The organism is Colwellia psychrerythraea, from assembly GCF_000764225.1.
Taxonomy (GTDB): domain Bacteria; phylum Pseudomonadota; class Gammaproteobacteria; order Enterobacterales; family Alteromonadaceae; genus Colwellia; species Colwellia psychrerythraea_D.
Window position 1 is genome coordinate 1 of sequence record NZ_JQED01000040.1, and the last position, 57,671, is coordinate 57,671.

Annotated in this window: 50 protein-coding genes and 5 tRNA genes (1 of these 55 running past the window's edge); 23 read left to right on the forward strand and 32 right to left on the reverse strand. The window is 38.1% G+C overall.

Annotated elements, in window-relative coordinates:
• Nucleotides 1-502: 502 nt before the first annotated feature.
• The 3 genes from ND2E_RS07420 to ND2E_RS07410 all read right to left on the reverse strand — a co-directional run bounded on the left by ND2E_RS07420 (nt 503) and on the right by ND2E_RS07410 (nt 5,519).
• Nucleotides 503-3,715, reverse strand: a complete 3,213-nt coding sequence (locus ND2E_RS07420; RefSeq protein ID WP_033094577.1) for an efflux RND transporter permease subunit — start codon at nt 3,713-3,715, stop codon at nt 503-505.
• Nucleotides 3,716-3,727: 12 nt separating this feature from the next.
• Nucleotides 3,728-5,038, reverse strand: a complete 1,311-nt coding sequence (locus ND2E_RS07415) for an efflux RND transporter periplasmic adaptor subunit (RefSeq protein ID WP_052056694.1) — start codon at nt 5,036-5,038, stop codon at nt 3,728-3,730.
• A gap of 133 nt (nt 5,039-5,171) precedes the next feature.
• A complete protein-coding gene (locus ND2E_RS07410) occupies nt 5,172-5,519 on the reverse strand; it encodes a hypothetical protein (RefSeq protein ID WP_033094578.1) in 348 nt (115 codons plus the stop codon).
• Between the two features lie 423 nt (nt 5,520-5,942).
• Here ND2E_RS07410 and ND2E_RS07405 point away from each other — a divergent pair, with 423 nt between their 5' ends.
• A complete protein-coding gene (locus ND2E_RS07405; RefSeq protein ID WP_033094579.1) occupies nt 5,943-6,638 on the forward strand; it encodes a 2OG-Fe(II) oxygenase in 696 nt (231 codons plus the stop codon).
• A 62-nt stretch (nt 6,639-6,700) separates the two neighbouring features.
• Here ND2E_RS07405 and ND2E_RS07400 read toward each other — a convergent pair whose 3' ends face one another.
• The 6 genes from ND2E_RS07400 to ND2E_RS22965 form a co-directional block, all read right to left on the reverse strand.
• Complete coding sequence (locus tag ND2E_RS07400) at nt 6,701-7,630, reverse strand: dienelactone hydrolase family protein (RefSeq protein WP_033094580.1); 930 nt, start codon at nt 7,628-7,630, stop codon at nt 6,701-6,703.
• Complete coding sequence (locus ND2E_RS07395; RefSeq protein ID WP_033094581.1) at nt 7,618-9,267, reverse strand: urea transporter; 1,650 nt, start codon at nt 9,265-9,267, stop codon at nt 7,618-7,620. The genes ND2E_RS07400 and ND2E_RS07395 overlap by 13 nt, the downstream gene beginning before the upstream one ends.
• Complete coding sequence (locus tag ND2E_RS07390; RefSeq protein WP_052056696.1) at nt 9,248-10,633, reverse strand: alanine racemase; 1,386 nt, start codon at nt 10,631-10,633, stop codon at nt 9,248-9,250. Before ND2E_RS07390 ends, ND2E_RS07395 begins: the two co-directional genes overlap by 20 nt.
• A gap of 4 nt (nt 10,634-10,637) precedes the next feature.
• Nucleotides 10,638-12,842, reverse strand: coding sequence for an ATP-grasp domain-containing protein (locus tag ND2E_RS07385; protein WP_033094582.1), 2,205 nt, complete (start codon nt 12,840-12,842; stop codon nt 10,638-10,640).
• Nucleotides 12,829-13,137 (reverse strand): PqqD family protein, encoded by a 309-nt coding sequence (locus tag ND2E_RS07380; RefSeq protein WP_033094583.1) that lies wholly within the window; start codon nt 13,135-13,137, stop codon nt 12,829-12,831. Before ND2E_RS07380 ends, ND2E_RS07385 begins: the two co-directional genes overlap by 14 nt.
• 92 nt (nt 13,138-13,229) lie before the next feature.
• Nucleotides 13,230-13,508 carry a hypothetical protein gene (locus tag ND2E_RS22965; RefSeq protein ID WP_150113769.1) on the reverse strand — a complete coding sequence of 93 codons (279 nt, stop codon included), beginning with the start codon at nt 13,506-13,508 and terminating at the stop codon, nt 13,230-13,232.
• 670 nt (nt 13,509-14,178) lie between these two features.
• On the opposite strand from ND2E_RS22965, the gene ND2E_RS07375 reads away from it, so the two are divergent.
• Nucleotides 14,179-15,447: a GGDEF domain-containing protein gene (locus ND2E_RS07375; protein ID WP_033094584.1), complete on the forward strand. Its 1,269-nt coding sequence runs from the start codon at nt 14,179-14,181 to the stop codon at nt 15,445-15,447.
• 210 nt (nt 15,448-15,657) lie between these two features.
• Here ND2E_RS07375 and ND2E_RS07370 read toward each other — a convergent pair whose 3' ends face one another.
• Nucleotides 15,658-16,833 (reverse strand): exo-beta-N-acetylmuramidase NamZ family protein, encoded by a 1,176-nt coding sequence (locus tag ND2E_RS07370; protein WP_052056729.1) that lies wholly within the window; start codon nt 16,831-16,833, stop codon nt 15,658-15,660.
• Nucleotides 16,834-16,840: 7 nt separating this feature from the next.
• Entirely contained in the window at nt 16,841-17,770 is a 930-nt protein-coding gene (gene murQ / locus ND2E_RS07365) for an N-acetylmuramic acid 6-phosphate etherase (protein ID WP_033094585.1), read from the reverse strand.
• A 197-nt stretch (nt 17,771-17,967) separates the two neighbouring features.
• Here murQ and alr point away from each other — a divergent pair, with 197 nt between their 5' ends.
• The gene (gene alr / locus ND2E_RS07360; protein WP_033094586.1) at nt 17,968-19,050 is read left to right on the forward strand and encodes an alanine racemase; all 1,083 of its coding nucleotides are present in this window, start codon (nt 17,968-17,970) and stop codon (nt 19,048-19,050) included.
• A gap of 18 nt (nt 19,051-19,068) precedes the next feature.
• On the opposite strand, the gene queE is transcribed toward alr, so the two are convergent.
• On the reverse strand, nt 19,069-19,737 hold the full coding sequence (gene queE, locus ND2E_RS07355; RefSeq protein WP_033094587.1) for a 7-carboxy-7-deazaguanine synthase QueE: 669 nt from the start codon (nt 19,735-19,737) through the stop codon (nt 19,069-19,071).
• A gap of 138 nt (nt 19,738-19,875) precedes the next feature.
• Between queE and queC the strand changes: the two genes are divergently transcribed.
• Nucleotides 19,876-20,532, forward strand: a complete 657-nt coding sequence (gene queC, locus ND2E_RS07350; protein WP_033094588.1) for a 7-cyano-7-deazaguanine synthase QueC — start codon at nt 19,876-19,878, stop codon at nt 20,530-20,532.
• A gap of 586 nt (nt 20,533-21,118) precedes the next feature.
• Complete coding sequence (locus ND2E_RS07345; protein ID WP_033094589.1) at nt 21,119-21,331, forward strand: hypothetical protein; 213 nt, start codon at nt 21,119-21,121, stop codon at nt 21,329-21,331.
• Nucleotides 21,332-21,626: 295 nt separating this feature from the next.
• Here the strand turns inward: ND2E_RS07345 and uvrB are convergent, their stop codons facing one another.
• Both uvrB and ND2E_RS07335 read right to left on the reverse strand, forming a co-directional pair.
• Entirely contained in the window at nt 21,627-23,648 is a 2,022-nt protein-coding gene (gene uvrB, locus ND2E_RS07340) for an excinuclease ABC subunit UvrB (RefSeq protein WP_033094590.1), read from the reverse strand.
• Nucleotides 23,645-25,033 (reverse strand): MATE family efflux transporter, encoded by a 1,389-nt coding sequence (locus ND2E_RS07335; protein ID WP_033094591.1) that lies wholly within the window; start codon nt 25,031-25,033, stop codon nt 23,645-23,647. The genes uvrB and ND2E_RS07335 overlap by 4 nt, the downstream gene beginning before the upstream one ends.
• Nucleotides 25,034-25,673: 640 nt before the next feature.
• Between ND2E_RS07335 and ND2E_RS07330 the strand changes: the two genes are divergently transcribed.
• The 4 genes from ND2E_RS07330 to ND2E_RS07315 all read left to right on the forward strand — a co-directional run bounded on the left by ND2E_RS07330 (nt 25,674) and on the right by ND2E_RS07315 (nt 26,196).
• Nucleotides 25,674-25,749 (forward strand) — tRNA-Asn (locus ND2E_RS07330).
• Nucleotides 25,750-25,788: 39 nt separating this feature from the next.
• Nucleotides 25,789-25,864: transfer RNA gene (locus ND2E_RS07325), tRNA-Asn, on the forward strand.
• Nucleotides 25,865-26,006: 142 nt separating this feature from the next.
• Nucleotides 26,007-26,082 (forward strand) — tRNA-Asn (locus ND2E_RS07320).
• 38 nt (nt 26,083-26,120) lie between these two features.
• A tRNA-Asn gene (locus tag ND2E_RS07315) sits at nt 26,121-26,196 on the forward strand.
• Between the two features lie 422 nt (nt 26,197-26,618).
• Here the strand turns inward: ND2E_RS07315 and clpA are convergent.
• Complete coding sequence (clpA, locus tag ND2E_RS07310; protein WP_033094592.1) at nt 26,619-28,877, reverse strand: ATP-dependent Clp protease ATP-binding subunit ClpA; 2,259 nt, start codon at nt 28,875-28,877, stop codon at nt 26,619-26,621.
• Between the two features lie 20 nt (nt 28,878-28,897).
• Entirely contained in the window at nt 28,898-29,218 is a 321-nt protein-coding gene (clpS, locus tag ND2E_RS07305; RefSeq protein ID WP_033094593.1) for an ATP-dependent Clp protease adapter ClpS, read from the reverse strand.
• 264 nt (nt 29,219-29,482) lie between these two features.
• On the opposite strand from clpS, the gene cspD reads away from it, so the two are divergent.
• A complete protein-coding gene (gene cspD, locus ND2E_RS07300; protein ID WP_033094594.1) occupies nt 29,483-29,701 on the forward strand; it encodes a cold shock domain-containing protein CspD in 219 nt (72 codons plus the stop codon).
• A gap of 91 nt (nt 29,702-29,792) precedes the next feature.
• Here cspD and icd read toward each other — a convergent pair whose 3' ends face one another.
• Together icd and ND2E_RS07290 are read right to left on the reverse strand one after the other, a co-directional pair.
• A complete protein-coding gene (gene icd, locus ND2E_RS07295) occupies nt 29,793-31,043 on the reverse strand; it encodes an NADP-dependent isocitrate dehydrogenase (RefSeq protein ID WP_033094595.1) in 1,251 nt (416 codons plus the stop codon).
• A 225-nt stretch (nt 31,044-31,268) separates the two neighbouring features.
• Complete coding sequence (locus ND2E_RS07290) at nt 31,269-33,500, reverse strand: NADP-dependent isocitrate dehydrogenase (protein WP_033094596.1); 2,232 nt, start codon at nt 33,498-33,500, stop codon at nt 31,269-31,271.
• Nucleotides 33,501-33,681: 181 nt separating this feature from the next.
• Between ND2E_RS07290 and ND2E_RS07285 the strand changes: the two genes are divergently transcribed.
• The 5 genes from ND2E_RS07285 to purB all read left to right on the forward strand — a co-directional run bounded on the left by ND2E_RS07285 (nt 33,682) and on the right by purB (nt 38,157).
• Nucleotides 33,682-34,284: a pseudouridine synthase gene (locus tag ND2E_RS07285; RefSeq protein WP_033094597.1), complete on the forward strand. Its 603-nt coding sequence runs from the start codon at nt 33,682-33,684 to the stop codon at nt 34,282-34,284.
• On the forward strand, nt 34,277-34,780 hold the full coding sequence (locus ND2E_RS0121650) for an NUDIX hydrolase (RefSeq protein ID WP_081962064.1): 504 nt from the start codon (nt 34,277-34,279) through the stop codon (nt 34,778-34,780). Before ND2E_RS07285 ends, ND2E_RS0121650 begins: the two co-directional genes overlap by 8 nt.
• 108 nt (nt 34,781-34,888) lie before the next feature.
• Entirely contained in the window at nt 34,889-36,016 is a 1,128-nt protein-coding gene (gene mnmA / locus ND2E_RS07280) for a tRNA 2-thiouridine(34) synthase MnmA (RefSeq protein WP_052056698.1), read from the forward strand.
• Nucleotides 36,017-36,078: 62 nt separating this feature from the next.
• Nucleotides 36,079-36,714, forward strand: coding sequence for a high frequency lysogenization protein HflD (gene hflD, locus ND2E_RS07275; RefSeq protein WP_033094598.1), 636 nt, complete (start codon nt 36,079-36,081; stop codon nt 36,712-36,714).
• A 72-nt stretch (nt 36,715-36,786) separates the two neighbouring features.
• Nucleotides 36,787-38,157: an adenylosuccinate lyase gene (gene purB / locus ND2E_RS07270; protein WP_033094599.1), complete on the forward strand. Its 1,371-nt coding sequence runs from the start codon at nt 36,787-36,789 to the stop codon at nt 38,155-38,157.
• Nucleotides 38,158-38,305: 148 nt separating this feature from the next.
• Here purB and ND2E_RS07265 read toward each other — a convergent pair whose 3' ends face one another.
• Nucleotides 38,306-38,713 carry a DUF4826 family protein gene (locus ND2E_RS07265; RefSeq protein ID WP_033094600.1) on the reverse strand — a complete coding sequence of 136 codons (408 nt, stop codon included), beginning with the start codon at nt 38,711-38,713 and terminating at the stop codon, nt 38,306-38,308.
• A 229-nt stretch (nt 38,714-38,942) separates the two neighbouring features.
• Between ND2E_RS07265 and ND2E_RS07260 the strand changes: the two genes are divergently transcribed.
• Nucleotides 38,943-39,980, forward strand: a complete 1,038-nt coding sequence (locus ND2E_RS07260) for a Leu/Phe/Val dehydrogenase (RefSeq protein WP_033094601.1) — start codon at nt 38,943-38,945, stop codon at nt 39,978-39,980.
• An 80-nt stretch (nt 39,981-40,060) separates the two neighbouring features.
• On the opposite strand, the gene ND2E_RS07255 is transcribed toward ND2E_RS07260, so the two are convergent.
• The 5 genes from ND2E_RS07255 to thrS all read right to left on the reverse strand — a co-directional run bounded on the left by ND2E_RS07255 (nt 40,061) and on the right by thrS (nt 44,720).
• Nucleotides 40,061-41,164 carry a phosphoribosylaminoimidazolesuccinocarboxamide synthase gene (locus tag ND2E_RS07255; RefSeq protein WP_033094602.1) on the reverse strand — a complete coding sequence of 368 codons (1,104 nt, stop codon included), beginning with the start codon at nt 41,162-41,164 and terminating at the stop codon, nt 40,061-40,063.
• A gap of 195 nt (nt 41,165-41,359) precedes the next feature.
• Entirely contained in the window at nt 41,360-41,719 is a 360-nt protein-coding gene (gene rplT / locus ND2E_RS07250) for a 50S ribosomal protein L20 (RefSeq protein ID WP_019029134.1), read from the reverse strand.
• 16 nt (nt 41,720-41,735) lie between these two features.
• Nucleotides 41,736-41,930 (reverse strand): 50S ribosomal protein L35, encoded by a 195-nt coding sequence (gene rpmI / locus ND2E_RS07245; protein WP_033094689.1) that lies wholly within the window; start codon nt 41,928-41,930, stop codon nt 41,736-41,738.
• 199 nt (nt 41,931-42,129) lie between these two features.
• Complete coding sequence (infC, locus tag ND2E_RS07240) at nt 42,130-42,687, reverse strand: translation initiation factor IF-3 (protein WP_033094603.1); 558 nt, start codon at nt 42,685-42,687, stop codon at nt 42,130-42,132.
• Nucleotides 42,688-42,809: 122 nt separating this feature from the next.
• Complete coding sequence (gene thrS, locus ND2E_RS07235) at nt 42,810-44,720, reverse strand: threonine--tRNA ligase (RefSeq protein ID WP_033094604.1); 1,911 nt, start codon at nt 44,718-44,720, stop codon at nt 42,810-42,812.
• A 384-nt stretch (nt 44,721-45,104) separates the two neighbouring features.
• Between thrS and ND2E_RS07230 the strand changes: the two genes are divergently transcribed.
• A complete protein-coding gene (locus ND2E_RS07230; RefSeq protein WP_150113770.1) occupies nt 45,105-45,836 on the forward strand; it encodes an SRPBCC family protein in 732 nt (243 codons plus the stop codon).
• Between the two features lie 35 nt (nt 45,837-45,871).
• Here ND2E_RS07230 and ND2E_RS07225 read toward each other — a convergent pair whose 3' ends face one another.
• Complete coding sequence (locus tag ND2E_RS07225) at nt 45,872-47,551, reverse strand: NAD(P)/FAD-dependent oxidoreductase (protein ID WP_033094606.1); 1,680 nt, start codon at nt 47,549-47,551, stop codon at nt 45,872-45,874.
• Nucleotides 47,552-47,699: 148 nt separating this feature from the next.
• On the opposite strand from ND2E_RS07225, the gene fdxA reads away from it, so the two are divergent.
• From fdxA to ND2E_RS07200, 5 genes are all read left to right on the forward strand, one after another.
• Nucleotides 47,700-48,035 (forward strand): ferredoxin FdxA, encoded by a 336-nt coding sequence (fdxA, locus tag ND2E_RS07220; protein ID WP_033094607.1) that lies wholly within the window; start codon nt 47,700-47,702, stop codon nt 48,033-48,035.
• Nucleotides 48,036-48,124: 89 nt separating this feature from the next.
• Entirely contained in the window at nt 48,125-49,045 is a 921-nt protein-coding gene (locus ND2E_RS07215) for a fructosamine kinase family protein (protein ID WP_033094608.1), read from the forward strand.
• Between the two features lie 125 nt (nt 49,046-49,170).
• The gene (locus tag ND2E_RS07210) at nt 49,171-49,377 is read left to right on the forward strand and encodes a CPXCG motif-containing cysteine-rich protein (RefSeq protein WP_033094609.1); all 207 of its coding nucleotides are present in this window, start codon (nt 49,171-49,173) and stop codon (nt 49,375-49,377) included.
• Nucleotides 49,378-49,554: 177 nt separating this feature from the next.
• Entirely contained in the window at nt 49,555-50,940 is a 1,386-nt protein-coding gene (locus ND2E_RS07205; protein WP_033094610.1) for an MATE family efflux transporter, read from the forward strand.
• 157 nt (nt 50,941-51,097) lie between these two features.
• Nucleotides 51,098-51,172: transfer RNA gene (locus ND2E_RS07200), tRNA-Val, on the forward strand.
• Nucleotides 51,173-51,348: 176 nt separating this feature from the next.
• Here ND2E_RS07200 and ND2E_RS07195 read toward each other — a convergent pair.
• From ND2E_RS07195 to ND2E_RS07185, 3 genes are read right to left on the reverse strand one after another with little or no spacing between them, the layout of a single operon-like run.
• Nucleotides 51,349-51,714 carry an SgcJ/EcaC family oxidoreductase gene (locus tag ND2E_RS07195; protein ID WP_033094611.1) on the reverse strand — a complete coding sequence of 122 codons (366 nt, stop codon included), beginning with the start codon at nt 51,712-51,714 and terminating at the stop codon, nt 51,349-51,351.
• Between the two features lie 23 nt (nt 51,715-51,737).
• The gene (locus tag ND2E_RS07190) at nt 51,738-52,976 is read right to left on the reverse strand and encodes an ABC transporter permease (protein ID WP_033094612.1); all 1,239 of its coding nucleotides are present in this window, start codon (nt 52,974-52,976) and stop codon (nt 51,738-51,740) included.
• Entirely contained in the window at nt 52,976-53,659 is a 684-nt protein-coding gene (locus ND2E_RS07185) for an ABC transporter ATP-binding protein (protein ID WP_033094613.1), read from the reverse strand. Before ND2E_RS07185 ends, ND2E_RS07190 begins: the two co-directional genes overlap by 1 nt.
• 154 nt (nt 53,660-53,813) lie before the next feature.
• Here ND2E_RS07185 and ND2E_RS07180 point away from each other — a divergent pair, with 154 nt between their 5' ends.
• The gene (locus ND2E_RS07180) at nt 53,814-54,479 is read left to right on the forward strand and encodes a DUF3299 domain-containing protein (protein WP_081962065.1); all 666 of its coding nucleotides are present in this window, start codon (nt 53,814-53,816) and stop codon (nt 54,477-54,479) included.
• Nucleotides 54,480-54,482: 3 nt separating this feature from the next.
• Here the strand turns inward: ND2E_RS07180 and ND2E_RS07175 are convergent, their stop codons facing one another.
• The 4 genes from ND2E_RS07175 to zigA all read right to left on the reverse strand — a co-directional run.
• Nucleotides 54,483-55,838, reverse strand: a complete 1,356-nt coding sequence (locus ND2E_RS07175) for a dihydroorotase (protein WP_033094614.1) — start codon at nt 55,836-55,838, stop codon at nt 54,483-54,485.
• A 111-nt stretch (nt 55,839-55,949) separates the two neighbouring features.
• On the reverse strand, nt 55,950-56,504 hold the full coding sequence (locus tag ND2E_RS07170) for a ZrgA family zinc uptake protein (RefSeq protein ID WP_033094615.1): 555 nt from the start codon (nt 56,502-56,504) through the stop codon (nt 55,950-55,952).
• Nucleotides 56,505-56,546: 42 nt separating this feature from the next.
• A complete protein-coding gene (hisI, locus tag ND2E_RS07165) occupies nt 56,547-56,987 on the reverse strand; it encodes a phosphoribosyl-AMP cyclohydrolase (RefSeq protein ID WP_033094616.1) in 441 nt (146 codons plus the stop codon).
• 58 nt (nt 56,988-57,045) lie between these two features.
• A protein-coding gene (gene zigA, locus ND2E_RS07160) for a zinc metallochaperone GTPase ZigA (RefSeq protein WP_033094617.1) crosses the window boundary here: on the reverse strand, nt 57,046-57,671 show its 3' portion. Its footprint extends 580 nt past the window's final position; only the last 626 of its 1,206 coding nucleotides appear in the window; its start codon lies off the right edge, out of view — the gene reads right to left on this strand; its stop codon occupies nt 57,046-57,048.

The following is a 57,671-nucleotide window of genomic DNA, read 5'->3' on the forward strand; positions in this document are numbered from 1 at the left end:
ATATCTCTTTTAATTCGAATTGAAAATCAGAACTTAATGAAGGTAATCGATTTTTTCTATTTTTTCGTCCTTTACGATTATTCCTTCTAACTTTTTTCATAGTGATAACCGTTCCGAAAAACATAACAGCTTATTATGAGGCAAAATTCCTTCTTTCTACAGAGGGGAAAAATCGTCCATAATTTTATAATGAAATGAGGTTACTTGATTGTTCTCTATAGATCAATGAGTTAAAAATACTGAGTTAAGTGGTTGATGTGTGAAAGGAGGCAAATTGCTCGCTTTGTTGTAGAAAGAAGGAATTATAATAAGCTGTATCAATAAACGGTTTAATTAACACTAGAAATAAAACTATTTTGATATTAAAACTTATTTTTTAAAACCAAATAGACTAATTAATTTACCTAAACCAACCCTATTTTGTACTCTATCTCACCCTTGTTATTCAATTTTTTCATCATCCTAAAAAAGGGTAACGTGCATTACCCTTTAGCTTAATTAATTATCTTCTAAGATCTTTGATCTTGGCTTTTGAGAACCAAGCATATAAAACAGGTAACACAAATAAGGTGAGTAAGGTCGCAGTAACCAAGCCACCGACAATAACACTCGCTAGTGGTCGTTGAATTTCAGCCCCTACCCCATTAGACATTAGCATAGGGGTCAAGCCTAATGCTGAGGTAATAGCGGTCATAAGCACCGGACGTAAACGTGAAATTGCCCCATCAAAAACAGCTTTTGAAGTATCTACACCATCTTTTACCAGCTGATTAATGCTTTCAACCATCACCACCCCATTAAGCACGGCAACACCGAACAAGGTGATAAAGCCTACAGAACTTGGTACGGACAAGTATTGTCCTGAAATATACAGTGAGAAAATACCACCGATAACGGCCAAAGGTACATTCACCAATATCAACAGCGCTTGACCAACAGAGCCAAAGGCAAAATAAAGTAGTAAGGCAATTAACGCTAACGATAAAGGCACCACTACTGATAGTCGTTGTTGTGCACGTTGTTGATTTTCAAATTGACCACCAATCACCACTGAATAACCTGCAGGTAAGTCCACTTTATTTGCAATGGTTTGACGAATATCAGCGACTACATTACCCATATCCCTGCCTTGAACATTCGCTTGAATTACCACGCGTCGTTGCACATCATCACGGCGCACTTGCGGTGGGCCAGATTCAAAACTCACAGTAGCAATATCGCCTAAACGTACCCAAGCACCTGTAGGTGATTGTATTCTAAGGTCTGCAATAGCTTCTTGGTTATCACGGTATTTTTCTTCAATGCGTACATAAATATCGTAACGTTCATTACCATTAATTATTTGCCCTGCACTAACACCACCGATACCATTTTTAACCACCGCCATAACATCACCTACCGACAAGCCAAATCGTGACAATTGTGGTCTTTTGGGTTTGATCACTAATTGCGCTTCACCCGCGATTTGCTCTAAAGCAACATCTCTTGCGCCTTGAATTTGTTTGATGGCCAATTCTATTTCTTGCCCTTTGCTCGCCAGCATTGTTAGCTCTGGGCCAAACAATTTTATGGCAAGTTGCGCTTTAACCCCTGATAGTAATTCATCAACACGTGTCGCGATTGGCTGTGAAAAGTTAAGTAATAATCCAGGGAACTGCTCAAGCTTTTCCTCCATTAAACCTTGTAACTCAATGCGACTTTTAGCGCTGGTCCATTGTGAAATGGGTTTCAAACCAATATATATTTCAATGTTATTTACCGGCTCAGGATCACCGCCGATTTCAGCGCGACCAATTCTACTTAGGGCATATTCTACTTCAGGGAACTCCATTAACTTTTCTTCGAGAATAGGAGCAACCGATAAAGCTGTTTCTAAACTTGATGATGGCGCTAACGTTGCTCTTAGGTTAATGGTGCCTTCTTCTAATTCTGGTACAAATTCAGTACCTATTTGTGGAACTAACGAAGCGGCTCCTATGAGTAAAACTATTGAGGCAACAATGACTACTTTTGTATGTTTCATCGCTGACTTTAGCCCTTTACGATATAGCTTATCTAAGGGCTTTAAGACAAAACTTTTTCTTTCTTTAACGCCTTTATTGAACATAAAAGTGGCTAAGGCAGGTACAACAAGTAGTGCGACTAAAATAGCGGAAATAACCGCTAATATAATACTGATAGCCATCGGCTGGAACAGTTTAGCTTCCACCCCTTCAAAGCTGAATAAGGGTGTAAAGACCACTAAAATTATAGAAGCAGCAAAAAATACCGGACGCGCAACTTCTTTCCCTGCTGCTTTTAAACGCAAAGGAATACCTGCTTCATCATGCTCGATATCATGCTCGATATCATGCTGGTCAGCCTCAATACCTATATTTCTCGCTTGAACATTTTTATAGTACGTTGTATCTGGTCTGTTTAGATGTTTGAACATGTTTTCAACCATGACTACAGAGCCATCAACTAACATACCAATAGCAACGGCAATTCCGCCTAACGACATTAAATTTGCTGATAAACCCATCCAAGACATCACCATCAAGGCGATAGCAATTGAAATAGGAATTGAAATTAATACTAAAAATGTTGCACGCAAGTTCATTAAAAATAGCGCAAGTACAATAGCAATAAATATGAAAGCAAGGGCTAATGCTTCAACTACGGTATCAACTGCTTTGGTAATTAAATCTGCTTGATCATAGAAAGGTTCAAAACGAACACCTTCAGGTAGTGCTTGGTTGATCATAGGAATACGAACATCAATACCGTCAATGGTAGCTTTGGTATTGGCTCCCATACGTTTTAATACTATGCCTGAAACTACTTCACCTAAGTTTTCAATGTTGCCTTGTGTATCTCTGCGCGTCATAGTTACCGCACCTTGACGTATTTCACTCCCCAGTGAAACGCTTGCCACATCTTCGATAGTCACCACAGTACCATCAACTGTTTTAACCGGAACTTGGCTAATATCTGATAAACCAGCATCACCACTATTAAACCAACCTGTGCCACGAATAGCTAATTGCTCTTGTCCGCGGTTCATGTACCAACCGCCAACATTGGCATTATTGTTATCAAGTGCCGTCACAATATCATCTTGCGTTAACTCATATGACAACAATTTATTGGGTTCAATATTTACCTGATATTGCCTAACGTTGCCGCCAAAAGACAATACGTCAGTTACGCCATCGACGGGCATAACTAATAACTTCACTATCCAATCATTCAAGCTTCTTAAGGTCATGGAATCATAACCGGAATCTTTATCTGCAATTAATAAATACTGGAATACTTGGCCTAAACCTGAAGTATTTGGTCCCATTTCTGGGGTACCCACGCCTTGAGGAATTAACTCTTTTGCCGCTTGTAGTCGTTCAAATACTAACTGACGAGCAAAATATATGTCTGTCCCTTCTTTAAAAACAACCGTGACACCCGATAAACCCGTTTTTGAAATAGAGCGTACTTGCTCTACATCAGGCAATGCATACATCACCGCTTCAATGGGATAAGTTATTAGCTGTTCAACTTCTTCAGCAGCTAAGCCGGGAGCTTCCGTATTTACCGCCACTTGAACATTGGTTACATCAGGAAAAGCATCTAAATTTAGTTTTGGGATCACCATAACAGAGGCTGCTATCGTGACGATTAAGGCGATAATTACCAAAAGTCGATTATTGATCGACCAATCAATCATTTTATTAAACATAACCTTATTCCCCTAGTGGCCGTGCGGATCAAATCCGCCTTTTGCTATTTCTGATGCCACAAAAAATGCACCTTTTGTTACCACGCGGGTATCAGGCTCAATACCAATGATTTGACGGTAATCACCTAAAGGTTGGCCTAATTCAACCTCAACGGCTTTAAATTCACCGGGATGATCTTCTACAAATACCGTCCAATCACCATCTGCTCCACGCATTAATGCAGTCTCTGGTACTGCTATTACGGGCCCTTGAGTATCGAACTGAAAATTTACATTAACAAACATGCCTGAATGCAAGCTGTCATCTGTATTTTCAACTGACAATCTAACAATTCGGGTACGGGTACTTGGATCAATAGTATGTGCTTCTTGAATAACCTTAGCCTCATGCACTTGTCCAGCAAACTCAACTTTTGCTGAGGTGCCAATTGGAAGGCTTAACTTTTTATTTGGTGAAACACGCGCTTCAACCCATAAGTCTTTCTCATCTGCCAACACCATAACTTTTTCGCCTGCAGGTACACGTTGACCTTGAGAAAAATCATCACTTAATACCACACCAGAGCGTTGGGCAACTAAGGTATATTCACCAAGATTTGACGAGTTATTTTTTACAATATTTTGAATAGCAGCTTTGGTTAAACCAAAAGCAGTTAATCGACCATAGGCTGATATGTAATCTGTTTCACTGGCTAATAAACGGCTTTCACTGACTGTACCAAGACCTAATTTTTTAGTTCGTTGCCAATCACTGTAAGCAACACGATATTCTGCTTGTGCTGCCGCCATTGATTCGCTAAATAAGGTCACCAAAGCCTGCCCTTTACTAACATGTTCACCCAAAATAGCGTGGCGACTGATCACCACCGATTCCGTACGTGGAGAAACAATATAACTGGTATAGCCATTTGCTTTTATTTCTCCAGGCGCGTAGACACTTTTAGCGAAAATTGTCGGCTTTAAATTAGTGACTTTGATATGGGCGAGTGCCATTTTCTCTGGGCTAAAGCTAATGCCTTCTTCATGATCTTCTGCAGTCGTTGATTCACTCGCTGATTCACCACCATGGTCATGGCCGTCATCCGATTTTTCCTCAGTCGCATGGTCGTCTGTGCTGTCATCAGCACCGTGTTCATGACCACTTTTATCAAGTACGTTTTCACTTTCAGCGTCATGATCGTGGTCAGTTTTTAGAATGATAGGTTGTTCTACTGCTGGCGTTTTTTCTACGGTCGATCCCTTGTACGATAATGCCGTAGTTGATACGACAGCCAAACCGATGAATAGCGCGATTCCAGCATATTTTACTGATAAGAATTTCATAATAATCTCTTAATTTAATAATCAAATGCCGCAACTAAACCAAGATAAACCACTAGACTAACGTCAATTAAATTACATTAAGTGAAGTGCTAGTTAAGGATAAGTTTGTTACGGAGATAGCGTTAAAATTAAATTAAACGATGGGGGGGCGTATTGGCTCTTCTGCGAAAACGTTATCCGCATGATCAGTATAAAAATATTGATTTGTGCTGATGAATTTAAGAGTTGCTAGTGCAGATTTATTACTGGCGACCCACTGGGTATGAGCGCCTTGACAATGACCACAATGGTGGCAGTCTTTAATATTATGTTCGGAGTCTGATGATTCGTCGAAATGTTCAATATCATCATTTTCATGTGAATGTTCTGTTTGTATATGTTGAGAGTCGACTACATGACTTTCATCTGAATCAGCCACAGCAGCATATGATTGCAATGCAATCAAAAATACTAGTACTAAGCCTACCCAAGTGTTTTTCATTTGTAACCTATGCTCTACTATTAAAAATATCAGAATATTCGGCAGTTATGCTAATCAAATAATTTTAGTCCGTCAATAAGGTTAATAACTACTATTACACTTTATAACAATAATACGGTGTATCTATCGTCAGTCTTCTCTTATGCATTATTGATGACTATTCATTTACATTTAAACCTGATAACTGATAAAAAAAGTTATCAATTCAATCCCCAACAAAATACCAATATATCAACGGCAACATATCAACGGTAATATATAAAAAATCGTAAAAAGACAACTTTCATTATTGCCTTTTATAGCGAGAGTAATTATGCATCACAACAATATTGCTACATAATATTAACAATTAGATTGAACTCTACGTTAAAATAAAATATAAAACTATGCTATTAAATGAATTAGAAACGACGAGAATAACTAATGAGCCAATTTATAGGTGTGTTTGACAACGCTTTACCTGATGAACTGTGCGATAAACTCATTCAAGGCCACCACAAAAGTGACAAAGTTGCTAAAGGTCGAGTGGGTAGCGGTGTCAATACGCAGCTAAAAGATAGTCGCGATGTCACTATGGTTGAAAAAGACTGGCAAGCACTACAACTTGAACTGATCAATGCTAGCTACCCACATGTAAAATCTTATTTAACTGAACATTATATGGCGTTAATTTCAGCATTGAATCCCACAGTTAGAGATCCGGATACAGGTTTACCTACATCGGTGACTAAAGAAAATTTTGACCGTTTGGGTACTGCTTATCTAGACCAGTTAATTCAGTACGTTTTTTGTTACGACAACTTTACTGTTCAGCAATATGAAAAAGGTGTTGGCGGTTATCATTACTGGCATTCAGAGATATTCCCACAACTGCCCCATAATAAACCATTACATCGTGTGTTAGCATTTTTATATTACTTAAATGATGTCGAAGAAGGTGGTGAAACCGAGTTTCATTATCAAGGAATAAAAGTTAAACCGAAAAAAGGCTCTTTAATTATTTTTCCTGCGGGCTTTACTCATACGCATAAAGGCCATATCCCGTTATCTGATGAGAAATATGTAGTCACTTCATGGTTAATGTATAACAAAGCCGAACAGCTTTATGGGAAAAAATAATATGACTTAGTTATTAAAGAGAACGTGGGTTATTTGACTTTTGATTTTCAGCTTGAGGTTATTCATAGTGAAGCTGCAGCGTCTAAAAGAGCTTCAGGACTTAATCTTTTTTGCTCGCTGAAGTTGTTTTTTAAAAATGTTTTTATAGCTGCTTGTGCATCGAGGTGCGCTTGCTTGTTATAACCAACATGAACACCTCCCCAGGGATGCTGTTTTGATTCTCGTCGAACATGATTTAAAAACTGATATCGTTGTTGTTGATCATCAAAATTATGATAGGCACCTGCGTATGTCCACAATTGCTGCTGTAATTCATCTTTATCACTATTTAATAATTGTTGACAGTGGATCGGTCGAGTCCATTCATCGTCTTCCCCCATCAAAATACGGATAGGTACGGCAGCTTTATAGTCTTTACCTGACATCATATATTGCTGGTACTGCCAACAACTCGGATAAAATGCAATGCCTGCGCTGTAACCTTTTCCCTGTGTGGTAGAACTTTTCTCTAATACTTTTAATGTTATGGCACCGCCATAAGACCAGCCAAATAAAACAATTTCGTTAGAATTGACTTCACTGAGTGACTGTAAGTAATTTAAGGCAATCAAAGCATCTTTAGGTCTTTGCTGATTAAAGTGTTGCCAAATGCGGTCGTCGGCTGTACAAATTTCTTGGATACCTTGAAGACTGAAGCTATCTACAATCAAGGTTGTATATCCCCATTCATTGAGAGTTTTGCTCCACTGATGGTGTTTATTTGAAACGCCATAACAGCCATGTAGTAAGACAGCAGCGGGATGGGGACCAACTCCTTCAGGGTGCATTATGGTAACTGACAATGGAGATTTATCTACTGATTCATTGTCTGACAATACAATCACTTCACCCTGTGAGTTTTCTGGTAATTGCAACATTATCAGTACGATTGCCACCACAAAGATAGCAAGCGAGATAATTACTTTTATCTTGATTAAGTTCATTTTTTCCATTTGCAGTACCACTTCAACGGATGAAGTATATTTGTGAACCAGTTAATGTATGTTAGCCAGTTGGCAATATCACCTGTGAGCTGTATGTCTTTTGCTTCGAGTAAATAAGTTGAAGGTAATGTGCCGATAAAGATAATGGGGATTTTATTGGCGTTAGCATTTTCAATTATCATCGACACTACGGGAGTAACTGCCGGTACGCCAATCACCAACAAACTGCCACAATTCGCCATGTTAGTTTGCAACGCTTGATAACACTCTGGATCAATGTTTTCATCCGCCGCTAAAATTTGTGGTTTAAGTAACCCTGAACAATGTTGGCAGTGTAAATCTCGTTGTAACCAAAGTGGTACTGGAGGCCAAGCTTGCTGCTGTGCACAGTCAAGGCAATATAAGTTTTTTATTGAACCATAACATTCGTAAATTGGATGCTGTTCATTGGTAAGAAGGCTATCGACTGTTTCAGTAAAAAGCCCTGACAAATAGTAATTCAACAAGCTATCGAGTTGTTTATCAATATTATTTTTATTCATTGTCAACGCTTGCTGGTAATAGTCATACGATGCTTTCCAATAGAGATAACGGCAACGTTTCGACGCTTTAAATTCAGCTAGCGTGTAACTAGTGATTGGCACCTTGGGATCTAACCATTGGCCAGAGGGATAATCTGGCAGTGCGCCTTTACGTATTCCTGATCCCGTAATGGCCACGCAATGTTTCGCTCTTAAGCGATTGAATAACAGCAGCTGAAATGTTCTCCAAAGTTCACTTTGAAGTAGGTTATGATCTTTATACCGTCTGAAAAAAATTAATGTTATTAAACTGCTTAAAATAAATGGGAATAAGAGAGGCGCGCTTAATTGCTCTAAGCCAGTGATGAACCAGAAAAACCATATACACCCTGCCAACAATGTATTCATTGTTGCCGCTAATGTCGATAAGCTAGAGTGTTTCAAAAATAGTGTTTTTATCGAGAAATAAGCTAGTGGCAAGTTAATTGCCCATAAGTCTACCAAAGCATAAAAGTTTAATCCGGTAAACCACTGAGCTATAAGACCGCCTACTAAGCTAATACCTAGGGTTTGCAAAGTAGCAAGCGGATATTGATATGCCATAGCAGACACCACAAGAATTATGGCAACTTCTCTACTATACGTTTGCAAAATAGGCACAGCTTTCCCAGTAAAAAATAGATAATTGGGATCTAATGAAAAGATTGAAATTGTTAGTACAATAAACAAAATACTAACCATAGCGGGAAGAGATAATATTGGTAATTGCCTTGGGATGAGTAAAGCACGTAAACGGCATTCAAGAAATAGGCAAACTAGCAGCGTAATAAGAAACAAGCACAAACCCTTGATGCTTAGTATAGAGTCGCCCCAATACATGCCAATTATTGCACCGTTATACCCAGCAATACCTAGCCTCCACTCTTGCAAAGTGTAGTCTTTAATAATGAGGCTTAAGCTATTGTTAATTATTACAGCTATTATCGCTGCAAAAGCTGACCACACAGAAACGAAACCAATAGCTAAAAAGATTAATAGACCGGATGTTTGCCGATCTAAAAAAGCAAGTTGAGCGAATGATCTCCATTGAACGGTAAAATGATTTTTAAAATTGACATTTATCATCACGCAGTCGGCCTGGCAAAAGATCAAGCGCAAATATATCTCGGAAAGTCTCGGCCCGTCTAATAAGTTCTGGTCCCTGCTCACCTAATAATATGGTCGCTGGTCTGGGTTGAATAAACTGATTCGACTGGGTGTGACAATATGCGCCAACATTACCGATACTCAGATGGTCACCAACATTTAGTGCAGGCATCAGTATTTGCTCACGTAATCTATCACTTTGCATACACAAAGGACCAAAGATATCGACTGGCTTTAATAACCCTCTTTCTTCAGTCGTTGTGGCTGCAACCGTTTTTATTTGATGATTGTAATAACAAACAGTTGGAACTAAATTTACACCAGCATCAATAATAACCGCACTTCTGCCGCCAACTATCTCTTTCTTTGCAATAACAGTACTTAGAAGTTGTGTTGAGGCATCGACGATGGCGCGTCCAGGCTCCAGTATCAACGTTGGATTATTGCCAAATAACTCGCTATGTTTTCGTAATTGACCAAAAATATGCTCCGCATAAGGTAGCAGAAAATCATTATTTGTACGTTGACTGCCGCCGGGTAAGTCGTACTCAGGTCTGAGAGTATTGGCTGAAGGAAAGCCTCCTCCAATATCAAGACTCGTCGGATTAAGCCCCAATTCTCTCGCTTGTTTCGCTAATTCTATAAGCTTTTCAACAGCATTAGCGTAAAGTTCATGGACTAAAACAAAGGTACCTACATGACAGTGGAAACCTTCAAATTGAAGCTTGTTATTACGGGAAATTTTCCTAAGTGCACCTAAACTCTCACCATTTTCATTGTTAAACCCAAACTTGGTCCAAGGATTAGTTCCAAAACGAAAATTGACCCGGATAGCTACTCTCGCAGGGGTCAATAATTCCTCAGATAGTTGTTCTATGAGTTCAAGTTCATTGAAGTTATCAATATTTACCAGTGCCCCTTCACTCAGTGCCAATTTCAGTTCTGATTGCGTTTTATGTGGACCATTAAATATAATTTCTTTGCCTGGAATACCTAAGGTGCGTGCCAACTCATATTCCATACCGGAAACGACTTCAGCTTGGGCGCCTTCTTGACGAAGAATGGCGCAAACAGCGGGTAAATAGTTCGTTTTTATGGAGTACGCTACCTTGGTATTAACGTGTTCATCACTAAAGCTGCGTTTAAAATTTTTATAATCTTGACGTAATTTTTGCTCTGACACTACGTAAAGTGGCGAGCCAAACTTGTGCAGTAAGTCAGCAGTATCCAACGTTAAGGGTTCATCTGCTGCGACCGTTATATTGTGTAGTTGGTGTTTCTCCAAAGCCAAAAATGGCAAAACCTCTATAACTGGTCGGTGGTAAGGTTTAAGTGCAATAGTCATGATATCAACTTTCCTTAATTTGGTCTGAAACAATTCGATTATGATGTAGATATCCCTTGGTCGAGAAAGAGGCCAATTGATAAGGCTGTAATCGTAATTCAGTCGTACTTCTTACAAATACAAGGTCTGTTTTGTCTGGTTCAGGGGTTATTTCTTCACCTAGTGCAGTGCGTACAGCCTGTTGGGGATGATTTGATCCTAGCGTGGCAGAGTAGTAAATCCAGCCAGTAAAACGTGGATTGATCTCAATAAGATAAAAGCGGTCTAGTATTTCGTCCCTAATAAATTCCCCCTCTACTGGCCCTACCCACTTAATTTCTTTTAAGAAACGGGCAAAAGCTGCTTCTAATTCTAATTGAGGCAACCGCATGGCGCGCCAAGTACTACCTTTAGGGCATAAGCTTAATTTTTTCACCGTTAACATTGTTAGCGGTTCATGCTGATGGTTACAAACCGTTGCTACAGCAAAACTTGGCCCGCTGATCATTGGCTGAACTAAGACTTCTTTCATTCCATCATAATACAGAGTGTGCCAAGCTGCTTTCGCCTGACTTTCATCAATCACAGTGACACAAAAAGAGATAGGCCCTTTCACCACGGCAGGTAAACCGACTTTTTTAACGGCTGCTAACACTTCATCTTCATTGCGGGCACTTATAGTTTCTGGGATCACAAAACCTTGTTGATTCGCCTTATAAATACCGCTAAAGAGCTGTGTTTTACTCCGTTTCTCAAAGCTATCTAGGTTGGGTAATAGAGTATGTACGCCCAATTCTTTTAACTCATCAGCAAACTTTATAAAAAATGGTATTTCGCCATCCAAACAAGGAATTAATACATCGATGGGCTGCATTTTTATAATTTTTTTAAGCTGTTCGAATAGGGTATTGTCATTTTCTGTAATAGGTAATTGAAAACAAACATCAAACAACTCTTTGTTATATGCCCCAGAGTCAAATGTGCCATAACAAAGGCCAATTAAATGTAAACCACCAGAGGCGCTTCGTAACGCTCTGGCAACGCCAATACCTGAATTAACAAGATCAAAACTACTCGTGCCGGTTACCGCAACACGCACTCCGTCAGACTGACCTATTGATGTGTTGCTATTGTAGATTCTTGATTGTGCGTTATCTATTTCCTTCACATTTATGTGGCCATGGCGATCTAAATGTTGCATATCATCGAGTGGCACTGCTGCTTCAGTAATACTACGAACTAACAATGGGGCATCATTTGTTCTATTTTCAGGGATTATCGTGCTATCTATCTCAGGCTCGGTTAATAGTTGAAGTAGTTCTACAGCTAAGTTTTTATTGGCCCAATGACCTAGCATACACCAATCAGGTAGAGAGGATTTAACACCTTCTAAAAAGTAAATTGAACCGCCTGTTGGGTGGATCAAGTCTAAAGTTATAGGTCCACGAGCATCTAGCTTTTTGATGATCTCCAGTCCTTGGGACTCTAACTCAGGACTATCAATAATGCTGCTGCAAACCGAATGGCCATTACTGTTGATAGCCAGTTTTCTACATGAAAGATTATCAACTCGCTCACCATCTTGATTAATAAGACAAGACAACGAGTAAGCCTCACCCGCAATGCGGGCCTGCAAAAGTACGCCAGACCGTCGATCTCGCTCAAGTACCGCAGATGAAAAACGTAATACCTGTTCCGCGTTATAGGCAATTAGTTCTAATTCGGCGCCTTTGACGAGAACAGGATAACCTAGATGATCGGCATAATGGGCTACTTCATGTAAATGGTGTGCAATCAAACTGTGTGGATACGCAATATGATGTTGGTGTAGATAGGAGGCTAAGGTGAGTGACCCCAATTGAGCAACTTTATCGGCATTGGGTACTAGTGTATCTATGTTATTTTTTCTAAGTCGCTCTGCCAATCTTGCAGTAGCAGCAATATCTTGCTCTAAGCATGGAATGAAAGCAGTAAACCCCAATTTTTTTTGAGCATGGAGTAAACTTGAATAAAACGCCTCATCTCCTTTAAGCGGACTGTGAATCCGTGTCACTGTATCAACCAAGCCAGGCTGCCATGCCCCCGTCATCGCCGAATCATCAACTAACGCATCAATAGTCAGCGGTCCCTGCCAACCTGCACGTAATGCTCTGGCGACACTTGCTCCTGCATGTGGAATATCAAGGCCACCAAAACCAGTAATGGCAACTCGAGTATTAGAAGTTTTCATAAACAAATCCTGTACCACTGAGTTGTTGAATGAAAAGTAGTGCATCTTGTCGTGCTTCTATCACCGACACATCGAATCGACTGGTCAAGGCATCAGCTAATTGGTCGCAGGTGGTACCATTTTGCAAGGCAACCAACAAGACACCTGCACTATCATTACAGGTACAAATAGCTCCGCTGCGGTTATCTATCAATACCCACTCATTTTCCTCAAGTCCTGGCTCTAGCGAGACCCAAGAACGCAGTGCAAATTGTTGAGGAATAGTAGTCGACTCTCTATTGGTAAAACTATTCATAATACTTTCCCTTTTGTACCTGAAATGTATAAATTTTTATTTTTAACCAAAATGTAACTGCTAGTTTTATTTACTAAAATAACCCGAAAGGCTTAGCCATAATCAGCCAGGTACCTGTCGTTCTCTACGGATAAATCTTGAAGTCCTGGTAATTTGTCGATGGAATTTACATATTTAAACGGTGAAAAGTTGATAACAAATACGAAATAGCGCTCTAATTTATATAGGTATATGCCAATTGGCGGCGACATATTTAATTGAAACCGTAAGAAATGATAAAAAAAGATTAGAAGTTTAGATGTTGTCTGCGGCAGAATTTTCGCCGCTAATAATGCTGATTGATGACAGGTAGTGAGAAAATATTGACTCATAATAATACCCCCAATGTGTGTAAATAAATCTATATCTACCCTTCAAACAGCAACATACATTGGTAAAGTAAATATTTATTACTAATTTACAAAAAGTTTAGCCTAAAAGAGCGTTTTTGCAATTGATTGAATCATTCAGTAAAGGGAGGAAGTAGAAAGATATTCAAGAAGGTCTGATTAAGTGTCATCTCAACATATTTTATATAAACATTACTTTACATAACTTTTATTGAATTTAAATAGCAAAAGTAACGTATAAATCAAGGTAAGAATTTTTTAGCTAATTTTATTAATTTTTGTATTATTTTACTGCTCTTCAGTAAACATTTTACGGAAACAGTGTTTATCCAACACACATATTTTACTTATAACAATACTAAATTAGACAGTATTACTTGATGTATTTTTAATACAGTCAATCCAATTCAATATACTGTAATAAAAGAATAATCATTTGTTTAAATACCGCATCTTTTTTGATGTATGTCAATTGAACTCTTTAAAATGAGCTTTAGGCTAAAGACATTGGTATTTTTGCTAATGGTGTATTACTTTTAAAGTAATAAGGCGTTATGTTCAATTTTCCCCAAATAAAGATTTTATCTTAACTTTAACCTTATGGGATATTTACGATTGGACTCGTTCACCCAGTTTAAGGAATTGCCCTTTCATGCAAGAAGTAAAAGATTCGCAGCAAAAGCTTGAGTTTTATGCTGTTATTTCACTGATATTTATAACAATAATTATCTCTGCATTACTGTTTCTTGATATAGATAAACATAAAGTAATCAACTTAAATACTGCAGACATTAAGGTTGTAGATGATCGCGTAGCATTAGGCGCATCTATTGCGACTGTAGTAAAAACTAATCATGGCCTTAAATTTAGTTGTCAAATATCAAATTCTCACCTTGATCAGCCTTATTGTGAATTAATAGTAAACCTACAAGACTTAAGTAAACAAAAGCCTTTCACAGGGTTAGATTTATCAAATTATCAGCAAATAGGTTTATGGATAGAACATAATCACCCGACACAACCTGGCACCCGCGTTGAATTACGAAACTTTAATTCCAGTTACGCTACGCAGCAAAATAACGTAATTTTAAAGCCAAATTCATTGGAGTATTTAGAAGCTTATGTTGCCAACCCAGTTTGGCTTAAGCTATCTGATTTTTCAATACCTCAGTGGTGGAACAATAGTCATAACTTAACACTAAATAATGGCGGAACTGATTTTTCAAACATCTATTCAATTGCTATTGCACCGAGTACAAAAGTACAACAAGGAAATTATCAACTCATTGTTAAACGCATTGAATTAAAAGGGAAATACATTGGAAACACAACGCTCATAGCATTGTTGATAATGTTATGGAGTATCGCTATTGGTTATGTCATTCGCCGTTTGGTGCCAGCAAAAAAAATACTGATTGAAACACCAGAACAATCGAGCCATCCCATTGAATTTGGAGCTATGAGGTGCCCTTTAACAGGCGCACTCAATCGTATTGGATTGCGTAAATGTTTTGACCAACTAACACCAAGTGATTTACACAAATTAAGCATTATTTTTATTAACATTGATTACTTTGAGGATCTGTACCCTAACTATGGTCAACAAACAGCAGACAAAATTTTACAGAAGTTTGTCAAAAACATTGATAAAACATGCCGCTCCAGTGATACAGTAGCTCGGTGGAATACTGAAGAGTTTTTATTAGTATGCCCTGACACTGATTTATCTCAAGCAGTTGATGTTGCTGATAAAATCAGAGTAACCATCCAGGAAGCCAGTTGGCCAAATGATATTAAAATTACCTGTAGTTCAGGGGTTGCACAAATGTATGATGAAGATCTTAATGATTTAATTGCTCGTGCAAATAAAGCACTATCTAAGGCAAAAATTACTGGCAGTAATAAAACAGCAGCAGCTTAACGATATACCGAGCTAAGAAGTTACAGATCTCACTCAGTAATCTAACCTGAGCTCGGCTTAACAAATGTTTATCTAGCAACTATTCTTCCTAACTTCTGCGTTAAATTTACTTGCAATAGCTCTGCTATTGACGCGAAAATTGCCTTGAATTAAGAAAAACTATTAAGCCAGAAACTCATCAGAATAGTTTATGTAGATATTTCGATGATATTAAGGATATAACAAATACGGTTCACGTTTTTGCATAAAATCAATAATAGCCGCTCGCCAACTTAATTTAATTTGCTCAGCACTTTGACCTGCCATAATGGCTTTTCTTAATTTATCCGTACCTGCCAATTTATCCATAAATTTTGGACTACTAAAAAAAGTAGTTTCCTGTTTTGCAAAAGCGTTATACCAGCGTAGGATAAAACGTAAATCTAAACCATGACTAACCACTTCGCGAAGATCTTCTCCTTGCAAGCTAACATTCATAAATTTAGGATTGCTCGCAGCTCCAGGCATTGAAACGGGAGTAAAACGAAAATCTCCAATATGTATATTGTCATGACCGATCACCTGAAATGGAAAAGGTGTTCCACGACCAATACTTACCGGTGTAGCTTCGAAAAATGCTAATGAGGGATATAAAGCTATTGAATGCGCATTTGGCAAGTTAGGGCTTGGTTTTTTCGGTAGATGATAAGCCATTTCTCTTTGATAGTTTTTTACTTTATAAACGCTGAGATTAAGTTCATTTTTACTTGTTAACCAACCTTCCCCTTTAATCATTTGCGCGAGCTCAGCCACAGTCATTCCATGTAATAACGGTATTGTATGCATACCAACGAATGAACGAAATTCTTTTTCAAGTACAGGACCATCAACAAATGCCCCATTTGGGTTTGGTCTGTCTAACACAATGAATTTGATCCCTGCATCAGCTGCAGCTTCCATCATATAATGCATCGTACTGATATACGTATAAAAACGTACACCCACATCTTGAATATCAAAAACAATTACATCAAGTTTTTTTAACGTTGCTAACGTGGGTTTTCTATTTTTACCATACAATGAAATTAATGGTATGCCAGTTTTACTATCAACACTTGAATCAAATTTTTCGCCGGCATCATGGTTACCACGAAAACCGTGCTCGGGCGCAAAGATAGTCTTAATATCAACGTTATTTTTCAATAAAACATCAACTAAATGTTCTTTGAATACCGCAGAAGTTTGATTGACGACTAACCCTACTCTTTTCCCTGTTAATTCAGGTAAGTACTGTTCAACTTGCTCTGCTCCTACCACGATTTGATTTATATTTGCTTGTAAGCTGAAAGAGAATAGATAAAAGCTAATAAATGTGGCAACTACTTTGGTAATAAGCACTAATTTCATCAATGTTTCACTCATTTGCTTGGTGTTCGACCGCTTTTCGTAAAAAGCCATTTTTCTTGGCTAACGCAGCCTCTGCTTGAGGATAATCTAAACCTGTTAACACCATTAAACTGGCAAGCTTTGTTTGATTTTTTGCTTGAGATAATGCTTTCTCTGCCGTAGCAAAATCACACTCTGTTGCCTGCATCACAATGCGAACAGCGCGCGCATAAAGCTTTTCATTACTGGCATTCACATCAATCATTAAGTTTTGATAACTTTTGCCACTTCGGATCATGCTCGCAGTACTTAGCATATTTAAAATAAGTTTTTGTGCAGTACCTGATTTCATTCGAGTAGAGCCCGTAAGAGCTTCTGCGCCAACGACCGCGCAGATATTAATATCAGTATTCTGAGCGTAAAGGCTATTAGGGCTACAACTAATACCGATCACTTTTGCCTCCTGCTCACGGGCATAAGCCATCGCTGATAAGACATAAGGCGTGCGTCCACTGGCAGCTATACCCACAACCACATCTTTATGAGATAAGTTAACTGCTTTCAGATCATCAATAGCAAGTTCTCTATTATCTTCAGCACCCTCCACCGCTTTATACATAGCACCATCGCCACCTGCTAGAATACCTATGACTTGATCATTGGACACACTGAAAGTGGGTGGGCACTCAACGGCATCAAGTACACCAAGTCGGCCACTCGTACCTGCACCGATATAAATTAACCGACCGCCAGCGGCGAAAGCGTCAACAATCAGGTCAACCCCTTTAGATATTTCAGGTAGCAGCAGGCCCACAATCGCAGCGACTTTTTGATCTTCTGTATTTATTTTTTTAAGTACACCAAGAGAATCAAGTAAGTCTATATCCAGCGTGTTGGGGTTTTGCCCTTCTGTTGTTATATTGTTCAGCTCATTAACTAACTTTGCTTGCGTGTTCATGAAGTTTTCTCATTAAGGTGAATAGGGGTGTTTTCAATCTGCTATAACTTAATCACTTAACCACAAATTTTACGATTAAGATAAAGCGCACAATAATTATCATGGTACACTGATAACTCTTAATAAATAGAAAAATAAGTGACAATTATATCGTTGTCCCACTTTATTTTCCCGCACTAGTCATCAGTTGAAATCACATGAGTTATACATCTAGACTTACCAAAGCAATTATTGACTTGGACGCCCTCGTTAAAAACTATCAATATATTGCGAGCCTATCAAGTAACAGCAATACCATTGCCGTTATCAAAGCCGATGCATATGGTCATAATGCCAGCAAAGTAGCTCAAGCACTGAGTACTGAAGTGAATATTCTTGCCGTTGCTTTCATTGACGAAGCATTAGCACTTCGTGCAGATGGGATTAATACCAAGGTACTCGTACTTGAAGGCCCTCTTAAAGAAACTGATATTGAGTTAGCGCTAGACAATAATTTTGCTTTAATGCTGCACAGTGATTATCAACTAGGGTGGTTGAAATCAATTAGCCCTGAATTCTCTGGCGATATATGGTTAAAGGTTGATACGGGGATGAATCGCCTAGGATTTCAAGTTGAACAAGTTGACCATGTCATGTCTCAACTATCTGCTGTACAAATTAGCAACTTGGTATTATGTTCACATTATGCAACCGCTGATCAAATTGATTGTATTCGACCTAGCAAACAACTCGAAAAATTAAAGGCATTAGTCGCAAAATACGGTTGTAAATTTAGCATGGCTAACTCCGCTGGTATTTTAAATTGGCCCGAGAGTCACGGCCATTATAATCGATTAGGTTTAGCACTTTATGGTGCGTCCCCTATCGGTAAAAGCCCCAAAACCCGAGCACTCATTCCTGCGATGACATTGCAAGCTAATATTATTGCTATACATACAGTAAAAATTGGCGAATCTGTAGGTTATGGTAACAATTGGCAAGCCCAACGAGATACAATGTTAGCAACAGTAGCTATAGGATATGCTGACGGCTATCCTCGCAATGCTAAATCAGGTACACCTGTATATATTAACGGTGCTCTCGCTCCATTGGTAGGGCGAGTATCAATGGACATGATCACTGTTGATATAACCGATTTAATACACACTAAAATCGGTGATACTGTTGAGTTATGGGGCAAGAACTTAAATATTGATATCGTTGCTCAAAACAGCGATACCATTAATTATGAATTATTAACTCGAGTATCTAAACGTGTACCAAAAACCTTCGTTAATTAACTCAGTGCCTAAGTCTAATTATTCGATACCAATATATTTGTGAACTTGCACCGATAAGCGCCAATTGTTAGCAATGCATGTTGCTATCGCTAATTCGGTTGCACGTTTCTTTTGACTAATTGGTTGTAAATATACTGGAGTTTTTTCAACTTGATGCAGTGCGAGTAGTGCTTTTAAATCATCTACATTCTGCTCTGTTGCTACAGGGTGTTTTATTTCATTCGCACGTGTCATAGCGCTCGCTAAAATTTCATAACCACCACGCATCTTAATTTTAGGAGAAACGGTTACCCAGCACTTTTTGGTTGTGTGAATTTCGAAGGTACCAGAAGTTTCAATTTGCGTACTGTAGCCTTGTTCTTCAAAGCTTTCACATAACGGTGTTAAATCAACCATACATGGTTCACCACCAGTAATAACAATGTGTTTTGCTTTAAAGTTTTTTTCTTTCACTAAAGTTAGAATGTCCGCGGGTGAAAAGTTTGCCCATTGAGAGGTCTCTGAATTTTTAGCGAACATAGTGTCAGGACTGACTTGATCCTCTAGTGCTATATCCCAAGTATGCTTTGTATCACACCACGAACATCCGACAGGACAACCTTGCAGTCGAATGAAAATTGATGGCTGGCCCGTGAAGGATCCCTCCCCTTGAATCGTTTCAAAAAGCTCATTAATTTTATAGTTCATGGGTATTATGATTTTCTCTTCTACATTGTGGTTAGTTTAATATCGGTGCTATTCACTTTCTGCTTTAGCCTATTAGTTATTTCAAGTAAAATAATAAGCATTATTATTATACCTTAGATCAATTAAGAGAGCTTTTAAATGGCTGAAAAAGTTGTTGTTATTTATTCTGGTGGCATGGACTCCTTTACTGTATTAAACCGCGCTAGAAAAGACGGAAAGCAAGTATTTGCGTTGTCCTTTGATTATGGCCAGCGTCACGTAAAAGAATTGGAGTGCGCTAGCACCGTTTGTAAAGAGTTAGGCCTTAGTCACAAAGTAATTGATATTTCGGCAATTAATCAATTACTCGCAGGTTCTTCACTTACAGATGATATTGATATTCCTGAAGGTCATTACGAAGCAGAAAATATGAAATCAACGGTTGTGCCTAATCGTAATATGATTTTGCTTTCTTTGGCGGTAGCTTATGCAGTATCAGTTGGAGCTAACCAAGTTTATTATGGTGCGCATTCTGGCGACCATGCTATTTACCCTGATTGTCGACCTGAGTTTGTCGAAAAAATGAATGATGTTTGTAAAATTGCCAATTACGAGAGTGTCGAAATATTTAGCCCTTACTTAACCGTTGATAAAACAGCAATCCTTGCTGATGGTATTTCGATGGGTCTAGATTACAGTAATACTTGGACTTGTTATAACGGACGAGATAAAGCTTGTGGTAAATGTAGTGCGTGCCAAGAGCGCTTAGAAGCGTTTGAAGAAAATAATACTACAGACCCAATACCTTACGAATAAAAGCTGAAATTGCTGCAGATGAGTGATGTAAAGACATGAAGCTATGACTGATTCAAAATTAGATGCAAACGGTGCCACAAACATTGTAGTGCAAGCATATAGAAGAACTAAAGCCGTTTACTACTAAGCTAATTGCCGCTATTTTTGAATCAGAGTCAACTATCCGCCAATAATATTTAGTCAAATTTCTGCGGTTAAATTTTTTCTTTATTTCTTTTTTGTCGAGAGTATTATTTAAACCTTTGCGCTTGTGTCGAAGTAAAAGAGTATGCTCACCTACCCCATTGCATAGCAAGAACGAGCTAAATTAGCTGTTAAATTGGAATTTTGCTAAGGAAGTTTTCCGGCTAGAATTACTCGGTTTAAACGCAAAAACCACCACGATACACGGGCTCATTGCGCTTAATTTAAAAAAATCTAGTTTTATTCTGTTCAGTTGAAAAATTAACACAATGTTTATTAATATGTTAATGAACTATAGATTATTATCTTCCTTTGATTCGCTTTTAAGACAAAAGTTTTATAACCAATGGTGCGCTTTAGCCCTAGACTTAAGAGATGTTCAATGAATAATTGAGGATATCTTATGAGCGCGACTTGGAAATATCAAGCACGACGTTTGAAGCAGATGATTGATTCAAATAATGAAACTCATGCTCACCTTTATATGGAACATTTATTATTATTCCCGGTTGATATACAGGACCGAATAATAGAAGAAATTAGCCACCTCCCCCACTGCAGTAGTGATGCGATTGCTAATATCTTAGGTCATTACTCAATACAAGAGCTTAAATAATACTAAGCCCATTAAGTTATTTCCACTCAGCGAAAAACAAAGGATTATAGGCAGGGTAAAGATTGACGAATATGCTTATTCATTCGTTAATAAGCTTTATCTTTAAAACGTCCTTATCAAAAGCAAAAGCTGTGTATGAAAACCTTTTATGCCCTCCTATGGGCGTTTGTGATAAACAAGAATTAAAAAATACGTCAGATATGGGATAGTCATATCTGACAAATTTATTAAAGCTATGCTGAGATAACCCCATGTGCGGAATCATTTAATGCGACTGGTTTACTCTAACATCAAGTTAAGTAGAGAGTTGCTGTACTCGTAATTTTGCAATTTTGTCGCGCACAGAAGCGGCTTGTTCAAACTCTAAATTCTGAGCGTGTCCTTGCATTATTTTTTCAAGTTCAACTATTTTACTGTCAATTTCTGTAGTAGTTAATAAAGGCTCTTCTGCTTGTTGATTAATATGATAATTTTTATGAGCTTCAGCCACTTTATCAAATGACTTCGCATCGCTATAGTCACCAACGCCCATAACATCAGTTATTTTTCTAACAACGCCTTGTGGCGTAATATTATTGTCTACATTATATTGATGTTGCTTAACTCTGCGTCGCTCTGTTTCATCAATAGCTCGGCGCATAGAGCCTGTAATTCTGTCTCCATACAAGATGGCTCGGCCATTAATGTTACGAGCTGTTCGACCAATGGTTTGAATTAAAGAGCGATCTGAGCGTAAAAAACCTTCCTTATCAGCATCTAAAATTGCAACTAGAGATACTTCAGGCATATCTAAGCCTTCACGAAGCAAGTTAATCCCAACTAAAACATCAAATTTTCCAAGTCTAAGATCTCTTATAATTTCTACACGTTCAACCGTATCAACATCAGAATGTAAATAGCGTGCTTTAATGTTATGTTCATGCAAATAGTCAGTTAAATCTTCCGCCATGCGTTTAGTTAACGTTGTAGCTAATACCCGCTCATTTAATGGTAAGCGTTTATTAATTTCTGATAATAAGTCATCAACTTGCGTTTCAACCGGTCTCACTTCAATAATAGGATCAAGTAACCCCGTTGGCCTAACCACTTGCTCGGCAATATCGCCAGTAGATTTTTCTAACTCATAATTACTGGGTGTCGCGGAGACATAAATAGTTTGAGGCGAAATAGCTTCAAACTCTTCAAACTTCATAGGTCTGTTATCTAATGCAGAAGGAAGTCTAAAACCATATTCCACCAGATTTTCTTTACGTGATCGATCTCCTTTATACATAGCACCAATTTGTGGCACAGTAACATGAGACTCATCAATAATAAGTAAGCCATCATCAGGTAAATAATCAAATAGTGTGGGTGGCGCGCCTCCCTCCTCTCTCCCTGATAAATAGCGAGAATAATTCTCTATACCAGAGCAATAACCAAGTTCGGTCATCATTTCAATATCAAATTGGGTTCGTTGAGTGATGCGCTGTTCTTCAACTAATTTATTATTATCTTTAAGTTGTTGAGATCTATGCTTAAGCTCAATTTTAATTTGTTCTACTGCTGCTAGAATTTTCTCTCTAGGCGTTGCGTAGTGTGTTTTAGGATATACAGTAACCCGAGCCAAGGTTCTTTCAACTTGCCCTGTGAGGGGATCAAATTGACTTATGCGCTCAATTTCTTCATCAAACAATTCCACACGTAAAGCTAGACGATCAGATTCGGCAGGAAATATATCAATGACATCACCACGCACTCGATATGTAGCCCGTGCAAAGGCAACATCATTTCGAGTATATTGCAGCTCAGCAAGGCGGCGCAAAATATCTCGCTGATTAATAATGTCACCTTGACTGATGTGTAACATCATTTTCAAGTATGAATCAGGATCACCTAAACCATATATTGCAGACACAGAAGCAATGATGATGACATCTCTACGTTCAAGTAGCGCCTTGGTAGCTGATAGGCGCATTTGTTCAATATGCTCATTTACAGAAGCATCTTTTTCTATAAAAGTATCTGTCGTCGGCACATATGCTTCAGGCTGATAATAATCATAATATGAAACAAAGTACTCAACGGCATTATTGGGGAAAAACTCCTTCATTTCACCATACAGTTGCGCTGCTAAGGTTTTATTCGGTGCTAACATCATCGTGGGCCGATTAAGCTTTTCTATCACGTTGGCAATGGTAAAAGTTTTGCCTGAGCCTGTTACACCTAAAAGTGTTTGGTGCGCTAAACCTGATTCAATACCATCTAATAACTGCTTAATTGCCGTTGGTTGATCACCACTAGGTATGTAATCAGAACAAATAGTTAACTTTTTCATACCACCTGCTCCGCTGAAGCTGTCTCGACTTGAGAAAATTCTTTACTAAATAATCGGTACGAAATCATCGCCATCACGATATTTCCAAATAAAGCACCTGCAAATAAACCAGGTAAGCCGTAAAGTAAACTTCCTAAATAAGCTAATGGTAAATAGCAAACAAATAAACGAACGATACTTAACCCCAAAGCTATCATAGGTTTATGCAAAGCATTAAATGATGAATTTGTTAATATAATAATTCCTTGCAAGCCATACCCCAGCGGCAGTATCCAAATAAATAGTTTGATTAATTCAGCTACGTCAGTCTCTTTACTAAAAGCACTTGCTATCCAATGCGCGCATACCGCCATAATAATATAAATAACTATTTGCCAGGCTAAGATAAACTTTATTGCGACTTTGTATGCGGTTTCAACACGGTGTAATTGCCCAGCACCAAAATTTTGGCTGATAAATGGCGGTAACGTCATAGATAAGGCTAACACTATCAAACAAGCTATTGATTCCAGTCTTGAGCCAACACCGAAGGCTGCCACTGCAGCCTCACCATATGAGGCCACAATTGCAGTCATAATAGCTGCGGCTAAGGGTGTTAACATATTTGCACTTGCAGCAGGTAAACCTATTTTTAAAATATCTTTACAAGCAATCACCAGCTCTTTTATCGGCAGCATACTTGTATGAATAAGGTCATGTTTTTTAGTTAAGATATACAACACGTAAGCTAAACCAAAAATCCATGAAATTAAGGTCGCAATTGCCGCACCTTGGATGCCCATGGCGGGAATTGGTCCAAAACCAAAAATAAAAATAGGATCTAGCACTGCATTTATCAATCCAGCACTACCCATTATCATACTCGGAGTCTTAGTATCCCCTGACGCACGTAATACTGCGTTACCTATCATAGGACCAATTAAACAGACACTTCCGATATACCAAATATCCATATACTCATGAATTAAAGGTAATAAAGATGGCTGAGCACCTAGTAAGGTAAATAAAGGATCTGTTATGAAGTAACCTATTGAGGATAAGCACGCCACTATGATTGCAGCTAAATACAATGCGGCTGTCGCAGCATTCTTTGCAGATTTTGTGTCTTTTTTCCCTAAATACTTAGCAATAACTGCAGAGGTACCTATACCTAGACCAATAGTTAAGCTCAGTACGGTGAAAGTAACGGGGAATGTAAAACTAATCGCTGCTAGCGGCTTTGTTCCTAGAAGCCCAACAAAAAAAGTATCTATTAAGTTGAATGTCATCAAAAGCACCATGCCATAAATCATTGGAATGGTCATACGCTTAAGAGTATTAGCAACAGGGTCTTCGAGTAAATTAACTCGTTTAGTATTATGTTTCGCAGTATTAGTTTTGGTCATTTAATATTATCAGTGTTTCTATCTTGTCTGTCTGAGTAAATAATATGTAGCGGTACATTGTAAAAGATTAACTAACTTTTACCTAGTGTAGATTTATCTGATTGTCGCCCTTTCTCAAAAAGCACAAGTAGATATTGTCATAAAAGTTAAAACGTGAAAGCGTCTTTAACTATTAACTCCTAGTGAAAACGACAACGGACTCAGAATGGCTAGATAGTTATAAATATAAAATTCACACTTATATAGACGACAAAGCAGATGGTTAAAAATCACTCTGTTTGTTAAATATTGCACCAAACAATCATAAACCACTGAAATATAACAAAATAAAACAATCACTATTTATATTGACTTATGGGCAAGCCAATCAAACCGCGTTAGCAATATAAACTTACACAATAATCCACATAGTTATCCACAGTAATAGGGGATAACTAAAACGTTACTTAATTATTAGGCTAAAATAATTCCTTATAATCGACAAGTACAAAAAATCATCTAAAAGTGGTGCAAAAGAATCTAATATGAACACATCTTCAGCAAACAATATTTATTTCAATAATTTATTATTTTTGTGTTGACACATAGGCCACAGGTCTTTATTATTCTGCCCCGTTAGCCGCTGAGGTTAACGCGAGATTCCCCAATAGCTCAGTTGGTAGAGCGATGGACTGTTAATCCATGTGTCACTGGTTCAAGCCCAGTTTGGGGAGCCACATTTACTTCATTAATAAACAGAAGTTTAAAAAGTTTATTCCCCAATAGCTCAGTTGGTAGAGCGATGGACTGTTAATCCATGTGTCACTGGTTCAAGCCCAGTTTGGGGAGCCACATTAAATGATGATGACTTCAAGTCGCTAAAGCGATGGACTGTACTCTCTTTAAATAAGCATGTGTCACTGACTGGCTTATCGAGACCAGTTTGAGGAGCCACATTCAACTTCATTAATAAACAGAAGTTAAAAAAGTTTATTCCCCAATAGCTCAGTTGGTAGAGCGATGGACTGTTAATCCATGTGTCACTGGTTCAAGCCCAGTTTGGGGAGCCACATTACTTCATTAATAAACAGAAGTTTAAAAAGTTTATTCCCCAATAGCTCAGTTGGTAGAGCGATGGACTGTTAATCCATGTGTCACTGGTTCAAGCCCAGTTTGGGGAGCCACATTAAAATGTGAAAAGAAACCTGCTTTATGCAGGTTTTTTTTCGTCTGAAGAATGATGGTTTCATTAATACTGTAATTTAGCTCTCAACAGTATGAGTCTAAAATCGATGGACTGTACTCTTTCAATCTGGCATGTATCACTGATTCGAGCCATTATTTATAAAGAGTTGGGAGCCACATTAAAATGTGAAAAGAAACCTGCTTTATGCAGGTTTTTTTTCGTCTGCAGAATGATGGTTTCATTAATACTGTAATTTAGCTCTCAACAGTATGAGTCTAAAATCGATGGACTGTACTCTTTCAATCTGGCATGTATCACTGATTCAAGCCATATTTATAAAGAGTTGGGAGCCACATTAATCAAGTAAAAAAAAACCTTACCAGCAAGGCTAGTAAGGTTTCAGTAAATGATTTGGTGTTATTACTTCAGGGTAGCCAATTCTTGTTTATTTTCAAAGTTAATGACTAATTTATCTTTTTTAACATCAACTTTAGCTGTACCACCATGTGTTAATTCACCAAAGAGCAATTCATTAGCCAGTGCTTTTTTCAAATGCTCTTGAATTAAGCGAGACATAGGTCTTGCCCCCATTGCTTTGTCATAACCATTATCCGCTAGCCATTGCTTAGCTTTTTCAGTTAATTCAAGCGAAACACCCTTATCATCAAGCTGTGCTTGTAATTCCACAATAAACTTGTCAACAACTTGATGGATAACAATATTATCTAAATGATTAAACCAAACAATGTTATCTAACCGGTTTCTAAATTCAGGTGAAAAGACTTTATTTATTTCACTTAATGCATCTAGGCTGTGATCCTGTTGTTTAAAGCCGATAGATTGACGTACCGTTTCTTGAACACCTGCATTAGTTGTTAATACTAGGATAATATTTCTAAAATCAGCCTTGCGACCATTATTATCCGTTAAAGTACCGTGATCCATGACTTGTAATAAGATGTTATAAACATCTTCATGAGCTTTTTCTATCTCATCTAACAAGACAACCGCATGAGGATGTTTGATAACTGCATCTGTTAATAAGCCACCTTGTTCATAACCTACATAACCAGGAGGAGCACCAATAAGTCGACTAACGGCATGTTTCTCCATATATTCAGACATATCAAAACGCAATAACTCTATGCCTAATATCTTAGCCAATTGCTGTGTTATTTCAGTCTTACCAACGCCTGTAGGTCCTGCAAAAAGAAAAGATCCTACAGGTTTTTCTTCATTGCCTAGCCCTGCACGAGATAATCGAATAACGGATGATAGTTCGTCAATAGCTTTATCTTGACCAAAAACAACAAGCTTCAAATTGCGATCTAAATTTTTAAGGCCATCTTTTTCAGTTAATGATACTGACTTTTCAGGAATTCTCGCCATTTTTGCAACAATGTTCTCAATATCAGTATTATTGATAACTTTCTTACGCTTACTCGCTGCTACAAGTTGTTGTTTTGCGCCAGCTTCATCAATGACATCAATCGCTTTATCTGGAAGAAATCTTTCATTAATATACTTAGCTGACAGTTGAGCTGCGGCGTGTAAGGCTTTATTCGTATAACGAATGCCATGATGGCTTTCATATTTGTCTTTTAGTCCCTGTAATATTTTAGTGGTATCAGCAACACTTGGCTCTGCAATATCAATTTTTTGGAAACGACGGGCTAATGCTCGGTCTTTTTCAAATACACTTTGATATTCTTGGAATGTTGTAGATCCTAAACAACGAATTTTACCTGCGGACAATAACGGTTTAAGTAGATTGGAGGCATCCATCATACCGCCAGAGGCAGCACCCGCACCTATGATGGTGTGGATTTCATCAATGAACAGTACTGCATTTTTATCTGCTTCAAGTTCTTTAAGTAATGATTTGAAACGTTTTTCAAAATCCCCACGGTATTTAGTGCCCGCGAGTAATGCTCCCATGTCTAGAGAATAAATAGTTGCATCGGCTAAAAACTCAGGTACTCGTTCGTTAACAATTAAATTAGCTAAGCCTTCAGCAATTGCTGTTTTCCCTACCCCTGCCTCACCAACAAAGAGAGGATTATTTTTTCTTCGTCTACTTAATACCTGTAAAGTACGCTCGAGTTCATCATCACGACCAATTAAGGGGTCAATATTACCTTTAGTAGCTTCTTCATTAAGATTTACGGAAAAATTTTCAATGGTACGTGGCTCTTCCTCACTTTGCTGATCAGCATCAAGAGTATGTGGCGCGTTTTCATCGTCAATTTTTGCAATTCCATGGGAAATATAATTAACAATGTCTAACCGGCTAATATCTGATTTCTTTAAAATATAAGCCGCTTGTGATTCTTGTTCGCTAAAAATAGCCACCAATACATTGGAACCACTGACTTCATTTTTGCCTGATGACTGCACATGAAACACAGCTCGTTGTAATACCCGTTGAAAGCCAAGGGTGGGCTGAGTTTCACGCTCATTTTCACTAACAGGGATCGTGGGTGTTGTTTCGCTGATGAAGTCTATTAAACTTTTGCGAAGTTTTATTAAATCAGCTCCACAGGCACCCAGTGCCTCGATTGCCGAAGGGTTATCTAATAATGCCAATAATAAATGTTCAACAGTCATAAATTCATGGCGCGATTCTTTAGCTTGGCGAAAGGCTAAATTAAGTGATACTTCTAAGTCTTTGTTTAGCATAGCTACTCCAATTTATAACTTTAGGCTTTTTCCATCACACACTTAAGGGGGTGCTGATTTTCAAAAGCGTACTGGACAACCTGTTCTACTTTTGTTTCTGCTATTTCAGCAGTATACGTCCCACAAAGGGCTTTTCCTTTATAATGAATGGTTAACATAATATCCGTTGCTTGCTCTTCGCTTTTATTAAAAAAGTTACACAATACGTCTACAACAAAGTCCATCGGGGTGTAGTCATCATTAAGTAAAAAGACATAGTATTTAGCGGGTTCTTCTATTTGCTCTTTAACCGCGTCTTCAACAAAGTCTTGTGTGTCAAATAACTCTTTCCAGTTGCTCATATATTTATCTTAGTCTCTACTTTTTACTTTTGCTGTAACTTTTCGTGCATTTAAGCCTAAAAAGATTAAAAAAAAACGCCTATTCCAACTTGACAAATAGATTAAATTACCTACGATACTATAGGTGAGTAATATTTAATCACCTATAGTTGTCAATGCAGTTACTTATTATTTGCTTATGTATGCTCACTCTTTAGAAAGTATGCAATACAAAGATAAGTAAAACACAATTAAATACTAAAGGATATAGAAGGAAGTTGAAGTATGGCACACGGTACAGTTAAATGGTTCAATAACGCAAAAGGTTTTGGCTTTATTCGCCCTGATAGTGGTGGAGAAGATATTTTCGCGCACTATTCAACTATTGAGATGGATGGATATCGAACATTGAAAGCCGGACAAGATGTCGATTACGAACTTAATGATGGTCCTAAAGGTCACCATGCAGCAAGCATCAAATTAGCAAATGACGAATTAGAATAAATAAAATATTGTGCTAATATGATAAATAAAAACACAGCGTGTAGCTGTGTTTTTTATTAAGGTATTTTCGTTAACTATACATGACCAATAATTACATGTGGTCGATAATACAATCACCAAACGCTGAACAAGAAACTAACGTTGCATCATCCATAAGTCTTTCAAAGTCATAGGTTACTGTTTTAGCTTTAATCGCCCCTGACATTCCTTTAAGCAATAAATCAGCCGCTTCAAACCAGCCCATATGCCTTAACATCATTTCTGCAGAAAGAATTACAGAACCAGGGTTTACCTTATTTTTACCTGCGTACTTTGGTGCGGTACCATGGGTTGCTTCAAAAACAGCCACTTCATCACCTAAATTCGCTCCAGGAGCAATACCAATACCGCCAACTTGGGCAGCAAGTGCATCAGAAAGGTAATCACCATTTAAGTTTAACGTAGCAATAACACTATATTCTGCAGGTCTTAATAAAACTTGTTGTAACATAGCATCTGCAATGACATCCTTGATAATGATTTCATTACCAGTATTAGGGTTTGTCAGCGAGCACCAAGGACCACCATCAATTAGACTTGCACCAAATTCATCTCGAGCAAGCTCATAACCCCAATCTTTAAAGGCACCCTCTGTGAATTTCATAATATTACCTTTATGAACCAGAGTAACTGAGTCTTTATCATTATCAATTGCGTATTGAATAGCTTGTCTTACTAAACGTTGACTACCTTCTTTAGATACAGGTTTAATACCGATACCACAATTATCAGTAAAACGAATATTGCTAGCACCCATTTCTTCTGTAAGAAATTCGATTACCGCTTTAGCTTTATCGCTGCCGCCTTGATATTCAATCCCCGCATAAATATCTTCAGTATTTTCCCTAAAGATAACCATATCAACTTCAGAAGGTCTTTTTACTGGGCTTGGAACACCTGTAAACCATTGCACTGGACGTTGACATACGTAAAGATCAAGCATTTGTCTTATGGCAACATTTAAAGAACTCATACCGCCACCTACAGGTGTAGTTAAAGGCCCTTTTATAGAAACTTTGTATTCTTGTAACATGGCAAGAGTTTCTTCAGGTAGCCAAGTTTCACTATCATACATGGTTGTCGCTTTTTCACCCGCGTAGACTTCCATCCACGATATTTCTCTTTCGCCGGCATACGCTTTAGCAACAGCGGCATTAACAACTTTCAGCATTGGAGGTGTTACATCAACACCTATGCCATCACCTTCAATAAAAGGAATGATTGGATTATTTGGTACGGATAATTTACCGTCAACAACGGTAATTTTATCGCCGGTAGTGGGGATGATGATTTGATTAGTCATAGGACGAACTCCACATTAAACAAGTATAAGAAGATTATTTTACTAAAGTAATTCAAAAAAGGAAAAGGCACTAATCACTATTTAGTGATAACGACTATCATTAAAATGAATAAATATAATTTTGACTAAATTTACTAATAATAGAAACAATCAAAAGCTAAAGATTACACCTTAGCTTTTGATTAATATGCTGCTATTGACTAGCACCTTAACTATATATTTCTCTTAAAGCAATGCTGATAATATAGTATTCAATGTTTCACTTGGACGCATTGCTTTTTCTGTCAGTTGAACATCTGCAAAATAATAACCATCAATGTCAGTAGCTGGTCCTTGAGCTGCATTTAATTCAGTTACAATTTTCTCTTCTTGCTTAGTAAGTGCTTGAGCAACACCTGCAAAACTATCTTTAAGATCAGCATCTTTAGTTTGCTCAGCAATAGCTTGTGCCCAGTACATAGCAAGGTAAAAATGGCTACCACGGTTATCTAGCTCGCCAACTCTACGAGATGGTGATTTATTAGTATCTAAGAACTTTCCTGTTGCTGAGTCTAACGTGTCAGCTAATACTTGTGCTTTAGCGTTACCTGTTGAAACTGCAACATGCTCAAGTGACGCAGCAAGCGCTAAAAACTCACCTAAAGAATCCCAACGTAAGTGGTTTTCTTTTTCAAACTGCTGAACGTGCTTAGGCGCAGAACCACCAGCACCCGTTTCAAATAAACCACCACCATTCATTAATGGCACAATAGAAAGCATTTTAGCACTAGTACCAAGTTCTAAAATTGGGAATAAGTCAGTTAAATAATCACGTAAAACGTTGCCGGTAACTGAAATAGTATCTTCACCTTTAGCAACACGTGCTAGGGTGTATTCACAGGCTTTAACAGGAGATAGGATTTGAATGTCTAGTCCTGTTGTATCATGGTCAGCTAAATAGGTATTAACTTTCTTGATCATTTCAGCATCATGACCACGATTTTCATCTAACCAAAATACCGTTGGTGTATCGGTAGCTTTAGCGCGAGTTACCGCTAATTTAACCCAATCTTGAATAGGTGCATCTTTTACCTGACACATTCTGAAGATATCGCCTTGTGCAACATTCTGTTCGATTAATGTTTCACCCTTGTCATTTACGACACGAACAACACCTGTTCCTGACATGGTAAAGGTTTTATCATGCGAACCATATTCTTCTGCTTTTTGTGCCATTAAACCAACATTAGGCACTGTACCCATTGTTGTTGGATTGAAAGCACCATTTTCACGACAGAAATCTACCACTGCAGAGAAAACCCCCGCATAGTTACGATCTGGGATCATAAACTTAGTATCTTTTTGACCTCCATCAGGCCCCCACATCATTCCTGAAGCACGAAGAGCAGCAGGCATTGATGCATCAATAATGACATCACTTGGTACATGCAGGTTAGTTATACCTTTGTCAGAATCAACCATTGCCATTTCTGGACGTGTTGCATAAACAGCTTGTAAATCTGCCTCGATTTCGGCTTTTTGGCTTGCAGGTAAACGCGCAATTTTTGCGTAAACATCACCGATACCGTTATCAGCATCTACACCTAATTGTTCAAAAGTAGCAGCATGTTTAGCAAACACATCTTTATAATAAACTTTAACTGCGTGCCCAAACATAATTGGATCTGATACTTTCATCATGGTTGCTTTTAAATGCAATGAAAGTAAAACATCTTCTTCTTTAGCTTTATTGATCTCAGTTTCAAAAAACTCAACTAATGCTGATTTGCTCATTACTGAAGCATCAATGATTTCTTTATCAAGTAATGGTAATTTAGATTTTAATAATGTCACATCACCATTTTGTGCAACAAACTCAATATTTATAGTGGTTGCACCATCAATAGTTACTGACTTTTCACTGCCATAAAAATCACCTGAGTCCATGTGAGCTACATGAGATTTTGATTCAGGAGACCATGCGCCCATTGAATGTGGATTATTACGTGCATATTGTTTAACAGAACCTGGTGCACGACGATCTGAGTTACCTTCACGCAATACAGGGTTAACCGCTGAACCTAGTACTTTAGCGTAAGTTAATTTAATTGACTCTTCTGCTTCATTTTGTGGCTCAGCAGGATAAGGAGGTAAGTCATAACCTTTTGCGCGTAATTCTTTAATAGCAGCCTCTAATTGTGGAATAGATGCTGAAATATTTGGCAATTTGATTATATTAGCTTCTGGGGTTTTAGCTAATTTACCTAACTCAGATAATGCATCTTCAACGCGTTGCTCTTCAGTCAAGTACTTTGGAAAATTTGCTAAGATACGAGCAGCTAAAGAAATGTCACGTGTTTCAACGTTAATACCTGAAGAAGCCGTATAAGCTTGAATAATTGGTAATAAAGAATACGTCGCTAAGGCAGGCGCTTCATCGGTAATAGTATAAATGATTTTTGAGTTATCGGTGCTCATTGAGATTCCTACTTTAATTAGCCAAAAGCTCCAGTGACAACATAAATATCTATTATAAATTTATGCATATTCACCCAAGCTAAGATTTATTTTTTGCGCGCACATAGTATAGTAATTCAAAGAGTATTAATATAGCCAAGCGAGAAGGCATCACATATTTTAAAGGAAAACGAGTCAACAAATGATCCAGAGCAAGGGCTACTCAAGACGTAAGGTAAGAAACCCAAATAAGGTACGACCACTTAATGAAAAACAAAAGGTAGTGCTTTTTAACAAACCTTTTGACGTGCTATGTCAATTTACCGATGAGAACAATCGTAGGACATTAAAAGATTTTATCGACATTCCCGGTGTATATGCCGCAGGAAGGTTAGACAGAGATAGTGAAGGTTTATTGCTACTGACTAATGATGGTCAATTGCAACACCAAATTGCCAATCCCGTTAAGAAAACAGAAAAAACTTATTGGGTGCAAGTTGAAGGTGCACCGTGTGAAGAAGACATGGACAAATTACGTCAAGGAGTTAAGTTGAAGGATGGCATGACTAAACCGGCGAAAGTGAAGCTTATGCTTGAACCAGAAGTATGGTCACGTAATCCGCCCATTAGAGAACGAGCTAGTATCCCAACCACATGGTTAGAAATAACGATAACGGAAGGTCGTAATAGACAAGTTAGACGGATGACGGCAAATATAGGCTACCCTACTCTTCGACTCATCAGATATAGAATTGGTCGTTGGACAATAGACAACATTGATAACGGTGCATATAAAGTTGAGTAGTAACAGTAATTCCACATTAGATCATGGCTTACCCAGTGAACATGGTCAAAACCAATTTAAGCCAAATACAACCGTAGCTGCTGTGATTCATCACAACGGTAAATTTTTATTCGTTGAAGAAAAGGAAAAAAACCGAATAGTTTTCAACCAGCCTGCAGGACATTTAGAGAAAAATGAAAGTCTTATTGCAGCAATACAACGAGAAGTGCTAGAAGAAACAGGCTTAACATTAACGCCAAATTTCCTATGTGGTATCTATTATTATCACCGACCTGACCTCAAATTGTATTTTTTACGCTTTTGCTTTGTCATCGAATTAAGCCAGTTTTTACAAGGAAAGCCACAAGATGAAGAAATTATTGATACCCATTGGTTTACCCTTGAACAAATAAAAGAACATAAGGCTCAATTACGGAGTTCTATGGTATTAGAGTGTGTTGAGGACTATCTAGCAGGTAATAAAATTCCTTTATCGCAATTAAAATCTAATCTTTAATCTATATCCTATTAGTTGTGCATGTTATAATTTTTCGCCTCTTATTTCAGTACACTTACTTTTAGTTATAGTTAGTACGCTTTTTTTATAAATCTATTGGTCAAACACATGTTAACAGCCCCAAATACTAAAGCCCCAGAGCACACCAAAGTTATTGTCGGTATGTCTGGTGGTGTCGATTCTTCTGTCTCTGCTTATTTGCTTAAAGAGCAAGGTTATCAGGTAGAAGGTTTGTTTATGAAAAATTGGGAAGAGGATGATACCGATGAATATTGTGCTGCCGCTCAAGATTTAGACGATGCTCAGGCTATATGTGACAAATTAGACATTAAATTGCACACTATCAACTTCGCTACTGAATATTGGGATAATGTTTTTGAGTATTTTCTAGCTGAATATAAAGCTGGCCGTACCCCTAACCCTGATATCATGTGTAATAAAGAAATAAAGTTCAAAGCCTTTTTAGAGTTTGCCTGTGAAGATTTAGGTGCAGATTACATTGCCACGGGGCATTACGTTCAGCGTGAACTACGAGATAATTCATGGAAAATGATACGTGGTCTTGATAATAATAAAGACCAAAGCTATTTTCTCTACACACTTGACGAAACTCAGTTAGCGCACACTTTATTCCCTGTTGGCCACATTGAAAAACCCGAAGTACGTGCGATTGCCGAAAAAGCTGGATTGGTCACCCATAACAAAAAAGACAGCACGGGCATTTGTTTTATTGGTGAGCGTAAATTTAAAGACTTTCTTGGACAGTATCTACCTGCTCAACCCGGTATTATTGAATCAGCTGAAGGTATGGCCGTCGGTCATCATGATGGACTGATGTATCATACCTTAGGGCAACGAAAGGGTTTACGAATTGGTGGCTTAGCAAATGCTGGTGAAGAGCCCTGGTATGTCGTTGAAAAAGATTTACTGCGTAATGTGCTTATTGTTGGGCAAGGTCATAACCACCCTCGCCTTTTTTCTAAAGGCCTCATTGCAAACCAATTGCATTGGGTAGATCGAAAAGCACTCACGACGAGCATACAATGCACAGTGAAAACTCGTTATCGTCAAGAAGATGTTTCATGTACAGTTACTCCAGTAGCTGGCTCTGAAACAGAAGAATATCAAATTGATTTTGCTGAACAACAAAGTTCAGTGACGCCAGGACAGTCCGTTGTATTTTATCAAGATGATGTATGTCTAGGCGGCGGTATCATAGATACTCTTATCCGCTAGCGTTTACGCATTTCCATAGCCACGCTCATCAATGACAAGATAAACTAAAAACTAGAGAAGAAATGAAAGATCAAACAATTACCTTTGCCGCTATTTGTCAAATAGCCTATCAAGTACAGCAAGTATCACGCACAGGTCAAATCACCGATGAAGAATTCAGTGTTTTATTGCAGAGTATCATTGAGACCTCACCGATAAATACTTTAGCGGTTTATGGGGGTGATATCTTAAATATTAAAAAAGGTCTTGAGATATTAATCGACCACTTAGGTAATGATAATGGTTCAACTAGCTCGACAAAGCATAAAGATCCCGAACTAACTCGGTATATCATTAGCTTAATTAATTTAGAAAGACGTCTTGCTAAACAGCCTAAGCAACTTAATACTCTTGGTGAACGCATAAACTCAACTGAAAGACAGCTCGACCATTACGCATTAACCAGTGATACCTTAACGGCAAGCTTTGCCAGTATTTATAGCGATATTATCAGCCCTCTTGGTCATAAAATTCAAGTCACTGGCGAACCAAGTATTTTAAAACAAAGCGTCAATCAATATAAAATTAGAGCCTTACTCTTAGCAGGTATTCGTGCGGCAGTTTTATGGCGGCAAGTCGGTGGAAAAAGACGTCAAATATTATTCAGCCGTAAAAAAATAGTCAATACCGCTAAAGAATTACTCAGAACTATTCGATAAATTTACACACTATTTAGCTCTTAAATTAACAATCTTAATTAAAGAGAATATTAATATAACTTAGGAAACATTATGGAACTTTCAGCATTAACTGCTATATCACCGGTAGATGGTCGTTATGGTAGCAAAGTAAAATCATTGCGCCCAATTTTTAGTGAATTTGGCCTAATTAAATACCGTGTTACCGTTGAAGTACGTTGGTTACAAAAACTTGCAGCAACTAGCGCAATTGCAGAAGTTCCTGCATTCTCAGCACAAGCTAATGAGCTATTAGAAAGCATAGTTGCTAATTTTAGTGAAGAAGATGCTTTGTCCATTAAAAACATCGAAGCAACGACTAACCACGATGTTAAAGCGGTTGAATACTTTTTAAAAGAAAAGATTGCTGATAATGAAGAGCTACACGCGGTTACTGAATTTATTCACTTTGCTTGTACTTCAGAAGATATTAACAACTTATCTCATGGCTTAATGTTAAACGATTGTCGTGATGAAGTTTTATTACCAGAAATAGATAAAGTTTTAGCGGCCATTAAAGCGCTAGCCGTTGAATATAAGACTATTCCAATGATGTGTCGTACTCATGGTCAACCAGCTTCTCCTAGTACCTTAGGTAAAGAAATGGCTAACGTTTATGTGCGTTTGCAACGTCAGCGTGAGCAAATTGCTAACGTTGAGATGTTAGGTAAAATTAACGGAGCTGTTGGCAACTACAATGCTCACCTAAGTGCTTACCCTGAAGTTGATTGGCACGAGTACGCAAATGAATTTGTTACTTCATTAGGTTTATCTTTTAATCCATTTACCACACAAATTGAACCGCATGATTACATTGCTGAGCTATTTGATGCTGTTGCACGTTTTAACACTATCTTAATCGATTTTGATCGTGATATTTGGGGTTACATTGCTATGGGTCACTTCAAGCAAAAAACAATTGCTGGGGAAATTGGCTCTTCAACAATGCCGCATAAAGTTAACCCAATTGATTTTGAAAATTCTGAAGGTAACTTAGGCATTGCAAATGCATTATTCACACACTTAGCACAGAAATTACCTATTTCTCGCTGGCAACGCGACCTAACGGATTCTACCGTTTTGCGTAACTTAGGTGTTGGTTTTGCTCATACAATGATTGCGTACGGTGCAACCTTAAAAGGTATCAGTAAATTGGAAGTAAATGAAGCCAATTTAGCCGCTGAATTAGACAGCAACTGGGAAGTATTAGCAGAGCCTATTCAAACTGTTATGCGTCGTTACGGCATTGAAAAGCCTTATGAAAAATTAAAAGACCTAACTCGTGGTAAACGTGTAGATGGTGATTCTATGCGTGAATTTATCATGACATTAGAATTACCAGAATCAGCTAAAGCTCAGCTATGTGAAATGACTCCAGCTAGCTACATTGGTCGCGCAGTTGCATTTATTGACGAATTAAAATAATCGTTTCTTTTATTTAGAGACTCTTTAAAAAGAAGGCAATGCCTTCTTTTTTTATAGCTATCATTTGCATTATCAAGTGAAGAATATATGCCCTATCAACACCGGGCACAATGACAAGATAAGCACATTTTAAATAATCTAAAATTATTTAGTTTGCTTGCCATAATGACTCATCATTAAATAACTTATATAAACCATCTGCACGGCCAATTAATAAGTGAGCAAACTCATTTTGTTCTTCGTTTTTAGCCTGTAATAAGTTTTCTGCTTGCATTTGCCATTTTAAAGAGAAATGTCTTAATGCTTCACGCGCATTAGGAGCCACATCAACACTACTATGATCGCTGGGTAAGTCCCCACATAAAACCCAAAATTTATTGCCATCTATTGATGTTAATTTCCATAACGCCAAAATAGGTACTAAATAACGACTCTCTTCCACTTGAACACTCTGTGTGACAACACCTTTTTCAGCTAGGTATTTAGTGGCTACCTGATACTGATTTTTTATCCACTGCTGTTGCTGTTCTTCTGTCATTGGTACTTCTTTAGTCATTTTATTTCTCAATTATACGTATTAGTTTTGTAGCCGTTATTCATTGCGGCGCCAAGTTTGTCACGTTAAATTTGCAGGTTGTAGCTTTTCGCTTACAGCTTGCATCCTTAGTCGAAATTGTTAATTTTATCAGCGACTAGCTTGGCTATTTTCTAGGTGCTATCGTTCCTTAACAATATTACAACACATTTAAATTGCCTTTTCTAGCAAGAAAGAATGGAGAAAAACAATGGCTTTTTTTGATTTACCTGATTTTGACGACCACGAGCAAGTAGTTTTTTGCAGTGATGAAAAAAGTGGTCTTAAGGCTATAATAGCCGTGCATAGTACCAAGCTTGGAGCAGCCGTAGGTGGTTGTAGAATGTGGGATTACGCTAACGATGCTGAAGCTCTTGTTGATGTTTTAAGATTATCTAAAGGCATGACTTATAAAAATGCCATGGCCGGTCTTAGTATGGGTGGCGGTAAATCTGTCATCATTGGCGACGCTAAAAAACTAAAATCAAAAGCCTTGTTCCAAGCCTTTGGTGAAGCGTTAAATAGACTCAATGGACGTTATTTAAGTGCGGAAGATGTCAATATTACTACCAGTGACATTGAGATAGCCAATAGTGTCACCCCATACGTAACAGGCACAGAAAATAAAAGTGGAAACCCTGCTCCTTTTACCGCACTTGGAACGTTCTTAGGCATTAAAGCCTCGGTTAAGCATAAACTAAAACGTGATGATTTAACCGGACTTAGAGTGGCGATTCAGGGCCTTGGAAGCGTAGGTTATCAATTATGTGAGCACCTGCACAACGCAGGAGCAGAACTTATTATCACAGATATCAACCAAGCAGCTTTAGATATGGCTGCCACTGAGTTCAATGCTACCATAGTTGGCTTAGATGAAATATATGACCAAGATGTAGATATTTATGCCCCATGTGCTCTGGGTGCCACTATCAATGATGAAACGCTTAGTCGTATAAAAGCTGGAATTATCGCTGGTTGTGCGAATAACCAATTAGCAGAGCCTCGCCATGATCAAGCCTTGGTAGAACGTGGCATATTATACGCCCCTGATTATGTAATTAATGCCGGTGGTATCATCAATATCTCGTTTGAGCATAATTATGACCATGAAAAAGCGACAAAAAAAGTTGGTGAGATATATCATACTTTATTAGATATTTATGCTAAAGCTGAAGCTCAAGCAAGACCTACTGGCATCATAGCTGATGAAATGGCCCGTGAAATAATTAAGCAAGGTGGTAAAGTTTAAAGTAAACCCCGAATTTTTAATTGTAACAATAAAAAAACCAGCAATAAGCTGGTTTTTTTATTCATGACATTAAGGGTAAACTAATCAATTAATTGATACTGTTCACGTAAAATTGCAATAATTTCAGCTTTCGGGTTATCAGATAAGACAATTTTTTCGCCAGTAATTTTTTCAGCGATATCAGTGTATGTTTTTGATACATCCATCAATACTGAAAGTGGTAATTCATTATCACGCGCTAATGCTTCACGCTCATCCATGCGATCTTTATTTAATAAAATATCGGCATCTGGAAAATGTGCTAATAATAATTGACGGAAACCTTCTTTTGAGTTTTCTACAACCTTGCCTGCTCGGTATTGCGCACCATCCCATATACGTGAAGAGTCTGGCGTACCTACTTCATCCATATAAATCAGTTTATCATCACCATTTACATCTTTGACGTAACCAAACTCAAATTTAGTATCAACAAAAACTTGATCTATTTTTGATAAAGCGTTTGAGATAACATCGAAACCTTCGGTCAGTAGTTTTTCATATAATGCAATATCATCCACTGATTTAAAGTTAAATGCTTCAAAATTATCTTCGATATTTTTACGGGTAATATTAACATCATCAACCGCGGGTACACCGGGAATACCTTCTAAAATTCCTTTGGTTGAAGGTGTTTGCAGCAGTGCTGTTAACTTACTGTCCTTCGCGAGCCCTTCTGGTAATTCAATACCGCAAAAGTCTCTTTCACCCTTAGTATAAGAACGCCACATTGAGCCAGTAATGTATTGACGACAAATTGCTTCAATCATTACTGGCTTAGCTTTTTGAACAATCCAAACAAAGGGATGTGGAATATCTAAAATATGGCTATCAGCAAGCCCTTGCTCTTTAAATAACTTAAACCAATGGTTTGATATTGCATTTAACGCAGCACCTTTTCCAGGCACACCGCGCATATCATTTTCACCAGACCAAATACAATCGAAAGCAGAAATTCGGTCACTTATCACCATAATAGCTAACGAAGTATCCTTGGGAACATCATAACCCTTCTCTTCGATAAGACGCTTGCTGTCTGCTTCGGTTAACCAATAAACAGAACGTACTTTACCACTGTGTACAGGTGAATCAGTACGGATAGGAAGATCGTTATTAACGGCTAAAACTTTATCAGCTAGGTTCATTATTATTTCTCTTGGTTATTTATTCTGGTTAAGTATTAAATATTATCAGCAGGTATAAAATGACTGCTTGACTAAAATTACTAATTTTAAGTAATAACTTTAGTTAAGCACTATCTTTTACAAAATAAAAAGGACGCTATAAAGCGTCCTTTTTTTTCAGCCAAACTGAATTTAGTTAAGCTTACATTGCTTTACTTAAGCAGCTAAAGAAGCTTGCGCTTTTTCAACTAAGAAAGTGAATGCTGCTTTATCGTATACTGCGATGTCAGCTAGGATCTTACGATCAATCTCAATAGAAGCCTTTTTAAGACCATTAATGAATTTGCTGTAAGATAAACCATTTTGACGAGCTGCTGCGTTAATACGAGCGATCCAAAGCTGACGGAATTGACGTTTACGTTGACGACGATCGCGGTAAGCGTATTGACCTGCTTTAGTTACTGCTTGGAAAGCAACACGATAAACACGACTACGTGCACCGTAATAACCTTTAGCTTGCTTTAGAACCTTTTTGTGACGTGCACGAGCTTGTACACCACGTTTTACTCTAGCCATTTTCTATATCTCCTAATTAACCGTGACGTAAAAGTTTTTTAACTGACTTAATGTCAGATGCGGCGATCATGCATTTAGCACGAAGATGACGCTTAACTTTAGTACGACGCTTAGTCAAGATATGACGAAGGCCAGCTTGTTTGAACTTGTAGCCTGAGGCTGTTTTTTTAAAGCGCTTTGCAGCACCTTTATTGGTTTTCATTTTAGGCATGTGAATCATTCTCAAATTTATACCTTAACTAATTAAAGTTAGGTATATGCCAAATATTAAGTAGCGAGGGCGAAAATAATTAAGTGACTTAAAACTAAGTCAACTCAACTATTTTACTTGCAAGCCTTTACTACCAGCGTAAAGATAAAGTTGGTGAATAGAACATCCGAAAATATTCTATTACTTGTCAAACCAAGTTTTATCTATTTTTAGGGGCTAAGACCATCACCATTTGACGTCCTTCCGCACGACGCGGGAAGAACTCAAGTACAGTTAACTCTTCTAAATCGTTTTTAACACGCGTTAAAAGTTGTAAACCTAACTCTTGGTGGGCCATTTCACGGCCACGGAAACGTAATGTTACCTTGACCTTGTCGCCGCCTTCTAAAAAGCGTTTCAGGTTACGTAATTTCACCTGATAATCGCCTTCATCTGTACCAGGACGGAATTTAATTTCCTTAACCTGAATTTGTTTCTGGTTTTTACGTTGTTCTTTCTGCTCTTTCGCTTTTTCGTAGATAAATTTACCATAATCCATCACACGACAAACCGGAGGCTTAGCAGTAGGGCTAATTTCAACCAGATCAACACCAGCTTCATCAGCTTGGTCCATTGCTTCATCTAATGTAACGATGCCACCTGGCTCTCCGTCAAATTTAATTAAACGAATTTGGTTGTCTAGAATATCTGTAATTAACTCATTTAAACGATGAGCTGGCTCTTTACGCCCGCCTCGTTGTCCACCTTTAATAGCCATGTTCCTCCAAAGAACTCTTTTTAGCTTATTTAAACTCTGCCTTAATTCTATTCAATGATAGAAAAGGCAGACTATATTACTTTTATAATGTTATCCGTTGTTAATTTTACTGTTATAAAGTATTACTGACGAGATTTTACTTCATCAGATAACTTAGCAATAAAGTCATCAACCGACATTTTTCCTAAATCTTCACCACTTCGAGTTCGAACGGCAATTTCACCCGCTTCCATTTCTTTATCACCAACAACTAATAAATAAGGAACTCGCTTCAAAGTGTGCTCGCGGATTTTAAAGCCTATCTTCTCATTTCTCAAGTCTATTTTTGCTCTAAAGCCATTTTCTTTTAGTTTTTTAACAACTTTCTCACAATATGGCGCTTGTTTATCGGTAATATTCATAATTGTCGTCTGAATAGGCGATAACCATGTTGGGAATTTGCCAGTGTACTCTTCAATTAAAATACCAATAAAACGTTCTAATGAACCTAGAATTGCGCGATGAATCATTACCGGAGTATATCGTTCATTATCTTCACCAACATAAGTTGCACCTAAACGCTCTGGTAATGCAAAATCAAGCTGTACTGTGCCACATTGCCATGCACGACCTAAACAGTCCATCAAGGTGAATTCTATTTTAGGTCCGTAAAAAGCCCCTTCACCAGGTAGGTATTCAAACTTAATATTGCTATCAGTTAGTGCTTGTGCAAGACCTGCTTCAGCTTTATCCCAAATTTCATCACTACCGATACGGTTATCTGGACGAGTAGACAATTTAACAACAATATCTTCAAAACCAAATGAACCATATACGTCATAAACCATTTCAATACATTTAGTGACTTCAGCTTGTACTTGCGATTCCATACAGAAGATATGAGCATCATCTTGAGTAAAGCCACGTACACGCATTAAACCATGAAGTGAACCTGACGGCTCATTACGATGACAACAGCCAAATTCAGCAATACGTAAAGGCAAGTCACGATAGGATTTTAATCCTTGGTTAAATATCTGTACGTGACCAGGACAGTTCATTGGTTTAATCGCATATTCACGCTTTTCAGATTCAGTGGTAAACATTCCATCGGCATATTTATCCCAATGACCTGATTTTTCCCAAAGGCTTCTGTCCATCATCAGTGGCGCTTTAACTTCGTCGTAATCATATTCATGTAACTTTTCACGCACAAATTTTTCTAACTCAGTGTAAATCGTCCAACCATCGTTATGCCAAAACACCATACCAGGCGCTTCTTCTTGCCAATGGAATAAATCTAATGTTTTACCAATTTTACGATGATCTCGTTTTTCAGCTTCAGCTAAACGCACGATATACGCTTTTAGTTGCTTTTTATCAGCCCACGCTGTGCCATAGATACGTTGTAACATTTTATTATCTGAATCACCGCGCCAGTAGGCGCCAGCAACTTTCATTAATTTAAAATGATGACAATGGCGCATGCTTGGTACATGAGGGCCACGACACATATCAATGTATTCTTGGTGATGATATAACGCTGGAGTATCTGTCTTCTCGATGTTTTCATCAAGAATTTGTAATTTGTAAGTTTCACCACGTTCGGTAAAGGCATCATAAGCATCTTGCCATGTACCTGTTTTTTTAACTACTTCATATCCAGTACGCGCAAGTTCAGTCATGCGCTTTTCAAGTTTAACTAAGTCATCTTCTGTAATTGACTCATCAAGATCAATATCGTAATAAAAGCCATTTTCAATCGTTGGACCGATAGCCATTTTTACATTAGGGTACAATTGCTTTATGGCATGACCCAATAAATGCGCACACGAGTGGCGGATGATCTCAAGCCCTTCACTATCTTTACTGGTAATAAGTTGTAAAGAAGCGTCTTGAGTAATTAATTCACAGGCATCAACAAGATTACCATCGATACGACCAGCAATAGTTGCTTTGGCAAGACCAGGGCCAATATCAAGGGCTACATCCATTACAGATACAGCTTGTTCAAATGAGCGTTGTGAACCGTCAGGGAGAGTAATTACAGGCATGTTTTTCCTTATCAGTGGCGGCGCATACTAAGCGTCGCTTGAATTTAAATAGTTAAAAAATAATGGTATCAGCAGTTGCTTCCTGCAATTGCGCAATCACGTTCATCCTGAACTAAAAAAAGAGCATAGCGCTCTTATCAATAACAATTTGATTTTCTGCTGATGATTGTAAAAGTCTTGCCCTTATTAAACAAGGGTTTTCAGCAAGCTTTGAACAATTAGCATTGAATACACCTATTATAAGCTCAACCACAGTCAACATTAGCCTTATAAAAACTATCTCGCGGTAATAAACAATAGCGTTGTCAGTACAAACTCTGCATAGTACTTTGGCAAAAAATCAGTGATACTACAGACATACGTTTAAATAACTAGCTGAATATAGTGAACAAATCATCCACTTTTATAGCACTACTAGTATTTAGTTGTTTACACTTTTCTTATGCAGAACAAGTGCCATGGAAGGTATGGAAAAAAAACAGCGCGCAAAGCGTGAGTTATCGTCCCGCCTTAATAAATAACCAAATTGACAAAAAATTAATCGAAATTAAAGCGAGCACGACGGTAAATTCGACCATGTCTGGATTTTTACTTTTTTTACAAGATGTTAATAACACACAACATTGGTTAGTAAATGCCAGCGAAAGCAAAATAATTCAGCGACATTCAACGGAAGAAAGCAGCTTCTATATCAAGCTCACCCAACTTTGGCCGTTAAGACCCCGAATATTAATACTTAACTCCACTTACTGGCAAAATGACGACCTTAGCATTGAAATCAAACTAACAGATGCTGATCCTATTTCACTTGAAGAGACAACATCTGTAACAATTGAGCATTTAGCAGAGTTTTTACAGGTGAAAACCCATAGCGCCCATTGGAAAATAAGGCCCAAGTTATCAGAAGGTGAAGGCAATAAAGTCTCTATTGAATATGTGTTCATCGCAGACGGACACGGAGATACACCGAAATGGCTCGCTGACCACTTAGCACTGAAATCTATTTGGAAAAGTATGCGAAATATTAGACGACAATTACCGCAAGAAAAGTGGCAGCAAAAAACGATAAAAGGTATTACTGAATTATCAGTAATACCTTCAACTAGCAAGCCTTAACTATGCTAGACCTGAACCTCAAAAATTATTTCAAGTTATTGCTCTGCTGTAATAGATAAGGCTATTGCTTCAGCAATCTTAATACCATCGATGCCAGCAGATAAAATTCCACCGGCATAACCTGCCCCCTCACCAGCAGGATATAAGCCTTGTGCATTAAGACTTTGCAACGTCTCTTTATCACGGGTTATTTGTATCGGTGATGATGTTCTTGTTTCTACTGCCGTTAAGGTTGCTTCTGACATAGAAAAACCGTTAATTTTTTTATTAAAAGCAGGCAATGCTTCTCGAATTGCGGCTATCGCATAATCTGGTAAGGTTTCACTTAAATCACAATAAGTGACACCAGGCTTATATGAAGGTGTCACACTGCCATGCTCGCCGCTTTTAAGTCCGGCAAGAAAGTCTCCAACAAGTTGTACAGGTGCATCGTAGTTTTCTCCACCGAGTTTAAACGCTTTTTCTTCTAATTTGCGCTGAAAATCGATACCTGCAAGTACATAATCTCGGGTCGAGGCAAACTCACTCGTGACGAAATCTGCTGGTTCAATACCGACCACAATAGCACTATTGGCATTACGTTCATGACGGGAGTATTGGCTCATGCCATTAGTCACAAGACGCCCTTCTTCAGAGGCAGCGGCAACAACCGTTCCACCTGGACACATACAAAAACTATAAACTGAGCGACCATTTTTACAATGGTGCACTAACTTATAATCCGCAGCGCCTAAAATTTCATTTCCTGCATTTTTACCAAAGCGCGCCTCATCAATAACTGACTGCTCATGCTCTATACGAAATCCAACAGAAAAAGGCTTTGCTTTTATGTAAACACCTTCATCAAATAACATTTTAAAAGTATCACGAGCACTATGGCCAATAGCCAGCGCAATATGATTAGTTTCAATATACTCGCCGCTTGACAGTGTTAAGCCGGTTACTTTTTTATTTTGGTAACCTTCAATGCCCTGGGTAGTGCACTCATTACCACCTACATCGGTGAAATGAATGTTATCTACTCGCTGGTTAAATCGCACTTCGCCACCTAATTCAAAGATTTTAGCTCGCATTTGCTCAACCATGGTCACTAATTTAAACGTGCCAATATGGGGCTTACTTACATACAAAATCTCTTCCGGTGCGCCTGCATCAACAAACTCATGCAGAACTTTTCGACTGTAATGCTTAGGATCTTTTACCTGACTATAAAGCTTGCCGTCAGAAAACGTACCTGCACCTCCTTCGCCAAACTGCACATTGGACTCAGTATTTAGTATTTTTTTACGCCAAAAGCCAAACGTGTCTTTCGTACGTTGTCTTACTTCTTGCCCACGTTCCAATATAATCGGTTTAAATCCCATCTGAGCAAGCACTAAACCAACAAATAAACCACATGGCCCCATACCAATAACGACAGGACGATTTTTAAGATTACTTGGTGCTTGACTGACAAACTTGTAGGCCATATCGGGGGTTGCTTTTACTTGAGTATCATCACTAAACGTTGCAAGAAGCTCTTCATTTACATTTGTTTCAACATCAAGGGTATATATCAGGAAGATACTATTCTTTTTACGCGCATCATAACCACGTTTAAACACGGTAAAGTTAATTAACTGCTCTGTGTTAATTGATAACTTAGTTAAAATAGCTTGTTCAAGTTCGTGCGCTTGATGGTCAAGTGCAAGTTTGATATTGGTTAAACGAATCATTCTTTGAGATACCAGCATAGGAAGAGTAATATTTTTCACTATTTTACCTGTACGTTATCATTTTAGAAACAAGAGATTGAAATTGCTCTCAACAAAGGTATGATCCACACCACTATTAAGACAAATATTAACGATTTTAAATAACCTTATGGCATTTGTAGTAACCGATAACTGTATATTATGTAAATACACTGACTGTGTCGCAGTGTGCCCTGCTGATGCTTTTTATGAAGGTCCTAATTTTCTTGTGATTAGCCCTGATGATTGTATTGATTGTGACCTCTGCCCAGTAGAGTGCCCAGCTGATGCAATCTATCAAGAAGATGAAGTCCCTGCAGACCAGCAAGGGTTCATTGAGCTTAATGCTGAATTATCGAAACATTGGCCGAGAATTACTGAAGTAAAGACGCCTTTAAACCAAGCAAAAAAATGGGATGGTGTTACCAATAAAATCCAATATTTAGAGACTCAATCAGACGAGTAATTCTAAGGAAATAAATTATCAATACCAAGACTACACTCTGTGGGAAAGCAGCTATACTAAAGAAAATATAATTACTCTTGGAGATAACTATGTGGCATTGCATTGAACAGGCCATTAGCGTTGAAACCGGGAATCCATTTTATATTTCAGAAAAACAAGAAATATCAACAAGAGGTGCTGCAACCTCTTCATTCACTGGTTTATATGATAATAAAGAGCCAGCGCCCAATTTATCGTTTAAGATAAGTGATGGCTATCGTAGTTATTTTCTAAAGATCAACAATAAAGACTATTTAGAAAACTTCCAAGCTGAAGCCTATTCATTAAAACAACTTAATAGTTTAGCTCACATCGCCAGTCCAAAAGTAACGGGTATAGGTACGAGTTTAAATAAGAGTTTTTTGATACTCAATTATATTGACTTTAGTCGGGCAAAACCTGTGCTTTGGTATCAGCTGGGCCAACAGCTCGCTCAAATGCACTATGAAACTCGCCACGGTCAATTCGGTTGGCAACATGATAACTTCATCGGTAGTACCATTCAGCCGAACCACTGGAGCAGTAACTGGACAACTTTTTTTTCTGACCAACGCATTGCATGGCAATTACAATTGCTGTCTGAGCGTTCCATAATGCTGGGTAACATTGAGCATATTACCCAAGTTTGTCACGATGCATTGCTTCATCATCACGCAACACCTTGTTTAGTACACGGTGATTTGTGGCAAGGGAATACTGGTTTTTCTGGTGAACAAGCCATGATATTTGATCCTGCTTGCTATTATGGCGATCGTGAAGTAGATATTGCTATGACCGAACTTTTTGGCCACTTTCCAGATGACTTTTATCATGGCTATCAAGCAGAATACCCTTTAGATGATGGTTACGGGCAAAGAAAGTTAGTCTATAATTTTTATCACATTTTAAATCATGCGAATATTTTTGGTGGCATTTATATAGATCAAGCCAAAGCCATTTTATCGAGAATTATGTCATTGCCATTGCATTGATAGGTTGCAATATGGCGTGTCGTTAAATGAACATGAACGATAGCTACTTTTAGTTAATTAGCTAAAGATGGTTATACTAATTAGATATCACTATATGAAATCATTTACTTATTTATGGAGGCTATATGTCTAATAAACTCAGTGAAAAACGCATTACTTGCCCTCATTGTGGTCATCACTTGCACGCCACCGTAGATGCTTCTGCTGGTGATCAAGATTATTACGATGAATGCCCTGCTTGCTGCATGGAGATCCATTACAACTTACATGTTGATGAATATAGAAAAAAAATTCAATTAACCGTAGACAGTGATGATGAACAAGTCTTCTAATCTCACATAAGGCGCTCTATTTGCAGCTAAATAAATCGTACTAGTAAAAAGTCAAATTACTTTACTTCCTAAGACATCTTTTGCCTTGTCTGCTTGGGCTATCTCATCTATGATGCTTGAAAATTAGCAATACAAATTTTCGTTTTTTCTCCTTAATTTCTTAAAGTAACCGACGACATGAACTTAGCCGACTTCTTCACCCATAGTAAAAGCTTGTTAAAACTCACTTACCCTATTTTAATCGCACAATTAATTCAAAACTTAATGGGATTTGTCGATATTGTTATGGCTGGCCGAGTCAGTGCAACTGATTTGGCCGCAGTTGCTGTGGCAAATAGTATTTGGCTCCCCTTAATATTAACTATTTATGGTTTGATAATGGCACTTTCTGCTATTGTTTCTCAGCTTGCTGGTGCCAAAAAATATGCCGATATAGTCGAGCAGACGTATCAAACAGCATGGATTTCTTTAGTGTTAGGTCTATCATTGATAGCTCTTTACTACTTTCTTACTCCCATAATCTCCCCACTGATCACTTTAGAAGGCAATCTTGAAGCATTGATGTTTGATTATCTAGGCTTTATTGTTTGGGGTGCACCTGGGTATTGTTTATACCTTGTGCTAAGAAATTATTCTGAAGGACTTTCCTATACTAAACCAACGATGCTTATCAGCATCATTGGTTTGCTGGTCAACATCCCCGCTAACTACATTTTTATTTATGGGAAATTTGGCATGCCTGCTTTAGGAGGAGCTGGTTGTGGATTAGCGACCGCTTTAGTTTATTGGTCAATGTTTGTCAGTATGCTGATTTACTGCTATTACTCAAAGGTACTAAAACAAGCAAATTTATTTAGTGCTTTTTATTGGCCGGTAATTGTCGAAATAAAAGCCATACTCGGTTTAGGTATTCCGATTGCGTTGTCACTGCTTTTTGAGGTAAGCCTGTTTGCCATTGTTGCTATCATATTGGTTCCCTTTGGTGCACAGGTAGTCGCAAGCCATCAAGTCGCCTTAAACTTTACGGGGTTGGTGTTCATGGTCCCCTTGAGTATTGCAATGGCTACGACCATCAAGGTCGGCTTTGCTGTTGGTAACAAAAATTTCAAACAAGCTAGAGACTATACCTTGTACTCTATAATTCTAGGCCTATCCCTCGCGTGTATTACTGCATTGATAACTGTAATTTTCAGAACTCAAATTGCAGGGATATACAGTACAGAAGCTCCCGTGATTGAACTGGCAGCGAGTTTGATGCTATTAGCCACTATCTATCAATTTTCAGATACTATTCAAGTCGTTTCTGCCGGTGCTTTACGTGGTTACAAGGACACTAAATCTATATTATATATAACCTTTATTTCATACTGGCTGGTAGGCTTATCTGTGGGTTTAGTCTTAGGCATCACAAATTGGGTAGTTCCCAAAATGGGGCCATATGGTTTTTGGATTGGTTTTATCGTTGGCTTAACCACAGCAGCAATTTTACTCGCTTGGCGCTTAAAGGTAATCCAGCAACGTATTAGAAGTGACAGCCTAATTCAAGAAAAAGTGTCCATTTGATGGAAATTTTATCTGGAAAAAGAAGTGACTAGCACGACTTTTGGTCACTTTGTTGAATTAACCAGCAAACAAACTTATTTTCAAATGAATTGTACAAAACTACTTGCAAGGTGGTTAACCAAAAGCTAACATAGCGCTCGTTGAGTTATCAACATCTGCGCGGTTAGCTCAGTGGTAGAGTCCTCGCCTGACTTGCGAGTTGTCAAGTGTTCGAATCACTTACCGCGCACCATATAATACAAAAAAACCGCTTTATAAGCGGTTTTTTTGTATCTAAAATTCAATATGTTAATTATCAACTTGCTGCTCTCCAATAGTAAAATATCTAATAAGCAATCGCTGTAAATTTAAAAACTGGGTAGCAAGACAATATGAACCTAGACACCATAATCAGAAGTAAGTTCTTCATTATTCTGGCATGCGAGATGAGTGATGTTCGATAATTTTCCAGTTATCATCTTGTAATTGGTAAACAAAACTAAAACGCGCTGCTACACATGATCCGTCATTAAACTTTATTTCATAAATGCCTGAGTTCATCGCAATATCATTAAATACTCGAATGTTTTGTTCTAGCAGTTTACCGCTAGGTTTGTTAGCGAGAAATTGAACAAAGTAATCTTCAATTTCATTATGGTTATGTCGAACCATATTAGAGATCGTCGGTAGTAAAACAGCATCGGTTGCATATAATGCAGTGACTTCTTTTGGCACATTGGTTTTTAATTTTTCAAACCATTGAATAAGTAGAGCGGTTACTTCTTGTTTTGTCATAGTGGAATACCGATTAATCGTTGTTATTGTTTTTTAGCAGCCTCTTTAAAGGCCATAACTGAAGGCGGGACAGCCGCGAGCAATGTTAAAAGGAATATTAAACCTATAGCCTTTAAGTTATTGATAGAAACAACGTTTAGACCAATTGACAGACCGTATTGGTTTAATAAAAATTCTTTTGAATAAGTGAAGCTAAACATAAGTAGAACTATAGCAAATATCGTACTTATTGAGATGATCAATAATGCTTCAACTTCTATCAACCAGTAAATAAAGAAAGGTGATGCGCCAATCATCCGCAGTAGTTTTATTTCTTGTCTGCGTTCACGAATCGACACAAGCAACATAGCACTTAAACCAAGCAAAGTAGAGACAATGACTAAAGCGGATACAACACGTAACGTATTTTCAGCAATTGAAACGGTTTTCCAAAGCTGAGAAAGCGCTACACCTGGTAAAATTGCCATCAATGGCTCGCCGTTTGAAGTATTTATTTTACGCTGCAATTGAAATGCTCTGACTCTAGATTTTAAGCCAATCATAACTGCTGTTATTGATTTTGGGTCTAACTCGTCATCGTGACTCAGTTTGGACTCATGATTATGAATAAACTGCTTACGTTTAGACGCTGACAAATGGACAACTTCAAGCCCTTGAAGACTAACATGAATAGTTTGATCAACTGGTGTGCCTGTTGCCTCTAGTATGCCTATAACCCGAAAAGGTGTATCGTCATGGTTTGTAAAACTTGTACTACCAATACCGTGTGACAGCGTTAGTGCTTTACCAAGCTGATAATTTAATGTTTTTGCGACTTCGGAGCCGATAACGACGTCAAATGTTGAGTTTAATTTGCGCCCTTCACTGAATATTAAGGACTGTTTTGCCCCATAACTAAAATGTTCAAAATAATCAGATATTGTGCCTAAGACACGGTAACCTTGGTGAGAGTCGCCAAGAGAGATAGGAATAGCCCAACTCACAGCAGAATCTTCCGACAAGTCAACATAGGACTGCCAACTCATATTGTTCGTCGCTTTACCCATTCTAAACACTGAATATAGCAAAAGGTTTAGCTCACCACTGCGAGCCCCGACAATTAAATCAACACCTGAAACACTGCTCGCAAAGTTCGTTTTCGCTTGTGCTCTCATGTGTTCAACACTAAACATAACCAACATACTGATACTTAGTGCTAGCGTTGTTAATATTACCGACCCTTTACGATGTATAAGACTTTGTGCAGCAAGCTTCAAGAACATTATTGAGTGGATTCCAAGAGATTGATTTCTGATAGGGCAAGATTTGTAGCAAAATGTTGGCGCAAACTCATATCATGACTAACAAATAATAATGTGGCTCCCTGTTGTTGGCAGAGCGCGTTAAGTAGTGAAATAAAGCTATCTCTTGATGCTTGGTCTAATGAAGAACTAGGTTCATCAGCAATAATGAGTTGCGGTTGATTTATCAAGGCTCTAGCAATACCCACACGTTGCCGTTGGCCGACACTAAGTTGATGGACTGGTCGATGCCAGTCTTGTTGGTCGAGCTTCAGCGTTGTTAATAGTTCTTGCAAATGCTTGAGTGAATTCGAAGGCTTATCCGCTGGCGAAAAGTGCATTGCCAATTTGATGTTATCAATGGTATTTAAGTAATCAATAAGATTAAATTTTTGAAAAATATAACCAATATTTTTCGCGCGGTATTTATCACGCTGATGACTCGTCATTTTGCTTATTGGTTCACCTAATACCTTGATTGTACCACAATTCACGGGTTGTAAACCGCAAATAAGATTAAGTAATGTTGACTTTCCACTACCTGAGGGGCCATGAATAAATATCTGTTCCCCTTGCGCTACTTGCCAGTGAGGAATATTTAAAATTGTTCTAGTAGAGGCCTTTGAGTAAGAAAACTCAACCTTGTTCATTTCAATTGCGTTCATTGTTATAAGCTTTTACGAAGTCGGGTAGTTGCCAAAGTTCATTATGTGATACTATAACACTAATAGTGTTACTATAAAATATATCAGGTGGTAAGAACTGTGAGTTTTAACAAGTAATCACACTGATAATTTTTTTAATTTTGGGTGGGGTTGAATGAAGTTTTCAACAATATGGTTTTGTTTTTTTGTCATATTAGGTTGTAAAGAAGCGCAACCGATAAAAGGTGTAAGTACAGAGCGACAAGTTGTTATTTCCGTGCAATTAGCACAGCCTTTGTTACCTGCTCCGAGTACTAAAGCAATATTAGATCAATATGAAACAATTGAGTGGATTGCGCTAATACCCGAAGCAGACTTAGATGCCTTACTAAACCCGCCTGATTACATAGTGAATGTTGCTGATGGTTCGATGGAAGATGAAATAAATAGCTCTATTCAAAGTTCGATGAACCCTATTCAGGAGAGTGATGGGGTTTACGAACAAGCGTTGAATTCTACCAATATCATCGATGCTATGGATGGTCGAAAGATTCGTATTCCTGGCTTTGTTGTGCCAGTTGGATTTACTGATGAGCAGCGTATTACTAGCTTTTTTCTTGTTCCTTATTTTGGTGCGTGTTTGCATATGCCACCACCGCCACCTAATCAAATTATTTATATAAAAACAGACCAAGGTTTTGATTTAGAGAGTATATATGAGCCGGTATGGGTTTCAGGTATGTTATCCGCGGAAAAGTTTGAGGATCCAATGGCTACCTCAGCATATAGCATGGATATGGTGAATATAAAACTATACTACGAGGACAAATATCAAGAGTAATATCTACCAGTAATAATGATTGGCATTGTGATTAAATACTAATCGTTGGGATGCATTCATTGGAGCACAAATATTACAACCATCATACACCTGATGGCCATTCACCCATGTTGATAATATTTTTGCTGAAAAGGTATGATTATCAAACGGTGTCCAACGGCAATGGTATCGACTATTTTCATGGGTATGTAACGTCGCAGCATTGGGATCAACTAAGACTAGATCAGCAAAATACCCCTCCCTTAAAAAACCTCGCTCGCATATTTTGTAACGAATCGCTGGATTATGGGCAACTTTTTGCACCACTTGATTGATCGTTAAGTTCCCCTTAGACACTTGATCAAGCAATGAAAGTAAAGCTGCTTCGACTAACGGTAATCCAGCTGGAGCCTTATCATAGTCTACTTGCTTTTCTTGCCATGTATGTGGCGCGTGATCGGTGGCAATAATATCTATTTGCCCAGTTTGTAGCCCGTAAAGTATTGCATCTCGATCTTTGCGTGTTTTAATCGCAGGGTTACACTTAATCAGGTTACCTTTTGTTTGGTAATCGTCATTGGTATACCAAAGGTGGTGAACGCAAGCTTCACTCGTAATATTTTTACCCACAATTGAACCCTTTTCAAATAATGACAGCTCTTTTGCAGTTGTGATATGGAGTACATGTAATTGAGCGTTGAACTTTTTTGCTAAATTAACCGCATAAGAAGACGAAGCAAAACAAGCCTTATCACTACGAATCCAAGGGTGATCATGTATATCAACAGTGCCTTTTTCAAGCAACAAACATTTATGGTTTTGTGCAATAATAGGGCTGCTTTCACAATGGGTTACTATAAGCGTTGGGCTTTGCTCAAAAATATTATCTAATGCTTGCGGATGCTCTACGAGTAAATCGCCAGTTGATGCGCCCATAAAAACTTTGACACCGCAGTGTTTAGTCGGATCTAACTTTTTGATCTCATCAAGGTTTACTTCAGTAGCCCCTAAATAAAAAGAATAATTAGCCAGTGATGTGCGCTGAGCGATAGCAAACTTCGCTTCAAGTGCTTCTAAATTGGTGGTAGCAGGGTTCACATTGGGCATCTCCATATAACTAGTTATTCCACCTGCCACCGCTGCGCGTGATTCTGTCTCGATTGTTCCTTTGTGGGTGAGACCTGGTTCTCTAAAGTGTACTTGGTCATCAATCATACCCGGTAATAGCAAACAACCCGACGCGTCGATGATCTCTTCATTATTTACAGCTGCTAACTCACTCGCTATTTGGTCAATTCTGCCGTTTTTTATACGAAGATCTGCTATAAACTGCTGATCTTCATTAACAAGTGTAGCGTTTTTTATTAGAGTATTTTTCATAAATGTTCGGTACTTTTCTTGAGGGTCATTAATTTTCAGCGAATGTTATTGGTCATTTTTGTTTGACATATGCATTCTAACTTTAAGGGTAATGCATGCTAGGTACGTTCGTTACTGCCAAAACAGAGTATTTTTTTTACGGGTTAGATTAGTCGCGCCTTGCTTGTTATTATTCAGCCATGACGCTTCAATTTTTTCGATAGTAGGAAAGTGCTCAAATAGCACTATTCTTATTGAAGTAGCCTCAGCTAGTTGTTGGCAATCTAACTGATATTCAGCTGAAATTTCAGCATGTGCTTGATGTTTAGACTCAATCCTTGTTGGCAACAAAGCATCTATATCAAGTGTTTTATCACTGAGATTACAGCTTGAAGGTGCTAGAGTGATCACATTACTCACCTCATTCAAGATACTTTGCAGGCGCTTAACGCTAGCAATTTCTTGCTTTGTTTCAGCCTTATGTTCAAAGCCTACAAAGCTGTTAGCAGGTGCTAATAAATTGATCAATAGAGAGTCATTTTCTATCGCGATAGTAAGCTGAACAAGACCATGGACATGGGCATGATGTTCGTGTGCTGAGTGTTCATCGTTAGCGCTTGCTACGTGAGCCATAAGTAAGCAAGCCAGTGTTGAAAAAGCAAAAAGCATCATCATAGGTGACAGCATTCGCTCCAATAAAGACGGGGCTTTGTCGCAATCAATTTGAATTTAATCATCTGCGATCTCCATGTTTTGAGGTGGCGTATGTAATTGCACGGTATGGCAGTCGCTATCAACCTGTAAGTAAAAACAATTCGATCGGCCAGTATGACAAGCGGCTCCACTTTGAGTAACTAGACATAAAATCGTATCTCCGTCGCAATCAAAACGCATGGTAACGAGCTGTTGTGTATGACCACTGGTTTCACCCTTTACCCAAAAGTCATTGCGACTACGCGACCAATAGGTCATACGTCCTGTAGTTATGGTTTTATCAAGCGCCGCTCGATTCATCCAGGCATGCATCAAGACATCTTTAGTTATCTGACATTGAGCTATCACTGGAATTAAGCCTTGGTCATTAAATGCTAGGTGTTCGATGCAGTCTGGTAATGCAACAAAATCGTCTTCGATTAGTGTTTCTAATGAAAGGTAAAAGTCATTTAACATAACGATACTACACTCCCTAAGCGTTTATTATATAAGCATTGTTTTATGAACATCATACTTATTGCCAAGCTGGAAATGGGTCTTGTAAAGTTAGCCAGTAATCTTGACCACGTAACACTTCCTCTTCGCTTAACAAACAATTATCTAGTGCCTTGGTTATGCTCGTTTTGTCTAACCCTTGACCAATAAACACCAGCTCTTGGCGCATGTCACCAAAGGGTTCAAGCCAATCTTTTTCTATAGAAGCAAGGTATTCTTTATCAGTAGGCCAATCTTTTTTAGGGATGGCTTTCCAAAACATCCCCCCAAAACCATAACGGGCAATGCCGCCCGCCTGACTCCACTGACCAGCCAATTGAGGGCGAGATGCTAACCAAAAGTATCCCTTTGAACGTAGCAGCTTACCGTAATTATCTAAGCTATGTAGTAATTGATGGAATTTATCAGGATGAAATGGAAGACGTGCTTTATAGCTGAAGCTACTAATGCCATATTCTTCTGTCTCAGGCACATGATCACCACGCATTTCTTGCAACCAACCCGGTGCTTGTTGCGCGCGATCAAAGTCAAATAAGCCAGTATTAAGCACTTCATTAATATTCACTTGACCATGGGAAATAGGCACTATTTTCGCGTGGATATTAAGTGTTTTAATAATTGCTGTTAATTGCTCTATTTCTGCCG

What these genes read in the sequence shown, in the direction of transcription:
- ND2E_RS07420 (WP_033094577.1), bottom strand. Translation starts at nt 3,715, where the DNA reads ATGTTTAATAAAATGATTGATTGGTCGATCAATAATCGACTTTTGGTA.
- ND2E_RS07415 (WP_052056694.1), bottom strand. Translation starts at nt 5,038, where the DNA reads ATGAAATTCTTATCAGTAAAATATGCTGGAATCGCGCTATTCATCGGT.
- ND2E_RS07410 (WP_033094578.1), bottom strand. Translation starts at nt 5,519, where the DNA reads ATGAAAAACACTTGGGTAGGCTTAGTACTAGTATTTTTGATTGCATTG.
- ND2E_RS07405 (WP_033094579.1), top strand. Translation starts at nt 5,943, where the DNA reads ATGAGCCAATTTATAGGTGTGTTTGACAACGCTTTACCTGATGAACTG.
- ND2E_RS07400 (WP_033094580.1), bottom strand. Translation starts at nt 7,630, where the DNA reads ATGGAAAAAATGAACTTAATCAAGATAAAAGTAATTATCTCGCTTGCT.
- ND2E_RS07395 (WP_033094581.1), bottom strand. Translation starts at nt 9,267, where the DNA reads ATGATAAATGTCAATTTTAAAAATCATTTTACCGTTCAATGGAGATCA.
- ND2E_RS07390 (WP_052056696.1), bottom strand. Translation starts at nt 10,633, where the DNA reads ATGACTATTGCACTTAAACCTTACCACCGACCAGTTATAGAGGTTTTG.
- ND2E_RS07385 (WP_033094582.1), bottom strand. Translation starts at nt 12,842, where the DNA reads ATGAAAACTTCTAATACTCGAGTTGCCATTACTGGTTTTGGTGGCCTT.
- ND2E_RS07380 (WP_033094583.1), bottom strand. Translation starts at nt 13,137, where the DNA reads ATGAATAGTTTTACCAATAGAGAGTCGACTACTATTCCTCAACAATTT.
- ND2E_RS22965 (WP_150113769.1), bottom strand. Translation starts at nt 13,508, where the DNA reads ATGAGTCAATATTTTCTCACTACCTGTCATCAATCAGCATTATTAGCG.
- ND2E_RS07375 (WP_033094584.1), top strand. Translation starts at nt 14,179, where the DNA reads ATGCAAGAAGTAAAAGATTCGCAGCAAAAGCTTGAGTTTTATGCTGTT.
- ND2E_RS07370 (WP_052056729.1), bottom strand. Translation starts at nt 16,833, where the DNA reads ATGAAATTAGTGCTTATTACCAAAGTAGTTGCCACATTTATTAGCTTT.
- murQ (WP_033094585.1), bottom strand. Translation starts at nt 17,770, where the DNA reads ATGAACACGCAAGCAAAGTTAGTTAATGAGCTGAACAATATAACAACA.
- alr (WP_033094586.1), top strand. Translation starts at nt 17,968, where the DNA reads ATGAGTTATACATCTAGACTTACCAAAGCAATTATTGACTTGGACGCC.
- queE (WP_033094587.1), bottom strand. Translation starts at nt 19,737, where the DNA reads ATGAACTATAAAATTAATGAGCTTTTTGAAACGATTCAAGGGGAGGGA.
- queC (WP_033094588.1), top strand. Translation starts at nt 19,876, where the DNA reads ATGGCTGAAAAAGTTGTTGTTATTTATTCTGGTGGCATGGACTCCTTT.
- ND2E_RS07345 (WP_033094589.1), top strand. Translation starts at nt 21,119, where the DNA reads ATGAGCGCGACTTGGAAATATCAAGCACGACGTTTGAAGCAGATGATT.
- uvrB (WP_033094590.1), bottom strand. Translation starts at nt 23,648, where the DNA reads ATGAAAAAGTTAACTATTTGTTCTGATTACATACCTAGTGGTGATCAA.
- ND2E_RS07335 (WP_033094591.1), bottom strand. Translation starts at nt 25,033, where the DNA reads ATGACCAAAACTAATACTGCGAAACATAATACTAAACGAGTTAATTTA.
- clpA (WP_033094592.1), bottom strand. Translation starts at nt 28,877, where the DNA reads ATGCTAAACAAAGACTTAGAAGTATCACTTAATTTAGCCTTTCGCCAA.
- clpS (WP_033094593.1), bottom strand. Translation starts at nt 29,218, where the DNA reads ATGAGCAACTGGAAAGAGTTATTTGACACACAAGACTTTGTTGAAGAC.
- cspD (WP_033094594.1), top strand. Translation starts at nt 29,483, where the DNA reads ATGGCACACGGTACAGTTAAATGGTTCAATAACGCAAAAGGTTTTGGC.
- icd (WP_033094595.1), bottom strand. Translation starts at nt 31,043, where the DNA reads ATGACTAATCAAATCATCATCCCCACTACCGGCGATAAAATTACCGTT.
- ND2E_RS07290 (WP_033094596.1), bottom strand. Translation starts at nt 33,500, where the DNA reads ATGAGCACCGATAACTCAAAAATCATTTATACTATTACCGATGAAGCG.
- ND2E_RS07285 (WP_033094597.1), top strand. Translation starts at nt 33,682, where the DNA reads ATGATCCAGAGCAAGGGCTACTCAAGACGTAAGGTAAGAAACCCAAAT.
- mnmA (WP_052056698.1), top strand. Translation starts at nt 34,889, where the DNA reads ATGTTAACAGCCCCAAATACTAAAGCCCCAGAGCACACCAAAGTTATT.
- hflD (WP_033094598.1), top strand. Translation starts at nt 36,079, where the DNA reads ATGAAAGATCAAACAATTACCTTTGCCGCTATTTGTCAAATAGCCTAT.
- purB (WP_033094599.1), top strand. Translation starts at nt 36,787, where the DNA reads ATGGAACTTTCAGCATTAACTGCTATATCACCGGTAGATGGTCGTTAT.
- ND2E_RS07265 (WP_033094600.1), bottom strand. Translation starts at nt 38,713, where the DNA reads ATGACTAAAGAAGTACCAATGACAGAAGAACAGCAACAGCAGTGGATA.
- ND2E_RS07260 (WP_033094601.1), top strand. Translation starts at nt 38,943, where the DNA reads ATGGCTTTTTTTGATTTACCTGATTTTGACGACCACGAGCAAGTAGTT.
- ND2E_RS07255 (WP_033094602.1), bottom strand. Translation starts at nt 41,164, where the DNA reads ATGAACCTAGCTGATAAAGTTTTAGCCGTTAATAACGATCTTCCTATC.
- rplT (WP_019029134.1), bottom strand. Translation starts at nt 41,719, where the DNA reads ATGGCTAGAGTAAAACGTGGTGTACAAGCTCGTGCACGTCACAAAAAG.
- rpmI (WP_033094689.1), bottom strand. Translation starts at nt 41,930, where the DNA reads ATGCCTAAAATGAAAACCAATAAAGGTGCTGCAAAGCGCTTTAAAAAA.
- infC (WP_033094603.1), bottom strand. Translation starts at nt 42,687, where the DNA reads ATGGCTATTAAAGGTGGACAACGAGGCGGGCGTAAAGAGCCAGCTCAT.
- thrS (WP_033094604.1), bottom strand. Translation starts at nt 44,720, where the DNA reads ATGCCTGTAATTACTCTCCCTGACGGTTCACAACGCTCATTTGAACAA.
- ND2E_RS07225 (WP_033094606.1), bottom strand. Translation starts at nt 47,551, where the DNA reads ATGATTCGTTTAACCAATATCAAACTTGCACTTGACCATCAAGCGCAC.
- fdxA (WP_033094607.1), top strand. Translation starts at nt 47,700, where the DNA reads ATGGCATTTGTAGTAACCGATAACTGTATATTATGTAAATACACTGAC.
- ND2E_RS07215 (WP_033094608.1), top strand. Translation starts at nt 48,125, where the DNA reads ATGTGGCATTGCATTGAACAGGCCATTAGCGTTGAAACCGGGAATCCA.
- ND2E_RS07210 (WP_033094609.1), top strand. Translation starts at nt 49,171, where the DNA reads ATGTCTAATAAACTCAGTGAAAAACGCATTACTTGCCCTCATTGTGGT.
- ND2E_RS07205 (WP_033094610.1), top strand. Translation starts at nt 49,555, where the DNA reads ATGAACTTAGCCGACTTCTTCACCCATAGTAAAAGCTTGTTAAAACTC.
- ND2E_RS07195 (WP_033094611.1), bottom strand. Translation starts at nt 51,714, where the DNA reads ATGACAAAACAAGAAGTAACCGCTCTACTTATTCAATGGTTTGAAAAA.
- ND2E_RS07190 (WP_033094612.1), bottom strand. Translation starts at nt 52,976, where the DNA reads ATGTTCTTGAAGCTTGCTGCACAAAGTCTTATACATCGTAAAGGGTCG.
- ND2E_RS07185 (WP_033094613.1), bottom strand. Translation starts at nt 53,659, where the DNA reads ATGAACGCAATTGAAATGAACAAGGTTGAGTTTTCTTACTCAAAGGCC.
- ND2E_RS07180 (WP_081962065.1), top strand. Translation starts at nt 53,814, where the DNA reads ATGAAGTTTTCAACAATATGGTTTTGTTTTTTTGTCATATTAGGTTGT.
- ND2E_RS07175 (WP_033094614.1), bottom strand. Translation starts at nt 55,838, where the DNA reads ATGAAAAATACTCTAATAAAAAACGCTACACTTGTTAATGAAGATCAG.
- ND2E_RS07170 (WP_033094615.1), bottom strand. Translation starts at nt 56,504, where the DNA reads ATGCTGTCACCTATGATGATGCTTTTTGCTTTTTCAACACTGGCTTGC.
- hisI (WP_033094616.1), bottom strand. Translation starts at nt 56,987, where the DNA reads ATGTTAAATGACTTTTACCTTTCATTAGAAACACTAATCGAAGACGAT.